This is a genomic window from Pseudomonas sp. MB-090624, assembly GCF_003205245.1.
In the GTDB taxonomy this organism is placed as follows: Bacteria; Pseudomonadota; Gammaproteobacteria; order Pseudomonadales; family Pseudomonadaceae; genus Aquipseudomonas; species Aquipseudomonas juntendi.
Genome location: NZ_QJRK01000051.1, coordinates 1 through 52,284, shown reverse-complemented (window position 1 = coordinate 52,284; position 52,284 = coordinate 1). Strand labels below are relative to the sequence as shown.

At 61.8% G+C, this 52,284-nt stretch carries 42 protein-coding genes; 30 read left to right on the top strand and 12 right to left on the bottom strand.

What is annotated here, in order from left to right:
- Window positions 1-44: 44 nt before the first annotated feature.
- The 3 genes from DMX12_RS24040 to DMX12_RS24030 all read left to right on the top strand — a co-directional run bounded on the left by DMX12_RS24040 (window position 45) and on the right by DMX12_RS24030 (window position 4,031).
- Window positions 45-2,444 (top strand): UvrD-helicase domain-containing protein, encoded by a 2,400-nt coding sequence (locus DMX12_RS24040; protein WP_256599084.1) that lies wholly within the window; start codon window positions 45-47, stop codon window positions 2,442-2,444.
- 152 nt (window positions 2,445-2,596) lie between these two features.
- Complete coding sequence (locus DMX12_RS24035; protein ID WP_029887323.1) at window positions 2,597-3,523, top strand: alpha/beta fold hydrolase; 927 nt, start codon at window positions 2,597-2,599, stop codon at window positions 3,521-3,523.
- 67 nt (window positions 3,524-3,590) lie between these two features.
- Window positions 3,591-4,031, top strand: a complete 441-nt coding sequence (locus tag DMX12_RS24030) for a VOC family protein (protein ID WP_110679635.1) — start codon at window positions 3,591-3,593, stop codon at window positions 4,029-4,031.
- Between the two features lie 34 nt (window positions 4,032-4,065).
- Here the strand turns inward: DMX12_RS24030 and DMX12_RS24025 are convergent, their stop codons facing one another.
- Window positions 4,066-4,635 (bottom strand): hypothetical protein, encoded by a 570-nt coding sequence (locus DMX12_RS24025; RefSeq protein ID WP_110679634.1) that lies wholly within the window; start codon window positions 4,633-4,635, stop codon window positions 4,066-4,068.
- Between the two features lie 41 nt (window positions 4,636-4,676).
- Window positions 4,677-5,063, bottom strand: coding sequence for a VOC family protein (locus DMX12_RS24020; protein ID WP_110679633.1), 387 nt, complete (start codon window positions 5,061-5,063; stop codon window positions 4,677-4,679).
- 208 nt (window positions 5,064-5,271) lie between these two features.
- Here DMX12_RS24020 and DMX12_RS24015 point away from each other — a divergent pair, with 208 nt between their 5' ends.
- Window positions 5,272-6,204, top strand: coding sequence for a LysR family transcriptional regulator (locus DMX12_RS24015; RefSeq protein WP_029887319.1), 933 nt, complete (start codon window positions 5,272-5,274; stop codon window positions 6,202-6,204).
- 6 nt (window positions 6,205-6,210) lie between these two features.
- On the opposite strand, the gene DMX12_RS24010 is transcribed toward DMX12_RS24015, so the two are convergent.
- Window positions 6,211-6,861, bottom strand: a complete 651-nt coding sequence (locus tag DMX12_RS24010) for a TIGR04211 family SH3 domain-containing protein (protein ID WP_110679632.1) — start codon at window positions 6,859-6,861, stop codon at window positions 6,211-6,213.
- A 268-nt stretch (window positions 6,862-7,129) separates the two neighbouring features.
- On the opposite strand from DMX12_RS24010, the gene DMX12_RS24005 reads away from it, so the two are divergent.
- Window positions 7,130-8,473, top strand: a complete 1,344-nt coding sequence (locus DMX12_RS24005; protein WP_110679631.1) for an OprD family porin — start codon at window positions 7,130-7,132, stop codon at window positions 8,471-8,473.
- Window positions 8,474-8,716: 243 nt separating this feature from the next.
- On the opposite strand, the gene DMX12_RS24000 is transcribed toward DMX12_RS24005, so the two are convergent.
- Window positions 8,717-10,465 (bottom strand): BCCT family transporter, encoded by a 1,749-nt coding sequence (locus DMX12_RS24000; RefSeq protein ID WP_110679630.1) that lies wholly within the window; start codon window positions 10,463-10,465, stop codon window positions 8,717-8,719.
- Window positions 10,466-10,779: 314 nt separating this feature from the next.
- Between DMX12_RS24000 and DMX12_RS23995 the strand changes: the two genes are divergently transcribed.
- From DMX12_RS23995 to DMX12_RS23985, 3 genes are all read left to right on the top strand, one after another.
- Window positions 10,780-11,097 (top strand): hypothetical protein, encoded by a 318-nt coding sequence (locus tag DMX12_RS23995; protein ID WP_110679629.1) that lies wholly within the window; start codon window positions 10,780-10,782, stop codon window positions 11,095-11,097.
- A 7-nt stretch (window positions 11,098-11,104) separates the two neighbouring features.
- Window positions 11,105-11,302 carry a DUF1289 domain-containing protein gene (locus DMX12_RS23990; RefSeq protein ID WP_029887314.1) on the top strand — a complete coding sequence of 66 codons (198 nt, stop codon included), beginning with the start codon at window positions 11,105-11,107 and terminating at the stop codon, window positions 11,300-11,302.
- Window positions 11,303-11,543: 241 nt separating this feature from the next.
- A complete protein-coding gene (locus DMX12_RS23985) occupies window positions 11,544-12,332 on the top strand; it encodes an ABC transporter substrate-binding protein (RefSeq protein WP_110679628.1) in 789 nt (262 codons plus the stop codon).
- Between the two features lie 21 nt (window positions 12,333-12,353).
- On the opposite strand, the gene DMX12_RS23980 is transcribed toward DMX12_RS23985, so the two are convergent.
- From DMX12_RS23980 to DMX12_RS23965, 4 genes are read right to left on the bottom strand one after another with little or no spacing between them, the layout of a single operon-like run.
- Entirely contained in the window at window positions 12,354-13,373 is a 1,020-nt protein-coding gene (locus DMX12_RS23980) for an XdhC family protein (protein WP_110679627.1), read from the bottom strand.
- A 50-nt stretch (window positions 13,374-13,423) separates the two neighbouring features.
- Window positions 13,424-14,767 (bottom strand): cytochrome c, encoded by a 1,344-nt coding sequence (locus tag DMX12_RS23975; protein WP_110679626.1) that lies wholly within the window; start codon window positions 14,765-14,767, stop codon window positions 13,424-13,426.
- A gap of 17 nt (window positions 14,768-14,784) precedes the next feature.
- On the bottom strand, window positions 14,785-17,034 hold the full coding sequence (locus tag DMX12_RS23970; protein ID WP_110679625.1) for a molybdopterin cofactor-binding domain-containing protein: 2,250 nt from the start codon (window positions 17,032-17,034) through the stop codon (window positions 14,785-14,787).
- Complete coding sequence (locus tag DMX12_RS23965) at window positions 17,034-17,489, bottom strand: (2Fe-2S)-binding protein (protein ID WP_110679624.1); 456 nt, start codon at window positions 17,487-17,489, stop codon at window positions 17,034-17,036. Before DMX12_RS23965 ends, DMX12_RS23970 begins: the two co-directional genes overlap by 1 nt.
- 244 nt (window positions 17,490-17,733) lie before the next feature.
- Here DMX12_RS23965 and DMX12_RS23960 point away from each other — a divergent pair, with 244 nt between their 5' ends.
- The 21 genes from DMX12_RS23960 to DMX12_RS23850 all read left to right on the top strand — a co-directional run bounded on the left by DMX12_RS23960 (window position 17,734) and on the right by DMX12_RS23850 (window position 47,055).
- Window positions 17,734-19,920 (top strand): OsmC domain/YcaO domain-containing protein, encoded by a 2,187-nt coding sequence (locus DMX12_RS23960; protein ID WP_054903954.1) that lies wholly within the window; start codon window positions 17,734-17,736, stop codon window positions 19,918-19,920.
- Between the two features lie 499 nt (window positions 19,921-20,419).
- Window positions 20,420-20,923 carry a type VI secretion system contractile sheath small subunit gene (gene tssB / locus DMX12_RS23955; protein WP_110679623.1) on the top strand — a complete coding sequence of 168 codons (504 nt, stop codon included), beginning with the start codon at window positions 20,420-20,422 and terminating at the stop codon, window positions 20,921-20,923.
- 34 nt (window positions 20,924-20,957) lie between these two features.
- A complete protein-coding gene (tssC, locus tag DMX12_RS23950; RefSeq protein ID WP_110679622.1) occupies window positions 20,958-22,496 on the top strand; it encodes a type VI secretion system contractile sheath large subunit in 1,539 nt (512 codons plus the stop codon).
- Window positions 22,497-22,519: 23 nt separating this feature from the next.
- On the top strand, window positions 22,520-23,875 hold the full coding sequence (gene tssK / locus DMX12_RS23945; RefSeq protein WP_110679621.1) for a type VI secretion system baseplate subunit TssK: 1,356 nt from the start codon (window positions 22,520-22,522) through the stop codon (window positions 23,873-23,875).
- Complete coding sequence (gene tssL / locus DMX12_RS23940) at window positions 23,872-24,552, top strand: type VI secretion system protein TssL, short form (RefSeq protein WP_110679620.1); 681 nt, start codon at window positions 23,872-23,874, stop codon at window positions 24,550-24,552. Before tssK ends, tssL begins: the two co-directional genes overlap by 4 nt.
- A gap of 35 nt (window positions 24,553-24,587) precedes the next feature.
- Window positions 24,588-26,288 (top strand): OmpA family protein, encoded by a 1,701-nt coding sequence (locus DMX12_RS23935; protein ID WP_256599079.1) that lies wholly within the window; start codon window positions 24,588-24,590, stop codon window positions 26,286-26,288.
- Between the two features lie 15 nt (window positions 26,289-26,303).
- A complete protein-coding gene (locus tag DMX12_RS23930; protein ID WP_110679618.1) occupies window positions 26,304-26,795 on the top strand; it encodes an Hcp family type VI secretion system effector in 492 nt (163 codons plus the stop codon).
- Window positions 26,796-26,942: 147 nt separating this feature from the next.
- Window positions 26,943-29,597, top strand: a complete 2,655-nt coding sequence (gene tssH / locus DMX12_RS23925) for a type VI secretion system ATPase TssH (protein ID WP_110679617.1) — start codon at window positions 26,943-26,945, stop codon at window positions 29,595-29,597.
- Between the two features lie 2 nt (window positions 29,598-29,599).
- Window positions 29,600-31,960, top strand: a complete 2,361-nt coding sequence (locus DMX12_RS23920; RefSeq protein WP_110679616.1) for a type VI secretion system Vgr family protein — start codon at window positions 29,600-29,602, stop codon at window positions 31,958-31,960.
- The gene (locus DMX12_RS23915) at window positions 31,957-32,778 is read left to right on the top strand and encodes a DUF4123 domain-containing protein (protein ID WP_110679615.1); all 822 of its coding nucleotides are present in this window, start codon (window positions 31,957-31,959) and stop codon (window positions 32,776-32,778) included. Before DMX12_RS23920 ends, DMX12_RS23915 begins: the two co-directional genes overlap by 4 nt.
- A 100-nt stretch (window positions 32,779-32,878) precedes the next feature.
- Window positions 32,879-35,236, top strand: a complete 2,358-nt coding sequence (locus DMX12_RS23910; protein ID WP_232108397.1) for a DUF2235 domain-containing protein — start codon at window positions 32,879-32,881, stop codon at window positions 35,234-35,236.
- 85 nt (window positions 35,237-35,321) lie between these two features.
- Window positions 35,322-35,816 carry a DUF3304 domain-containing protein gene (locus tag DMX12_RS23905; RefSeq protein WP_110679637.1) on the top strand — a complete coding sequence of 165 codons (495 nt, stop codon included), beginning with the start codon at window positions 35,322-35,324 and terminating at the stop codon, window positions 35,814-35,816.
- Window positions 35,816-36,073 carry a PAAR domain-containing protein gene (locus DMX12_RS23900; RefSeq protein WP_110679614.1) on the top strand — a complete coding sequence of 86 codons (258 nt, stop codon included), beginning with the start codon at window positions 35,816-35,818 and terminating at the stop codon, window positions 36,071-36,073. The genes DMX12_RS23905 and DMX12_RS23900 overlap by 1 nt, the downstream gene beginning before the upstream one ends.
- 11 nt (window positions 36,074-36,084) lie before the next feature.
- Window positions 36,085-37,203: a hypothetical protein gene (locus DMX12_RS23895; protein WP_256599078.1), complete on the top strand. Its 1,119-nt coding sequence runs from the start codon at window positions 36,085-36,087 to the stop codon at window positions 37,201-37,203.
- A 49-nt stretch (window positions 37,204-37,252) separates the two neighbouring features.
- Window positions 37,253-40,504, top strand: coding sequence for an ImcF-related family protein (locus DMX12_RS23880; RefSeq protein WP_371928285.1), 3,252 nt, complete (start codon window positions 37,253-37,255; stop codon window positions 40,502-40,504).
- Window positions 40,501-42,087, top strand: coding sequence for a type VI secretion system protein TssA (gene tssA, locus DMX12_RS23875; protein WP_110679610.1), 1,587 nt, complete (start codon window positions 40,501-40,503; stop codon window positions 42,085-42,087). The genes DMX12_RS23880 and tssA overlap by 4 nt, the downstream gene beginning before the upstream one ends.
- Window positions 42,088-42,110: 23 nt before the next feature.
- Window positions 42,111-43,880, top strand: coding sequence for a type VI secretion system baseplate subunit TssF (tssF, locus tag DMX12_RS23870; RefSeq protein ID WP_110679609.1), 1,770 nt, complete (start codon window positions 42,111-42,113; stop codon window positions 43,878-43,880).
- Window positions 43,844-44,935 (top strand): type VI secretion system baseplate subunit TssG, encoded by a 1,092-nt coding sequence (gene tssG / locus DMX12_RS23865; RefSeq protein ID WP_110679608.1) that lies wholly within the window; start codon window positions 43,844-43,846, stop codon window positions 44,933-44,935. The genes tssF and tssG overlap by 37 nt, the downstream gene beginning before the upstream one ends.
- A complete protein-coding gene (gene tssJ, locus DMX12_RS23860; RefSeq protein ID WP_110679607.1) occupies window positions 44,916-45,452 on the top strand; it encodes a type VI secretion system lipoprotein TssJ in 537 nt (178 codons plus the stop codon). The genes tssG and tssJ overlap by 20 nt, the downstream gene beginning before the upstream one ends.
- A 4-nt stretch (window positions 45,453-45,456) precedes the next feature.
- Window positions 45,457-45,897 (top strand): type VI secretion system baseplate subunit TssE, encoded by a 441-nt coding sequence (gene tssE, locus DMX12_RS23855; RefSeq protein ID WP_110679606.1) that lies wholly within the window; start codon window positions 45,457-45,459, stop codon window positions 45,895-45,897.
- A gap of 21 nt (window positions 45,898-45,918) precedes the next feature.
- Window positions 45,919-47,055 carry an OmpA family protein gene (locus DMX12_RS23850; protein WP_110679605.1) on the top strand — a complete coding sequence of 379 codons (1,137 nt, stop codon included), beginning with the start codon at window positions 45,919-45,921 and terminating at the stop codon, window positions 47,053-47,055.
- 70 nt (window positions 47,056-47,125) lie between these two features.
- Here DMX12_RS23850 and DMX12_RS23845 read toward each other — a convergent pair whose 3' ends face one another.
- The 4 genes from DMX12_RS23845 to DMX12_RS23830 are packed head-to-tail and all read right to left on the bottom strand — an operon-like array spanning window position 47,126 to window position 51,693.
- The gene (locus tag DMX12_RS23845; protein WP_110679604.1) at window positions 47,126-48,799 is read right to left on the bottom strand and encodes an FAD-dependent oxidoreductase; all 1,674 of its coding nucleotides are present in this window, start codon (window positions 48,797-48,799) and stop codon (window positions 47,126-47,128) included.
- Window positions 48,800-48,840: 41 nt separating this feature from the next.
- The gene (locus DMX12_RS23840) at window positions 48,841-49,161 is read right to left on the bottom strand and encodes an NIPSNAP family protein (RefSeq protein ID WP_029887308.1); all 321 of its coding nucleotides are present in this window, start codon (window positions 49,159-49,161) and stop codon (window positions 48,841-48,843) included.
- Window positions 49,146-50,879: an FAD-dependent oxidoreductase gene (locus DMX12_RS23835; RefSeq protein WP_110679603.1), complete on the bottom strand. Its 1,734-nt coding sequence runs from the start codon at window positions 50,877-50,879 to the stop codon at window positions 49,146-49,148. Before DMX12_RS23835 ends, DMX12_RS23840 begins: the two co-directional genes overlap by 16 nt.
- 4 nt (window positions 50,880-50,883) lie before the next feature.
- A complete protein-coding gene (locus DMX12_RS23830; protein WP_110679602.1) occupies window positions 50,884-51,693 on the bottom strand; it encodes a shikimate dehydrogenase in 810 nt (269 codons plus the stop codon).
- A 153-nt stretch (window positions 51,694-51,846) separates the two neighbouring features.
- On the opposite strand from DMX12_RS23830, the gene DMX12_RS23825 reads away from it, so the two are divergent.
- The coding region (locus DMX12_RS23825; protein ID WP_146226862.1) for a helix-turn-helix domain-containing protein at window positions 51,847-52,284 on the top strand (438 nt) is incomplete at its 3' end.

Genomic DNA, 52,284 nt, shown 5'->3' with positions numbered 1-52,284 from the left:
CCCCTGCGTTGCCCGGTGGCATGGCCCAGGAACCATGAGGCCCGGTGCTGCGCCTGCTGGGGCGCTGCCTGACCGGCTTGCAGGCGCAGCACCGGGACTCATGGTTCCTGGGCCATGCCACCGGGCAACGCAGGGGCCATGCCGAGGGTGTGCGCGATGGTTTCGAGCGTGGCCGGGAAGCCGGCTACGAGGCCGGGCGCCAGGTGCTGGTGATCCGCGACAGCCGCCCCGAGGATGCTGCCGTGCCTGGCTGCGACGACAACCTCTTCGACGACTGGCGCCTGCCGCTGACGGCTGAACTGAAAAAACGCTTCAAGGCCGATGTGGCCCTGCGCCTGCCCGCCGAAGCGCAACCCAGCGCTGCGCAATGGAAACTGATTTTCAGCGACACCCCGTCTACCTGCGTGGTGGCCGGGGCGGGCGCGGGCAAATCGACGTCGCTGGTACTGCGCATCCTGCTGTTGCGCCATTACCTGGGCTACGAGCTGGACGCGATGACCGTGGTCACCTTTACCCGCGAGTCGCGCAAAGACTTCATCAAGCGCCTGGTGCAGGTATTCGCCCTGTGGCAGATCAACCTGCAACCGGCGCAGGCGCGCGAGCTGGTGCGGACCTTCCATTCACGCATTCTGCCGCTGGTGCGCAGCCTGCCGGGTTTTGACCAGCTGCGTGCTTTCGAAACGCTGGGCAGCGACATGCCAGCCGGGCGCGAAGCCGAGGCCGACAGCAACCCGTTCGACCTGCGCTTGAATGACGCCCAGCGCCAGCAACTGAACCAGTGCTACAGCCGCGTGCTGCATGAAAGCCCACGCTTTGCCGAGCTGGTCGGCTTGCTGCGAAGCGAAGCCTTGCAGCTCAAACCCCTGGACCCGAACAACCCCGAGGTGCAAAAACGCGCCCAGGTTACGCAATTGGCTGCGCAGCGCGACGAAGAGCTGTGTGATGTGATCGAGGACCTCTGGTTCGCTGCCGGCGCCTGGCCGATCACAGGTATCGAACCGTGCCGCGATACCGTCGAGATTCGTGGCAGCCGGTTTCATGTGCATGGGCGCCTGGCGGGGGGCGGGCCGTTGGTGGTGCTCGGCTTCGATCCGACGGAAAGCGCGCAGTACCAGCGCCCTGGCGCCAAGCTGGCGGTACGCGGTGAGTGGGCGGTCAAACGCACTTTGTTGCAGGCGTTCTGCGACCGGCCGCTGATCTGGCTGGACAACTACGCCATGGCCCGGCGCCTGGCAGCGTCGCTGGCCGGTGATGCCGTGGCGGGCCCTGGCTTCGAGTACAAGGTCAAGGGCGAGCTGGCGGCGGTGCCGCTGCTGGATGCGTTCGTGGGGGCTGCCAATTTCATCGAGAACCTTGGCCTTGAGGTGAACACGGCCGTGGCGTCGATGAGTTTCCCCAGCGGTGACAGCGACGCCCTGTTCTTCGAGGCCCTGGCCTTGTACTGGAAAGCCCTGGAAGCGCACCTGCTGGGCCTGTCGCCACCGGTGATGAGCTACAATCGCATGTTCGCCCTGTTCGGCGAAAACAACCCGGAAAACCTGCGCCTGCTACCCGACCCGCTGTTGCGGCCATTGGCGCACCTGATGATCGACGAGTTCCAGGACGTGTCGCCACAGATCGTCAGCTGGCTGCGTGCGAGTTTGCGCGAAATACGCCGACGCGGCCCGGCCATGCACACTGGGCGGCATGCCCAGCATTCGTCACTGCTGTGCGTGGGCGACGACTGGCAGTCGATCTATGGCTGGCGCGGCAGTTCACCCAAGTACTTCATGGAATTCACCAAGGCCTTTGCTGCACCGGCCAACACCCGCGTGATGCTGGTCGATAACTACCGTTGCCAGCAACAGGTGATCGATGCCGCCGAGCACCTGGTCAAGGGCACCCCGGCAATTGCCGGCAAGAAGGCCCGCGCCAGCGGCCCCGCCGCGCAATTGCCGGGCTCGCCGGTCAAGGTCTTCGACCGCGATGAGGCAGCCTTGGGCCAGACACTTATGGAGCACTACCAGCGCGGCGAGACGGTGATGATGCTGTACCGCAAGGGCAGCGACCGGGCACTGATGAGCGAGCACCTGCAAAGCGTGGTGCAAGCCGAGTCCGCGCTGCCGGCCGAGCAACGCCGGCTGCGCCAGCTGACCTACCACAGTGCCAAGGGGCTGCAGGCCGACGCGGTGTTCATGCTCGGCGACTGCCAGTACCTGACCAGCTCCCCCTACAAGAACCAGGTCTACCGCCAGGCCGGGTTGGGCAAGGCCGCAGACGCTCAGCCGTTCGATACCGCGCAGAAGGAAGAAGTGCAGCGCCTGGCCTACGTGGCAGTGACCCGTGCCGTGCAGCACTGCTATTGGCACGTCGAGGCCGCCAGCGGCGAAGCGGCAGTGGCGCCAAGGGCGTCTGCACGGGTCGATGGCCGGCAGGCATTCTTCGAGGACCTGCGCGGGCAGTGAAGGGCGCTGTGGCCGGCGAGCAAGGGGCGCCGTTCAGCTGAGGGGTGTCGGTCTGGCCTATGCAAGTGTCGGCCCGGCACCAACGCGGCTGCCGGCATCGCGCCAAGGTAGGGGTGTCGCGGCCTTGCCAGGCCTTAGTCAGGAAGCTACCCATGCGTTCATCGTCGACACCCAAGGATTACTTGCTGGACAACAATGGCATCGAAATCGCGGTGCGCTGCTGGGGCCGGGAGGACGGCATGCCGGTCTTGGCCTTGCATGGTTGGCTGGACAATGCAGCCTCGTTCGACCGCTTGGCACCGCTGCTCGAACACTGTTTCGTCGTGGCCCCCGACCTGGTCGGCCATGGGCGTTCCGACCATCGCCGGCACGACAGTGGCTATTACCTGTGGGAGCACGCCGAGGACATGCTGGCGGTTGCCGACAGCCTCGGCCTGAGCCAATTCCATGTACTGGCCCACGGCATGGGCACGGGGGTGGCGTCGCTGCTTGCGGCCATGACCAGCGGCATCGCCAGCATGACGTTCCTCGACGGCATGGGGGCACCGTTCACCGTCGCCGAGGATGACCGCGTGCAGCACCTGGCGCGGGCCTATCGGCTCAAGCGCATGGTGCAGCGCAGCCAGCTACCGGGCTTCGGCGAGCCGGGCGCCGCCCGCTTCGATGACCTCGACACCGCCTTGGCGCAACGCCGCGAGCGGCTGGACACCGAGCTGTCCGAAGGCGCCGCCCGCTTGTTGGCCATGCGCGACCTGTTACAACTGGGCGAGGGCTATTGCTGGCGCCACGACCCGCGGCTGGTGCTGCCCGAACCCATGCCGCTGACCGAGCGCGAAGCGTGCGACCTGCTCAGCCAGATCCGCTGCCCGTTGTACCTGATGTTCGGTCGCCAGGGGGCATTTTCCGGCGATGCGTTCAGCCAGCGCCAGGCAGCTTTGCCCGACCATGCGAAGGTGTCCTGGCACCCGGGCGGTCATCATTTCCACCTGGATGCGCCGGACCGGGCGCTGGCCGACCAACTGCTGCGCATCATCGCGCGGCACGAAGGGGGCATGCTGCAACGCCTGGTGAATGAGTAGCGAGTGCTGGTTATGGCCTGGGGCCCTGCGCTATGGTGGTACACCCCCAGGCCAGCAGGAGCCCGCCATGCGACCCTTCGCCATCCAGCACATCGACCACCTGGTACTGCGGGTCAGGGACCTGCCGCGCAGCGTGGCGTTCTATACCGACCTGCTTGGCTGTTCGGTCAGCCGCGTGCGTGAGGACCTGGGCATGGTGCACCTGGCCACGGGCACGGCGATGATCGACCTGGTTACGCTGGACGGGCCGCTGGGGCGAACCGGTGGTGCGGCGCCGGGCGCCGAGGGGCGCAACCTGCATCATTTCTGCCTGCGTATCGAGCCATTCGATGAGCCCGCCTTGCTGGCCTACCTGCAAGCGGCGGGGGTGCAGGTAGAACCTGCCGAGAAACGCTACGGTGCCGAAGGCGAAGGGCCGTCGCTGTACTGCTACGACCCGGATGGCAACCAGGTCGAGCTTAAGGGGCCGATAGCGTCAGTGGCAGCGGTGCACCCCCTCGGGGTTTAGCCCTGGCGGCGCCGCACACCGGGGCAGGCAACCATCAGTCGTAATAGCCGCGCAGCCCGAACGCGTAGCCAGTGTCCACGGTGGCCGGCCGGCCCCGGTTCCAGCGCTTTTTCAACACGAACTCGAATGCTGGCTCGTACAAGGCGTCGCGCACCACTGCGCCGGCCAGCACCTCCACGTCATACCAGCCATTGTCCAGCTCGATGATCGGCCGCCCCGGTACCTGGTAACGCGCCAAGAAGTCACCCAGCGTCTTGGGCGTGAAGTGCTGAAGCATCCGCCAGGTATACAGCATCAGCGCCCCGTGCTCGACGCGCAGTACATAGCCGTTGCGCTGGTGCTTCAGGCGGCTGCCAGCTTCGCGCAGCGCTGGTGTGTGGTTGTCCAGGGTGAACAGAATGCGGTACGGCAGGTTATCGACCCCGGCCAGTGGCAGCACCACACCTTCACTCACGGCTTGGTCTCCGCTGTCGTCATGGGTGAAGGCGTAGGCCAGGTCATCGGGCAGTTGCTGGTCCTGCTTGAACCGTTCGAGCAACTGGATATCGCCCAGCAGAAAGTAGTCGACCCCGTCATTGAGCACTTCGCTGAATTCGTGGCGCATCTGTTTTCCTTATTGTTGCGCAGTGCCATAGCGGCATGGGGTTAGTGCTTCTGTGCGATCTGGATCAGGTTGCCGCAGGTGTCATCGAACACCGCGACGGTTACCGCCCCCTTGTTGGTAGGGTGCTGGGTGAACTGGACGCCGGCGGCGCAGAGCCGGGCATACTCTGCCTGAATGTCACGCACGGCGAAGGAGGTGGCAGGGGTACCGGCTTTCTTGAGTCTCGCATGGTTGGCCTGGGCCTGTTCGCTGTCGTACGCCTCCAGCAGCAACTCAACGCCGTTGGGGTCGTTGGGCGAGGTGAGGGTCAGCCAGCGGTGGTCGCCCATGGGGATGTCCTGCTTGGGCTCGAAACCGAGTACGTAATGGTAGAAAGCAAGGGCTTTGGCTTGATTGTCGACGAGGATGCTGGTGACGACGATCTTCATGAGTGCACACCGTATGCCTAGGGTCGATAAGCATTAGTAAAGACGCTGAGGGCCATTTGACCAGTGCGCTTGAGCCTACCCAGGGAAAACCTGCTCAAGCCATAGGCAAATGCTTGATCCGCCAGCCACCGCCCGGGCGCCTGCGGGGGTAAAGTGTCAGCCATGATCCCGATTCCCGTGCGCCCAGGCCGGCGCTAGAGAGGTAAGCGTGGCTGCCTATACCCTGCGACAACTCAAGTACTTCGTCACCACGGTAGAAGCCGGTAGCGTGGCGGAGGCTTCGCGCCAGCTTTACATCGCCCAGCCGTCGATTTCCACGGCCATCAAAGGCCTGGAGGAAAGCTTCGGGGTGCAGTTGTTCATCCGCCACCATGCTCAGGGTGTGTCGTTGACGCCCAGCGGCAAGCGCTTTTACGCCAAGGCCAAGTCGCTGCTGCAAATGGCCCATGAGTTCGAACAAAACGCCCTGGCCGACAATGACACCGTTGCCGGGCAGATCGATATCGGTTGCTTCGAAACCGTGGCGCCGTTGTACCTGCCACGGCTGATTGCCGGTTTCCGCCAGCGCTACCCTGGCGTGGATATCCGCCTGCGCGACGGCGAGCAGCAGGACCTGATCCAGGGCCTGACCGCAGGGAGCTTCGACCTGGCGTTTCTATATGATCACGACCTCGATGGCACCATCGAGGCCGAGCCGCTGATGCCGCCGCAAAAACCGTACGTATTGCTGCCGGAGAACCACCGTTTTGCCAGCCAGGGCCAGGTCTCGCTGCGCGACCTGTGCCCGGAGCCGATGATCTTGCTGGACGTGGCGCCCAGCCGTACCTACTTCGTCAGCCTGTTCAACGAGCTGGGCCTCACGCCGAACATCGTCTTCAGTTCGCCTTCGATCGAGATGGTGCGCGGCATGGTCGGGCAGGGGTTCGGGTTCTCGCTGTTGGTCACCCGGCCGCATTCGCCCTACACCTACGACGGCCAGCGCCTGGTCATGCTGGACATCACCGAGCCGGTGGCGCTGTCGGGGTTGGCCGCGGCTTGGTTGAAGCGTGTACAGCTGACCAAGCCGGCGCAGTTGTTCGTGGCGTTCTGCCGCGAAGAGCTGGCGAAGTTCCAAGATCTGCAGCCGCAGCGCGGTGCCTGACCCAGTTCAGAACCAGCGGTCATTCTTCTTGCGCCCGCGGGTCAGCGCCGGCAGGATCAGCCCCGCCAGCAGGCCCGCGCCGGCGATGCTGCCACCGTAGACCATGTAGCGCATCATCACCTGTTTGTTCTCATCGCCCAGGCGCGCCTGGGTGTCGCGCAGCTCCGACTGGCTCTGGTCGTATTGCTCGTTGAGCGCCTTGTTGCGTGCCTCCAGCTCGTCGATCAGCTTCTTGCGCGAGTCCAGGGTTTCCTGCATGCCTTGCACGCGGTTTTTCCAGCTGTCGTCGATGGTCTTCAGCTGGCCGGTGAGCTCTGCCACCTGCGCATCCAGCAGCGGCAGCCGTTCGTTCTGGCCGGGAACCGCCTGCAGGTCCTCGCTGAGGATCCACACCACGTCGCCATTCTGGCCGCGCACCTGGCTGTACTTGCCCTGGCTGCCAAGCAGGGTCAGCTTTTGCCCGGACTTGAGGGTGCCGACAATGCGATGGCCGTCGGTCGGCCCGCTACGCACATAGGTGCTCAGGCTGTCGCTGACCCAGCGTGCGTCGCTGGCGGGCTCTTCGGCATGCACGGGTGCGGCAAGCGCCAGCAGGGCGGCGATCAGGCTGCCGCGCAGGGCAGGGAGGGCGGAGGCGGTTGGGCGGGAATCGGGCATGTTGGTCTTCGCTGCAACGGAGAAAAAGTAGGCCGGTGACTGGGCCGATGAACCGGTCGGTGAGTTGACCGTCAGCGAATGACCTTTTTTTTGTCAGCAGGTTCACTGCCTGGCGTCGGAAATGTCTGCAGGATGTTGCAGCGCCCAAGCCGTGCCGGGGCGCCGTCGATGACGCAATTGTAATGCGGGGATCATCCTGGCGTTATCTGCCGAGGGGCAATCTCGCAACGCCGACATAAAAACAAATGCGACGTTCAAGGAGCATCCGATGACTTGCAGATACCCCCTTAAACTGGCTGCATGCCTGGCCTTGGCCAGCGTCGGTGGCCAGGCACTGGCCGCCGAAAAGAACACCGACGGTTTCATCGAAGGTAGCACCCTCGATGTGCTCAACCGCAACTTCTACTTCAACCGTGACAACCGCGACGCTGCAGCGCCCACGCACAACCCGCGCAAAGCGGCTGACAATGGCTACTCCGAGGCCTGGGCTCACGCCGTGATCGCCCGCTTCGAGTCGGGCTTTACCCAAGGCACGGTCGGTGTCGGCGTGGACGCGTTCGCCATGCTCGGCCTCAAGCTCGATACCGGCGGCGGCCGTAACGGCGGGCGCAGTTCGTTCGATGTATTGCCGGTAGACCATGACGGCCAGGCGCGCGATGAATACACCAAGGTTGGCGGCGCGGCCAAGGTGCGCCTCTTCGATACGGTATTGAAGGTGGGCGATGTGTTTCCGGTTAACCCGGTGGTCGCCGCAGGCGACTCACGGCTGTTGCCCGAGAGCTTTCGGGGCGCGACCCTGGAGAACTCCAGCATCAAGGACCTGACCTTGCAGGCGGGGCGCCTGCATGCCATGAGCCAGCCCATGTCCAGCGGCATGCGGGAAAACTTCGCCACCTTCTATGGCGGCCCGGTGGACTCGCCCTGGATCGCCTACGGCGGCGGCGACTACGCCCTCAACGAATATGCCAGTGTCAGCCTGTTCAGCAGCCGGCTCAAGGATGTCTGGAACCAGTACTACGCCGGCACCAGCCTGAGTTGGCCGCTTGGCGAGCAACTGGCGCTGATTGGCGGTTTCAATTACTACAAGGCCGTGGACGAGGGGCGCCAGCGCCTGGGTGCTTTCGACAACGATATCTGGAGTGCCAAGCTGGGCGTGCGTTTCGGTGCCCACACCCTTGCGCTCACCCACCAGCGCAACAATGGCGACGACGACTTCGATTACTTGCGCCAGGCCGACTCGATCTTCCTCGACAACTCCATCCAGTACAGCGACTTCAACTCGCCCAAAGAGCGTTCGTGGATGCTGCGCTATGACCTGGACATGGCGGCCTATGGCGTGCCTGGGTTGTCGTTCATGACCCGTTACAGCAAAGGTAGCGACGCGGACTACAGCAACGCCAACGCCGTATACATGCGCCGGGGTGCCGATGGCAACCCGCTGACCGATCAGAAACGCTGGGAGCGCGATATCGAGGTCAAGTACGTGGTGCAGAGCGGTGCGGCCAAGGACTTGGCGCTACGGGTACGCCAGGCCACCACCCGCGCCACGGCGTTCGAGTCGGACCTGGACGAAGTGCGGCTGATCGTCGAGTACCCACTGTCGATGCTGTGAATTCACCTTGGTAGCTTTCCAGCTCCTTTGGTTTGGGTGAATGTTTGCGCCCCCCGGGCAATGCAAGTCAGTTAAGTAATTTGGGGCAGTCCAGGGGATCGCGCAGTTCTCGAGTTCAGCGCCAAACCTGTGGGAGCGGGCGTGCCCGCGAAGGGCTGCAAAGCAGCCCCAGTAACGCTCAACTGACAGGCATTACCCTGTGGGGCGCTTTTTTTGCGCAGTAGCCGTTACCGCTGCGCGGGTTCAGGTGTCTGCGGTTTCGCTCGCAGCCTTCGCCGTCTTGACCGACGCCTTTTTCTCCTGCACCACGATATAGAACTCTTCGCCATGCTTCACCGCCCCATACAGCACGGCTTTTTCGATCAGCTCGTTGCCGCGCAGCTGGCGCAGCATCATCGGGTCTTTGCGCAGGTCGCGGTACAGCGCCAGGCAAAGCAGCACCATCACCACCACAAACGGCAGGGCCACCACGATCGTCAGGTTCTGAAGCCCGGTCAGCGCTTCGCCAGGGTCCCGTGGGTCGCCGATCGCCAACATGATGGCCGCGACCGTCCCGGTCAGCGCGCCCCAGAAGATCACCGTGCGCCGCGAAGGTGCGGTGGTGCCGTGCTCCGACAGCGTGCCCATCACCAGCGACGCCGCGTCGGCGCCCGAGACAAAGAAGATGCCCACCAGCACCATCACCAGCACTGACGTCGCCGAGGCCAGTGGGTAGCTGTCCAGCAACTGGTACAACGCATGGTTGCTGTTGACGGCCCCGTTGGCCAGCTGGAAAGCACCTTCGCGCAGGGCATCGACGGCCGCGCCGCCGAAGATGGTGAACCACACCAGGCTGACCAGGCTCGGCACCAGCAGCACGCCGGTAACGAACTGGCGGATGGTGCGGCCACGGCTGATGCGGGCAATGAACATGCCCACGAATGGCGTCCAGGAAATCCACCAGGCCCAATAGAACACTGTCCAGCCGGCCAGCCAGCTGTTCATCTGCTCGCCACCGCTGGCGTTGGTACGGGCCATCATTTCCGGCAGCATCTTGATGTAGATGCCGAGCGAGGTCGGCAGCAGGTTCAGCATGAGCAGGGTCGGCCCGACCATGAACACGAACAGCGCCAGCACCAGGGCCAGCACCATGTTGATGTTGGACAACCACTGGATGCCTTTGCCGATGCCCGATACCGCCGACGAGACGAAGGCGATGGTCAGCAGGGTGATGATGGAGATGTAGAACAGCTTGCCAGGGCTTTCGATCCAGCCGTTGTATTCCAACCCGCCGGCGATCTGCAGGGCGCCCAGGCCCAGCGAGGCCGCCGAGCCGAACAGCGTGGCGAAGATTGCCATCATGTCGATCAGCCGGCCAAGCGGGCCGTTGGCGTGCTTGCCGATCAACGGCCGGAAGGCCGCGGAAATCAACTGTGAGCGGCCCCGGCGGAAGGTACCGTAGGCGATGACCAGGCCGACGATGGCGTACATGGCCCAAGGGTGCAAGGTCCAGTGGAAGAGGGTGGTCGCCATGGCGACCTGCATCGCTTCGCTGGTCTGCCCGCTGGCCGAGCCGGGCGGCGGTGACACGTAGTGCGACAGCGGCTCGGCCACGCCGAAGAACATCAGGCCGATACCCATGCCGGCACTGAACATCATCGCCACCCAGGACACCGTGCGAAACTCTGGCTGTTCGCCATCACGGCCAAGCGGTACACGCCCGTAGCGGCTGGCGGCCAGCCACAGCACGAACACCACGAACAGGGTGGAGGTCAGTACGAAGAACCAGCCAAAGTTGAGAATGACCCACGATTGAGCGGTGGAGGCACTGCGCGCCAGGCTGGCCTGGTTGATGAAGCCCCAGAGCACGAAAGCGATGGCCAGGATGCTGGTGAAACCGAAGACCACCCAGTCCAGCTTGCCCTCGAAGCGCCGGTCCTGGCGGGCTTCTGCGGTTTTCGAGGGGTCGGTAACGCCAAGGTCGAGTGTTTCGTTGATGTGTTCCTTTACCATGAATGCTGAGGCCCCTGTGTGGCTTGCCTGTTCGTGCAGGCTTGTAGTTGTGTGAGCTACCGAGGGCGTTGGCGCCTCGGCCGGGTAGAGTGCTGGCGGAATTATCCTGCGCGGTCAGCGCCGGCACCTGTCCCGATAGCGTCCTGGGGCTGCCCTTGCGCGACTTGGCAAATACTTTTAGTTCTGGGGGCATTGGCCCTTTCTGTCTCGGCTTCTGGTACGCTGGTGGGCATTACCCGGGGCCGCACATCAAGCACCGTAGAAGCGCTGTCGCGTGCGGGCCCGGCCGTACCAGGAAACGGAGATTCGTAATAATGGCCACTGACCGTGTGAGCCTGATTCATTTCGATAAACTGAGCATGAGCCCTGCCGCAGCCGAGCGGTTCCAGCATGCTCTTGATGCGCTGGAAGCGCTCAAGCTGCAAGACCGTTACGTTTACCTCATCGCGCCTTACCTTGGGGATATCGCTGACGCTTGCGACGCCGACCAATTGAAGACGGCCTTGGAACAAGGCCTCCGCGTTGTCGACGAGCTGGTGGCCGCCTACTCGGTCAACAAGGCCAAGGCCGATGAAGTGAGCAAAGTGTTCAAGGATGCTGGCGCGCGCGCGCGGGCTGAATTGCCCGGCTGAACGGCATATGGCCAAAGACATCGACAACCCCTGCGTTTCGCTGTGCCAGCTCAACAGTGAGCTGTGCGTGAGCTGCGGCCGTACCCGCGAGGAAATCCGCAAATGGCGGGGCATGAAGCGCCCCGAGAAGATGGCGACCGTGCAGCGGGCGGCCACGCGCATGAAGGCCATCGCCAAGAAGGCGGCCAAGCGGCAGGTCAGTTAGGCCCTGCTGGCAGCCCATCAGCCCCCACAGGGGGCGCAAAGCTTGAGGTCTGCACTGCTCCTGTGGGAGCCCGGCTTGCCGGCGATGGGCCGCACTCCTTTTTATGCCCATAAAAGGTCCGCTAGTCGGCCTCTGATGGTCCAGACTGTATACAGCCCCACGCCTGATGCAGCCGACCAGCATTGCTCAAGCCATTGGTCACCCAGCGGGGCGGCGAAGTTACAACTGCCGAGGGTCGTTGATGATCAAGCGTCGCCTGCGCCACGCCTTGCCCTTGTTGTGCCTGATGCTGCTGCCCCTGGCGGCGGTAGCCGATGACACATGCCGGCGGCTGACCGCCACCGGTAACCCGGAATACCCGCCTTACCTGTGGCGCGATCCGCGCAACCCGCAGCAGTTGATGGGTGCCAATGCCGATTTGCTCAAGCACCTGGGCAAGCAGCTCGGGCTGGAGATCGACGTGGTTTACGCGGGGCCGTGGTCACGCGCGCAGGAAGAAGTGCGCACTGGTCGGATCGACCTTCTGGCCGGGTACTTTCGCACCGAGGCGCGGCAACAGCACATGGACTTCATCGAGCCACCGTTCCTGGCCACCCCCAGCGTGGTCTGGGTGCGCCAGGGTGACGCCTTTGCCTACCGGCAATGGGCGGACCTGAAGGGCCGCAAGGGCGGTACGTTGGTGAACAACAGCCATGGCCAGCAGTTCGATGAGTACGCGCAGGCTCATCTCACGCTCGAAGCGGTACCCACTGCTCGCCAGGCGTTCGAAAAACTGGTGCACAAGCGCAGTGCCTACGTGGTTTACGAACAGTACCCAGGCATGGCCCTGGCGCGCACGCTGGGTCTTGGCGGTGCCGTGCAGGTACTGCAGCCACCGGTCTCCAGTGAAGGGTTGTACCTGGCCATTTCGCATAATTCACCCTGCAACCAGCCACAGCTGCGCGCAGCACTGGCCCGGGAAATGGCCAGGATCGTGGGCGGAGCCCTGCCGCAGCAGTTGTTGAAGCAGAACATGGAGCAATGGCAATGACAGGCCGTGCGCAGGCCGTTGCTACAGCGCGTGGGCCAGCTGCTCGGCTTCCTTGGCGTTGCTGACGCTGACCGCGCCAGGCAAATGCACATCATTTTTTGCCGCCAGCAGCTCGGCCATAACGCTGACGGCGATTTCCGCCGGGGTCTTGCTGCCGATATAGATGCCTATCGGTCCATGCAAACGCTGCAGCGACGCTTCGCTTTCGCCGAAATGCTCGATCAGCCGCTCACGGCGCAGTTGGCTGTTGCGCCTCGAGCCGATGGCGCCAATGTAGAAGGCCGGGCTGTGCAAGGCTTCGAGCAAGGCCAGGTCGTCCAGCTTGGGGTCATGGCTGACGGCAACGATGGCGCTGCGCACATCTGCCTTGAAGGCACGGACCACATCGTCCGGCATGCCTGGCAGCAGGGTAACGCCGGGGATGCTCCAGCCTGCCGTGTATTCCGGGCGTGGGTCGCACAACGAGACACTGAAGCCGTTGAACAGGGCCATGGTTGCGAGGTACTCGGCCAGGGCGCCAGCACCGATCAGCAGCAGGCGGTAACCAGGCCCAAGGGTGCTGCTCAGGCGCTGGCCATCAAACCTGAACAGTTGTGGGGTAGCGGTGGCAACCAGGCTGGCAGCACCCGTGTGCAAGTCGAGTTCGCGACACATCAGGTTGCCGCTGTCCAGGCTGGCCAGCAGTTGTTCCAGGTGCGACAACGCGGGCGCGAACTCCAGCACCAGTTCAAGGGTGCCGCCGCAGGGCAGGCCGAAACGGTGGGCTTCGTCGGCGCTGACGCCGTAGCGCACTACCTGCGGCTGGCCGCTGGGCATGCCGGGGCCACCGTAGGCGCTGGTGTAGCGGTGGATCAGGTCGTCCTCGATACAGCCACCGGATACGCTGCCAACCACCCGGCCATCGCTGCGCAGCGCCATCATCGAGCCGACCGGGCGCGGTGAAGAGCCCCATGTACGGGCGACCGTGGCAAGCAGGGCGCGGTGGCCGCCGGCAAGCCAGTCGCGGGTGGTGCGCAGCACCAGCAGGTCGATGCTTTCCATGGAAACTCCGTTACAACACTGTCGAGAAGGTTGGCTCAGGCATGCCCCCTTCAGCGCATATGCAAGATGATGGGGCTACTGCTGGCCGGGTCGGTGTGCCCGCGCAACTTGCTTACCGCCTGCGCGTCCACCGCGCCGCCCAGGTTGCCCCAGGCCGAGCGCACGAACGTCAGCACTTCGGCGATCTCCTTGTCCCCCAGTTGCTCGCGAAAGGCCGGCATACGGTAAGCATCAGGCACTCCAGCAGACACTACCCGCTGTGAACCGTTCAAGGTGATATTGATCGCCGACGCGTCTTCTTTGGCCAAAGCCGATGTAGCCCCGGCCAGTGGTGGCATCGATGGCGCCTGGCCCTTGCCGTCCAGGCCATGGCACGACGCGCAGCGGGTCACGTAGGTGTGCGCCCCGGGGGCGTCCAGCCGCTCGGCAGCCGACACCGCCTGGTACTGCCAGGGCGCGCCATCGCGCTGAGGGTCACCGGGCAGCGACTTCAGGTAATGGGCGATGGCGGCCAGGTCGTCGTCAGTCATGAACTGGGTGGAGTTGTTGAATGCCTCGGTCATCGAACCGAATACCACGGCATGGCGGTTGCGGCCGGTCTTGAGGAACTGGGCGATTTCCGCTTCGCTCCAGCGCCCCAACCCGGTGTTGTGGTCCGCACGCAGGCTCGGTGCATACCAGCCATCGAGCAATGCCCCGGTCAGGTACGCTGTGCCGCTGTCGTCCAGGGCCTTTTCGTTGAACGCCAGGCCACGCGGCGTGTGGCAACTGCCGCAGTGGCCAGGGCCCTGGACGATGTAGGCACCTCGGTTCCATTGCGCGTCCTGCCCCGCCTGGGCGGTGTACGGCGCGGTGGGGGCTAACAGGCCGTTCCACAGCGCAATGGGCCAGCGCAGGTTCAGCGGCCACGGGATATCGCTGGGCAGGTTGGCTTGCTTGGCCGGCTGCACGCCGTGCATGAAGAACGCATACAACGCCTTTACATCGTCGTCGCTGAGTTTGGCGTACGAGGGGTAGGGCATGGCCGGGTACAGGCGCCGGCCACCAGGCGCCACGCCGTGGCGCACGGCGCGGTCGAAGTCCGCCAGGCTGTAGGCACCGATGCCAGTGTCGCGATCGGGGGTGATATTGGTGGCATGAATGGCCCCCAGCGGGGTGGCCATTTGGAGCCCGCCGGCGAACGGTTGGCCTTCTGGCAGGCTGTGGCAGGCGACGCAGTCGCTGAGCCGGGCCACGTATTCGCCACGGCTGACCAGCGCTGCGGCGGCGGTGTCCGCCTGCGCGTCGGTGAACGGCGAAGCGGGCTCGCGGGTGACATACCAAGCCAGCAGGCCCGCCGCGATCAGGCACGGCAGCGCCAGCCAACCAGCGGTTCTTGCGAAACGATGGGTCATGGGGCAATCCTTGTGCGTCAGCTGAAGGTATGGCGGCTCATTGGCAGGCTGCGTACGCGCTGGCCGGTCAGTTGCGCCACCGCGTTGGCCACTGCCGGCGCGACTGCGGGCAGTGGCGGTTCGCCAATGCCGCCCATCTTCGCCCCGCTTTCGACAATGCGCACATGTACCCGTGCCATGCGCGAAGGCGGCAGGATCGGGTACAGGTCGTAATTGCGCGCGCGCGGCTTGCCATCCACGTACACCGCTTCTTCCACCAGCGTCTGCGACAGGCCCAACGCCACCGCACCATTGACCTGGTGCTCGATGATGGCCGGGTTGACGATACTGCCGGGGTCGATGGCCTGCCAGATATCGTGCACCTTGACCTGGCCGTTCTCCATCGACACTTCGGCGATGACGGCTGCGTGCGAGCCGAAGGGCGAGGCCATGGCCACGCCACGGGCCCGCTTGCTGCCATCTTCGGCGGTGAACGGCCCGCGCTTCCAGCCCCCGGACAAGTCGGCGACCGCGTTCAGCAGGGTGGTCAGCCGGGGGTTGTCGCGCAGCAGGTGCAGGCGCAGTTCGAACGGGTCCTTGCCACCTTTGTCGGCCAGTTCGTCTAGAAACGACTCATAGAAGAAATCGTTCAGCGAGTTGCCCACCGAGCGCCAGTAGCCGAGCATGGCCGGGCCTTTGACATAGACCTGGGCAATGCGTTTGTTGGCGATGGCATAGGCCTTGCCCGACAGCCCCTCAAGCGCGGTGGGGTCGACCTTGTCGCCCTGCTTGCCCGCCAGGGCCTCGGTCGGGCCTTCGGTGGCGCTGACCGCTTCGATGGCCACCGGCAGGCCGTCGGCATCGAGCCCAGCGCGGAACTTCACCACGGCGACCGGGCGCAGTACATCACGCAGAAACTCTTCTTCGCGGCTCCAGATCAGTTTGACCGGCCGGCCCACCGCCTTGGCCAGGGCAATGGCCTGCGGGTAGGGGTTGGCCGATTCGTACAGGAAGTGGCGGCCGAAGAAGCCGCCCAACAGTGGCGAGTGCAGGTTGATCTGGCCGGTTTGCAGGCCGGTGCGTTGGGCGATGTCGTCGCGGAACATGTCCGGGGCCTGGTTGGGCAGCCAGACATCCAGCGTGCCATCGGCATTGAAGCGGGCCAGGGCCGACGGTGGCTCCAGCTGGGCATGGTTCAGGTACTGGTTATGGTAGCTGGCCTCGACCCGGGTCTTGGCATTGGCCAAGGCACCCGCTACATCGCCTTCGTTTTCTTCATCGCGCGCCGGGCCATCGACCGTGGCCAGGTGCTCGCGCCAGCCGTCGCTGGAAAAATCAGCCGGCATCGCCCGCAGGGTGCTGTCGGCGGCTGGCTCTTGCCAATCGACTTGAAGGGCTTCTACGGCGCGCTTGGCGTGCCACCAGCGTTCAGCGACCACCGCTACCGCCCCTGGCAACTGATGCACCGAGTGCACGCCGTTCATGGCCTTGACCTGGCCTTCGTTACGCAGGCTGCCAACGGTCATGCCCAGGCGCGGCGCATGCTGCACGGCGGCGTGGAGCATGCCGTCCACCTTGATGTCGATGCAGTATTGGGCTTTGCCGGTGGATTTGTCGTAGGCATCCAGGCGCCGAACCGGCTTGCCGATCCAGCGGAACTGGCCAGGGTCGCGCAGCTTGACGCTGGCCGGGTCGGGTACCGGCAGGTCCATGGCCCGCCCGGCCAGTTCGCCGTAAGGCACCGAGCGGCCACTCGTGGTATGTACCACGTTACCCGGGGTGCTCGACAGTTCGGCCACCGGCACCCCCAGTTTTTCGGCGCCAGCCTGCAGCAACATGGCCCGGGCGAGGGCGCCCAAGCGGCGCATGGTGGGGTAGCTCATGCGTACCGACATGCTGCCGCCGGTAATCCGCATGCCGTTTTCCATCACCACATAGGCTTCGCCGGGTGGCGCGCTTTCGACCACGAAGTGCGCGGGGTCCACGTCCAGCTCTTCACCGACGATCTGGGCCATGGCGGTGAACGGCCCCTGGCCGCCTTCCATGAACGGGCTGAGCAGGCGCACCGTACCGTCTGGGCGAATTTCCAGAAACGCCGGCACTTGGGTGCCGCGTTCTGCTGTGGCCACGGCGGCGGCTTGTACCCGCGGCACGCCCACCGGCAGGCCGAAGCCCAGCACCAGTGCGCCCACGGCAGTGCCGGCGAGGAAGCGACGGCGTGACAGGTTGACCGTTTCGCCGCGCTGCAGTGCGAGCAGTTCGGCAGGGGTATCGACGGGTGTGTTCATCAGGCCTGCTCCCCTTGGGCCAAGTCGTGCATGGCGGCATGGATGGCGTTATAGGTGCCGCAGCGACACAGGTTGACCATGGCTGCGTCGATCTGCTCGGCGCTGGGGTTGGGCGTGTGCTTGAGCAGCGCGGTGGCCGCCATCACCTGGCCGGACTGGCAGTAGCCGCACTGAGCCACCTGGTGGTCGACCCACGCCGTGACCACCCGTTGACCGACCGGGTCGGCTTCGATCGCTTCGATGGTGGTGACCTCGCGGCCGACCACGCCGGCCACCGGGGTGACGCAGGCACGGACCACGTTGCCGTCGACCAGTACCGAACACGCGCCGCACTGGGCCAGGCCGCAGCCATACTTGGTGCCGATCAGCCCCAGGTCATCGCGGATCACCCACAACAGGGGCGTGTCGGCGTCCGCCTCGACCTGGTAGGTCTTCTGGTTGATGCGTAGTTCCATGGTTCACCTGCCAGTCATCGGTTGTTGTCGCGGGGTCATGTCGGGTGGGGAATACATTGTTCCCCGGTGGGGAAACGCTAGCACAGGCCAGCGGCCAACGGTTTGAAGCGGGTGGCAGGTTCAGAGAATCAGGCAAGTAATTCGTTGGAATGCGCAACTGGGCAGCCAGGCAGGACGTGCGCGGTAAAAACCCGGATAATGCCGGCCAATTTCGTCTTGCACGCTTAAATCACGGTAATCCCGCATGGAAATCAAGGTTAACTTTCTCGACAATCTGCGCCTCGAAGCGAAGTTCGACGACTTCACGGTGATCGCCGACCAGCCGATCCGCTACAAAGGCGATGGTTCGGCCCCGGGCCCGTTCGATTACTTCCTGGCGTCTTCGGCCTTGTGTGCGGCTTACTTCGTCAAGCTTTACTGCCAGACCCGCGACATACCGACAGAAAACATCCGCCTGTCGCAGAACAACATTGTCGACCCGGAAAACCGCTACAACCAGATCTTCAAGATCCAGGTGGAACTGCCCGAGGACATTTCCGAAAAGGACCGCCAGGGTATCCTGCGTTCCATCGACCGCTGCACGGTGAAGAAAGTGGTGCAGACCGGCCCGGAGTTCGTCATCGAGGTGGTCGACAACCTCGACGCCGATGCGCAGGGCCTGCTGATGCCGGTGTCCGATACCAGCACCTGCATCCCCGGCAAGGACCTGCCGCTGGAGCAGACCATCGCCAACATGTCGGGCATTCTCGCCGGGCTGGGGATGAAGATCGAGATCGCCTCATGGCGCAATATCGTCCCCAATGTGTGGTCGCTGCACGTTCGCGACGCGCAGTCGCCCATGTGCTTCACCAACGGCAAGGGCGCTACCAAGGAGGCCGCACTGGCCTCGGCGCTGGGCGAGTTCATCGAACGCCTGAACTGCAACTTCTTCTACAACGACCAGTTCTGGGGCGAAGACCTGGCCAATGCCGCGTTCGTGCATTACCCCGACGAGCAGTGGTTCAAGCCCGGCCCGCGCGACGCGCTGCCGGCCGAGATTCTCGATGCGCATTGCCTGGAAATCTACAACCCCGATGGCGAGCTGCGCGGCTCTCACCTGTACGACACCAACTCCGGCAACACCGCGCGCGGGATCTGCTCGCTGCCGTTCGTGCGCCAGTCTGACCAGCAAGTGGTGTACTTCCCGTCCAACCTGATCGAAAACCTGTTCCTCAGCAACGGCATGAGCGCTGGCAACACCCTGGCCGAGGCGCAGGTGCAGTGCCTGTCGGAAATCTTCGAGCGGGCGGTGAAGCGTGAAATCCTCGAAGGCGAATTGTGCCTTCCGGATGTGCCGCACGAAGTCCTGGCCAAGTACCCGGCCATCCTTGCGGGTATCCAGGGCCTGGAAGCGCAGGGCTTCCCGGTACTGGTCAAGGATGCCTCGCTGGGGGGTGAGTTCCCGGTCATGTGCGTGACCCTGATGAACCCGCGCACCGGTGGCGTTTTCGCCTCTTTCGGCGCCCACCCAAGCCTGGAAGTGGCGCTGGAACGCAGCCTTACCGAACTGCTGCAGGGGCGCAGCTTCGAGGGCCTGAACGACCTGCCGCAACCGACCTTCGAAAGCCATGCGCTGACCGAACCGAACAACTTCGTCGAACACTTCATCGATTCCAGCGGGGTGGTGTCGTGGCGTTTCTTCAGCGCCAAGGCCGACTTCGAGTTCGTCGAGTGGGACTTCTCTGGCCACGGCGCAGACTCCAACCAGCAGGAGGCCGCCACGCTGTTCGGCATTCTGGAAGACATGGGCAAGGAAGTGTACATGGCGGTGTACGACAACCTGGGCGCCACAGCCTGCCGTATCCTGGTGCCGGGTTATTCCGAGATCTACCCGGTCGAAGACCTGATCTGGGACAACACCAACCGCGCCCTGGCGTTCCGTGCCGACATCCTCAACCTGCACAGCCTCGACAGCCGCTCGCTGAAACTGCTGCTCAAGCGCCTGGACAACTGCGATGTCGATGACTACACCACCATCACCACGCTGATCGGCGTGGAGTTCGACGAAAACACCGCCTGGGGCCAGCTGACCATTCTTGAACTCAAGCTGCTGATCTGCCTGGCCGTGCAACGTTTCGAGGAGGCCAAGGAACTGGTCGAGGCGTTCTTGCAGTTCAACGACAACACCGTCGAACGCGGCCTGTTCTACCAGGCGCTGAATGTGGTGCTGGAGGTGCAACTGGATGACGAACTGGAGCTGGGCGACTACGAGGCTAACTTCCGCCGCATGTTCGGCAATGCGCGCATGGACGCGGTGCTGGGCTCGGTTGACGGCAGCGTCCGCTTCCATGGCCTGACCCCGACCAGCATGAAGCTCGAAGGCCTCGACCGGCACCTGCGGTTGATCGAGAGCTACAAGAAGCTGCATGCGGCGCGGGCCCGCTTCGCCTGATAGCGGCTTTACACAGCGTTGAATGGCACCGGCCACCCGGTGCCATTCAACGTGCCGTCTGTGCCCCCCCCCCCGGACCAACTCGAACCAGGCGCGCATGGCCTTGGCCAGTATCTGTCGCTTACGCCGCGCTCAAATGAAACGAGTATGTATTTCTGCCACCCTATCCATGTCGGCCATTTAGTCTTGGCCTGTAGGATATTTCTGTAGTTATCCTGCTTTTCATAAAGCCTTTGTTCTTCTTTTTGGGTGGGCTCCTGAAGTTAGAGCGGTGCCGCCTGTGCCCAAAAGCTACTTGCTGCTTAAGTTGTAGGAAACTTCCTAATTTCTCGTTTGGGCTAGCGGGCTATTGAAAAAAGAGTCATGGTTAGACGGGTGATCCAGTCGGATTCTACCTCGCGTTCATGTTCGTCGAAGGGCCTGCAGTATCCTGCTTAAACTGTTCTGGCTTTCAGTCGATGAATTCAGTTCTCGAGGTCACCTGCGCTCAGGAGGAACCATGGCTTCAAACAGTTTTCAGAATGAGGTGCCCAAGGCACGCGTCAATATCAAGCTTGACTTACATACTGGCGGCGCTCAGCGCAAAGTAGAGCTGCCGCTAAAACTCATGCTCATGGGCGATTACAGCAACGGCAAAGAGCAACGTCCGCTGTCTGAGCGGGTAAAAGTCAATATCAACAAGAATAACTTTGACAATGTGCTTTCTGAGTTTTCGCCAAGCCTGCAATTGTTTGTCAAGGACACGCTCGCCAACGATGGGGCTGAAACGCCTGTCGAGTTGAGCTTTCAGCGCATGAAGGATTTCGAGCCCGAACAGGTCGCGCGGCAGATACCGCAGTTACGTGCGCTGCTGGCAATGCGAAACCTGCTGCGTGAGTTGAAAGCCAATCTCCTCGATAACGCCACGTTCCGTATTGAGCTGGAACGCATACTCAAAGATGAAGCATTGAGTGACGCGTTGCGTAAGGAGTTGGCTGCGCTTGCCCCTCAAGGCGAACGCTAGGCAACCATCATTTCGACCGACCGGAAGCGAACCCATGTCCGAAGAGCAATCCCCTGCGCAATCGCGCGGTGCCGCTGTGCGAGTGAAAGACAGCCAGAATGTTTATCACGCCCTGTTTGAAAAAATAAATCTCGAACCCCTTGATCACATGGGCGGTATCGACGCCTACCAGAGTGTGGAAGTGCTGTCCGATGCAACGCCCAATGAGCGTGTCACTGCGTCGGTCAGTGTCTTTCTTGAACGGCTCAAGCACGTCTCCCCCAAGCTGGAGCGCCTGGACAGGGCACTGCTGGATGAGCATATTGCCTCGATCGATGCCCAGATCAGCAGCCAGCTGGACGAGGTGATGCATCACCCGGACTTCCAGCGGGTCGAGTCGATCTGGCGAGGGGCGAAGTCGTTGATCGACCAGACGGATTTCCGTCAGAACGTGCGCATCGAGTTGCTGGATGTCAGCAAAGAGCACTTGGCCCAAGACTTTGAAGATGCGCCCGAGATTGCGCAAAGCGGTATGTACCTGCATACCTATACTCAAGAATATGATACGCCGGGTGGGGAGCCTATCGCGGCAGCAGTCTCGAACTACGCGTTTGGCCGTGGCGCGCAAGACATTGCACTGTTGCGCAATATCTCTAAAGTCGCGGCCTCTGCCCATATGCCATTCCTGTGCTCAATGGGTCCCGCATTCTTTGGCAAGGAAACCATGGAGGAAGTGGCCGCGATCAAGGATATCGGCAACTACATGGACCGCGCCGAGTACATCAAGTGGCACGCCTTTGCCGAAAGCGATGATGCCCGTTATGTAGGCAGCACGTTGCCTTGCACTTTGGGCCGCCTGCCTTATGGGCCGGATACAAACCCGGTTCGGCTGTTCAACTATGAAGAGCGCGTGAAGGGGCCGGATCACAGCAAATATCTTTGGGTCAGTTCGACGTTCGCGTTTGCAGCCAATATGGTCAAAAGCTTCATTGCCAATGGGTGGTGCGTACAAATTCGAGGGCCGCAATCAGGGGGTGCTGTGACCAACCTGCCCATCCACCTGTATGACATGGGTACGGGCAGCCAAGTCAAAATTCCTTCGGAAGTGATGATTCCAGAAACACGGGAGTTCGAGTTTGCCAATCTTGGCCTGATTCCCTTGTCGTATTACAAGAATCGCGACTATGCGTGCTTTTTTTCGGCGAACTCAGCGCACAAACCCGCGATGTATGACACGCCTGAGGCCACGGCCAACAGCCGCATCAATGCTCGGCTGCCTTATGTATTCCTGCTTTCTCGTATCGCGCACTATTTGAAGGTGATCCAGCGGGAAAGCATCGGTACGACCAAGGACAGGCGCTTGTTGGAGCTGGAACTGAACAGGTGGCTAAGTGGGCTGGTCACTGAAATGACCGATCCCGGCGATGATTTGCAAGCTTCTCATCCGCTAAGGGAGGGGAAAGTAATCGTCGAAGACATTGATGACAACCCGGGGTTCTTCAGGGTCAAGCTGTTTGCCGTGCCGCATTTCCAGGTTGAAGGCATGGACATCAACCTGTCATTGGTTTCGCAGATGCCCAAAGCCAAATCCTGACAGCGTACCGGGGAGTAATAACCGTGAAGATCGATCGGCCCCTGTGGGCGTCCGGTGTGGTGTTGTCTGCGCAGCAGTTTCAGCAGCAGGCCCGCTTTGAATCGTGGACCAATCAGGCAGTTGCTGCGCTGGCATGGGTCCATCCGTGGGGCATTCACGCAGTTGCGTTCGATGCAGACGCACTGCAGCTGGGTAAACTTCTGGCTACGCGGCTACAGGTGTGCATGCCGGACGGAACGTTGATTGACACGGATCGACTGGATCGGCTGCCCGGTGCCCTGGAGCTGGCCAGGGCCTTGCCTGACGACAATCAGGCTGCAACGGTGGTGCTCGCCTTGCCGCTTGAACAGGCCAACGGCAGCAACTGTGTGTTCGAAGGCGGCAGCGTTGAGCGCCCTGTCAGATACCGCCAGGTGTGGCGGGACGTTCAGGATCTCTACACCGATGAAGTGCAGCCCATCAGCGTGCTCGAACACGCGTTGAGCTTGCGCCTGCAGGGTGATGACAATGCTGATTACCTCACCTGCCCGGTAGCGCGCTTGCTACGGGATGGGCGCGGTGGTTGGGAGATTGATCAGGCCTATGTTCCCCCGCTGCTGAAGTTTGATGCTCATGCGGGGCTGTTGCTTCAGCTGGACAATTTGCTGACTCAGTTGTCCGCCAAGCGTGAGCGGTTGATGGGCATGCGCCGGGAGAGCAACCAGCGCATGGCGGATTTCGCGGTCGCAGATGTGACGTTGTTCTGGTTGCTCAACGCACTGAATACCTACCAGCCGGTGCTGGCTGACCTCAAGGCACACCCTGGCCGGCACCCGGAGCAGGTGTACCAGCAGTTGGTGAAGTGTGCAGGGGCGCTGCTGACGTTTTCGCTGGACCAGAGCGTCGAGGATATCCCGGCTTATCAGCATGCAGACCTGGAGGCTGTGTTTCCACCGCTGATGCGTACGCTCTCCACCCTGCTGGAGGCAAGCCTGCCCTCGCGTGTGATAGCACTGGTGCTGGAGGCGCGTAGTGCCAACCGTTGGCAGGTGACCCTCGGCGATCCTCGGTTGCTGGAGCCGGAAGGCGCTGACTTCTACCTGTCGGTGCGCTGCCGATTGCCGGCTGTGCAAGTGCAAAGCCAGTTCCCCCGGCTGTGCAAGATAGGCTGCCCAGATGATGTGGATCATCTGGTCAATGCCGCACTCGATGGCGTTCCCTTGAAACCCCTGAGCCATGTACCAGCGGCAATACCGCTGCGTTTGGAGAACCAGTATTTCGCGCTGGACCTCAGTCATGAAAAAGGCCGTGCCATGTTGGCCGATGGCGTTTGCGCGCTCTACGTACCGAGCGTTTTTCAGGACGCCAAACTTGAACTGTTTGCGGTGCTGCGCTCATGACGTTCGCCCAGCATAACCACGGTGCGGCCAAGCTGGATATCGACGCTTTGCTGCAGGACACCTACTTGTTGGTGGTCGAGTTGCGGCACGGTACAGGGGCGCACAGTAGCCCGGAACTCTGGTCGCGTTGCGTAGCCGATGTCGAGCATGTTCGTACCTCGCTTCAGGAAGAGGGCCTGGACCGTCGCAGCATCGAGCTTATCAGTCACGCGCAATGTGCCTTGCTGGATGAGACGGTACTCGCTTGTGCCGAAGGCCAGGCCCATGAGGATTGGGCAATGGAAACCTTGCAGGCCAGGTTTTTCAGTAGCCACCAGGCGGGTGAATCGCTTTATGAGGACATGCGCACGGTGCTGCGTGAAGCCTCTGCCCACCCTTATGTCTTCACGGTTTTTCAGCGGGTGCTGATGCTGGGTTTTCTGGGGCGTTACCGTGATGTCAATCACCCGGAAAGGCAGCAGTTGCTGGCTGCAATCAATGCGCAGGTTCCCCCTCTTGATACAAGCCAGTCCCTGGTCACCCAGGCAGGGGGCACTTCGCACGTGCCGGTCTGGGGTTGGCTGCAGTCCCCTCTGGTTCATGTGCTGGCCGCATCTGGCCTGCTGATAGGCCTGTGGTGGGGGCTCGACCATACGCTGGGTCAGGCTGTGGCCTCGCTCCTGCCGGTGCAGGGGTGAGCGGGATGTTGCTCAAAGCGAAGCAAGGGCTGTGGTTGTGGGCCGGTGCGCTGTCCTTGTTGCTTGTTGCCATGCTCCCGCTGGCTACCGAATGGCAGGTCACGTTTGCCGTGGTCGTTACGGGCGCAGTATGGGCGGTGTGGCGGCGATGCAAGTGTGTTGCCCGCGAGGCGTATGAACTGCAATGGGCCAAGGGCGCCAACTTACCTGCAGGGTCCTACCGCCATCCGATTGTTCTGGTCGTTGGTGATTGCCTGGCTGAGCTGTTTGGTCCGGTGCCCGAAGCGCAATGGGCGCTGCGGGTAACGGGGGAGGGGTGCTACGTGCGAGTGCCCGAGGTGCAGACGCTACCCGCGACGGTTGCCAGCCTGCGGCTGCACAGGCCTGAGTGGAACGACCAGCTGAGTGTCATGTGGGTCGTGGACCCTGCCGTCCATACAGATGCCGCGGTGCTGGCGAATGAGCTGCGCAGCGTGCACCGCCAGGTTGTGAGGTTGCGCGAGCGTGGTAGCCCGCTGTCGCTGCTGGTGGTGGGCTATTTTCAGCGTGGTTCCCACACCACGGCCTGGTTCAGCTGGGCCGCCGCCAGGTCGGGCGTGCACGTGCATGAGGCAGGTGTGTGCATGAGCCTGGCTCAATGGCAGGTATCCGCCACGGAACCACATTCCTGCGCTGCCCGGCTGCGAGATGCGGTGCATTTGAACGCTGCTGCTGGCTGGTTGAGCAATGTCTGTATGCCTGAAATGCAGCTGCGGGCTTCTGCCAAGGCGATCGCAGCCGCCACCGTCGTTGCCGTTGCATGGGTTCCGACTTCTGGCAGGCACCCTGAAAACAACCTATGGCACCGCTGGCTGCAAAAGCGAACCGGCCTCTGCTTTGAACAGGGTGGAGCTGATGACGCCTATGGGTCGTTCCCGTTCCCTGACGCTCTGCTCCACTTGCTGCCGCGCAGTGCTCGTAACAGGAGGCCACCCAGAGCTCTGTTGCTAGGGGGCTGGCTGTTTGTGCTGGCAGCCTCCATCGCGCTGGTCAGCGCTGCATGGCAGAACACACTGCTTGTACGCCAGGTTACCGATGACTTGCGGCGCTATGGCACTGCTTCGATGAGTGTCGAGCCGAACAAGATGCTCCAACGCGAGACCGCGCTGGCTGTACTTCACCAGGATGCCCAGCGCCTGGACCACTACTACCGGCAAGGTACGCCCTGGTCGCTGGGCCTTGGTTTGTACCAGGGTGAAAAGTTACGCCCGTCATTGCTGGCTGCCATCAACGGCGACCGTATCCCGACGATGCCTCAGGCTTCGCCCGAGAGGCCCCAGATGGTACGCCTGAACAGCCTTTCGCTTTTCAGCAGTGGCAGTGCGCAGCTGGAACCGCAGTCAACCAAGGTTCTGGTTACAGCGTTGGCGGGCATCAAGGCTCAGCCAGGCTGGCTGATCGTGATCACAGGGCACACGGATGCTACCGGCAAAGATGAAAACAACCTGCGTTTGTCCCGTGCCCGTGCGTCTGCGGTTCACGACTGGATCCAACACATGGGCGATATCCCCAGCAACTGCTTAGCGGTGCAAGGCCTGGGGGCCAGCCAGCCCATTGAAAGCAATGACACTGAACAAGGACGTTCGGCCAATCGCCGAGTTGAGATTCGCCTGGTGCCGGAGGCGGGGGCTTGTCAGTCCTCGACTGCGGGCTCAGGCCTGCAACCCCTGTCGCATTCCGCGACCTCCAACTCCTGAAAGAGGATTTTCAAAATGGCTATTCCTGTTTACCTGTGGCTGCAAGACGATGGCGGCGCCGATATCAAAGGCTCGGTGGATGTTCAAGATAGAAACGGCAGTATTGAAGTCGTCGCGCAAGATCATAATCTGTACATTCCAACTGATAATAACACTGGCAAATTGACCGGCACGCGTATCCATACCCCATTTCTTTTCACGAAAGAAATTGATGCGTCTTCCCCGTATCTCTACAAGGCTGTAACAACCGGCCAAACGCTGAAGGCGGCGGAGTTCAAGTGGTACAAGATCAATGACGCAGGCCAGGAGGTTGAGTACTTCAACACCAAACTGGAAAACGTGAAAGTCGTCAAAGTTGCACCGAAGATGCACGACATCAAAGATCCAAAGAAGGAAAAACACAATCACCTGGAAGCGGTTGAATTGCGTTACGAAAAGATAACTTGGACATTCAAGGATGGAAATATCATCCATTCGGACTCGTGGAATGAGCGTACCACCGCCTGATGAATTCTGGCCGTTCACCTATAAAGGCTGACGGCTCCAGTGTATTGGGTTGAGCGTCCGCGCGCGGGCGCTCAGCCAAGTACACCTCGGTTACAGATACGTCTCCTCATGACATTACGTTGACCATCGACGACAAGGATGCCCGCTATGGCACATGATCCTACCCGTTTGCTTCGCCGTCTCAACGCCTACTGCACCCAGGCACTTACGGCGGCAGCGTCACTGTGTCAGGCACGTGGGCACAGTCATATCAGTATCGAGCACTGGTTGTTGAAGTTGTTCGAGCAAGGAGAAGGTGATCTGGTCGTCATTGCCCGCCGGCATGGCTGGGATATGGAAGCCATGTGGCAAGGATTGCTTCAGTACTTCGATACCTTGCCGCGCAGCGTGCTCAGCAAGCCCCAACTTAGCACCCAAGTACAGCAACTGATCAGTAGTGCCTGGCTTCTGGCGTCGATGGATCGCGACTGTGACCAATTGCGCTCGGTGCATTTACTGGCCGCCCTGGTTGAAACACCGGACCTGCTCAAGTGCTCGGCGGCTTGGCCTCTATTGAGTCTAGGTGCAACGCAACTGCAACAGGTTGGAGCCTTGCTTGAGCGGGACTCGGAAGAAAGTCAGCCGGTGCAGAGTGTAGTGTTCAACCCGGCAGTGGGGCGGACGATCAAGCCCACAACCCACTCGGATGACGATGTGGCGCAGCCCGCGATCCTCGATCAGTACAGCCATGACGTAACCGCCAAGGCCGCGGCAGGGCAGATCGATCCCGTTTTCGGCCGAGACAATGAGATCCGGCAGGTGATCGATGTGCTGAGCCGTCGGCGCAAGAACAATCCTATTCTGGTCGGTGAGCCCGGTGTCGGGAAAACCGCCCTGGTCGAAGGGCTTGCCTTGCGCATCGTCAGCGGGGATGTCCCCGACAGCATGAAGCCGGTGAGCATCCGCACGCTGGACCTTGGGCTGCTGCAGGCAGGGGCTGGCGTCAAGGGCGAGTTCGAGCAGCGGCTCAAGCGCGTGATCGAGGCCGTGCAGCAATCGGAAACACCAATCCTGCTCTTCATTGATGAGGCGCACACCTTGATCGGGGCCGGCAACCAGGCGGGGGGCGCCGACGCCGCTAACCTGTTGAAGCCGGCCTTGGCCCGGGGCGAGTTGCGCACCATCGCGGCCACCACCTGGAGCGAATACAAACAGTATTTCGAACGGGATGCTGCGCTGGAGCGGCGCTTCCAGATGATCAAGGTGGACGAGCCGGACGATGCCAACGCCTGCTTGATGTTGCGGGGGCTCAAAGCGCGTTATGCCACCCATCACGGCGTGCATGTGCAGGACGCCGCCGTACAGGCGGCGGTCAGCTTGTCCCGACGTTTTCTGACGGGGCGCCGCCTGCCTGACAAAGCAGTGGACCTGATAGATACCGCCTGCGCCCGCGTTCGCATGAGCCTCGATTGTGAGCCGCCGGCGCTGGTTCAGTTGAAGTCGCAGCAAACAGCCCTGGCTGCGGAGCGAACTGCGTTGGAACAGGATGCACAGCTTACGGGCAAGGGGGTTGAGCCCCGGCTGGCGAAGATCGATGCCCAGTTGTTCGAACTGGAGAGCCAGCAAGCCGCTCTGGTGTTGCAGTACCAACAGGAGCTTGAACTCACGCGCCAGTTGCTCGATGCCCGCCAGGCCGAACAGGTCGACACAACGGCCTGCGCGCAGTTGCAACAAGCGCTGAGCTACGTACAGGGGAGCCGGCCGCTTCTGTCGCTCGACGTGTGTGGCCGCAGCGTGGCCGAGGTAATTGCCGACTGGACAGGCGTTCCCCTTGGCAGCTTGCTCAAGGACGAACACGCCAGCTTGTTGAATTTGGAAGCACAGCTCGCCGAACGCGTGGTCGGCCAAGACCCGGCTCTGCTTGCACTGGCTCAGCGGCTGCGCGCCGCCCGAACCGGGTTGACGAACGACAATGCGCCGATGGGCGTGTTCCTGCTCGTCGGCACCAGTGGGATCGGCAAAACGGAAACTGCGCATGCCTTGGCTAGCAGCCTGTTCGGCGGAGAAAAGTCGCTCATCACCCTGAACATGTCCGAATACCAGGAGGCGCACACCGTCAGCCAACTGAAAGGGTCACCGCCTGGTTATGTGGGTTACGGCCAGGGCGGCGTACTCACCGAAGCTGTTCGCCAGCGCCCCTACAGCGTGGTCTTGCTGGACGAGGTCGAGAAAGCCCACCGTGATGTACTCAACCTGTTTTACCAAGTGTTCGATCGCGGATTCATGCGCGATGGCGAAGGCCGGGAGATCGATTTCCGCAACACGGTCATTCTGATGACCTCCAACCTCGGCAGCGACCTGCTGCACAGTTGCATCGAGCAGCACCCAGCCACTGAAGATGCAGCCCTGCATGAGCTGTTGCGCCCAGTGCTACGTGAGCACTTCCAGCCGGCTCTGCTGGCACGCTTCCAGACATTGATCTTCCGCCCACTGGGGCCCGATGCACTCAAACGCATTGTCGCGATCAAGCTGGGCCAGGTTGCCAGGCGTTTGCAGCGTCATTACGGCCTGCAGTGTCAAGTGGAGGACACGCTTTACCAAGCCCTGGTCGCCGCCTGCCTGCTGCCTGATACCGGTGCCCGCAATATCGAGAGCTTGCTGAACCAACAGATTCTGCCGGTACTCAGCCAACAGCTACTGCAGCGCCAGGCCCTTGGCCAGCCAACTCAAACAGTGACGCTTGGGTACTGCGAGCACAGCGGCATCAATTTGAGCTTTACCGATGAACGCGAAGCAGCGCTGCTGGCTGGCAAGAGGGGTTGATCATGGCGAAGTCATTACGAGGTTCCGCCCATAACCACTACACCCTTGCAGTCGATGAACTGGATGCGGTCGAGCTCGATGTACTGTCGTTCAAAGGGGAGGAGTGGCTGAGCCAACCGTTCAAGTACACGGTGGCGTTTACCTCTTCCACGCAGGACATTGATGCCGCCAAGGTTCTCGGGAAGGACGCCAGTTTTCAGATGGGGTCGTCCGTCGGGGCCGCGTCCCGCACGTTGCATGGTGTGATCACGGGGTTCAAGCACCTCTCCAGCTCAAGGGATGAAGCCCGTTATGAGGTAACCCTGCAGGCTCGCCTGGCGCTGCTTAGCCGTGGCAAGCAATACCGGATCTATCAGCATCAGTCAGTGCCGGAAATCGTCGAAAACATCCTGCGCAGCCGCCACCAGTTCGAGGGGCAGCACTTTCTGTTCGACCTGATACGCGAATACCCCAAGCGCGAACAGGTCATGCAATACGGTGAAAGTGACCTTGCCTTCATCAGTCGCCTGTTGGCAGAGGTCGGCATCTGGTACCGCTTCACCCACAACGACAAGCTGTTTATCGACGTTGTCGAGTTTCACGATCACCAGCAGCATTACCAGTTCGACGTCAGCCTGCCGCTGCGCCCCCTGTCTGGCCTGGCCAGCAACGGACAGGATGGCGCCTGGGCGCTGCAGGTCAGCCATGAGGTGGTGGAGCAGCACATCAACGTGCGCGCCTATTACCACCGCGACGCTGCGGCCTTTCTGGAGGGGGACGTGGATCACAGTCGGGGGGCGACGACGACCTATGGCGAGGGCTACCACTACGGCGAACCCTACACCGCGCTGGGTGACGCAATCGCCCAGGATGAGGACCTGGAAAGCGAAAGTGGCTACTTCTACGCGCGCCTGAATCATGAACGCTTCCTCAATGGGCAAACCCGCTGCAACGGCGTAAGCAGCAGCGTGACACTCGCCCCAGGGCAAGTCGTCACCATCACTGATGGAGCACCACAGGTCTTCGAGCCTGGGGTCGTCATGACGCATTTGACCGTCGAGGCCGCTCGGGACCGTAGTCTGGAAGTCACCTTCGAAGCGATACCGTACTCAGAGTCGATCTGCTTTCGGCCACCACTGCCGAGCAAGCCGCAGATTGCGGGCACAGTACCGGCGCGGGTTACCAGCACCCAGCAGAACGACCCCTATGGCCATATCGACCTGGAGGGCCGCTACCGGGTGAACTTCCTGTTCGACCGGGACAGTTGGAAAGCCGGAAAGGAGAGTGTCTGGCTCCGATTGGCTCGACCTTACGCCGGCGATACCCACGGCCTGCACCTGCCGTTGATCTGCGGTACGGAAGTGGCTGTGGCGTTTGAGCAAGGCGACCCGGACCGGCCCTATATCGCGCATGCCCTGCACGATAGCCAGCACCCTGACCATGTCACGCTGCGCAACTACAAGCGCAACGTGCTGCGTACACCTGCGAACAACAAGTTGCGCATGGACGATACGCGTGGCCAGGAGCACATCAAGCTCAGTACTGAACACAGTGGTAAGAGCCAGCTCAATTTGGGGCATTTCGTGGATGCTAACAATCAAAAACGTGGTGAGGGTTTTGAGTTGCGCACCGACGGTTGGGGGGCGGTCCGTGGTGGCAAGGGAGTGTTCATTAGCGCTGATGTGCAAGCAGGTGCTGGTGGCGAAGCCCTCAACATGGACCGCGCCAGCGCTCAGTTAGAGAGTGCGAAGCGACAATTGACCCAGTGGCACAAAATCGCACAGAACCATCGTAGCCACCAGCCTGATGTTGAGAGTTTGAGCGGGTTAGAGGCTCAGGCAGATAACCTCAAAGGCTCCGCAATTCTGATTAGTGCACCTGATGGTGTTGGTACCGTGACGCCAGCAAGTCTGCTCCTGAAAAGTGGTAAAGGCCTCTATGTTCAAACTGATGAAGAGCTCAACTTGGCAGCAGATACACGGCTCTTTGCCCACTCTGGCCAAGGCATGTCTCTCTTGGCGCAGATGCAGGGCATGCGTTTGGTCTCTGGTAAAGGCCCGCTGGAAATCGAGTCGCATGGCGACTTGCTCAATCTGATTGCTCAGCAAGACATCACCGTCCAGTCTGTGGAGGGTCATATCCAATTAACGGCCAAGAAGGGCGTTACGCTTGGCTGTGGCGGTGGTTACATCCGTATTACTGACCAAGGCGAGATTCAGATTCATAGCCCGGGGCTGATCAGTCTCAAGGGCAAGCACAGATTCAATCCTCCTGCTGGTGAAACCTTCGCGCTGCCTGAGTTGCCGGGAACAGTGTGCAAGGAATGCTTGAAGAGGGCGCAAGCCGCTGCCCAGGGCTTCGTACTCAGGGAGGCCCAAGTATGAGCGCACAAGCGTGCACCACGTGGCTCAATCTTCTGCTGTGCGCGTGCGAGCAGGCACAGACCCCCTATCTGCACGTGATCATCGACCAAGCTGGTTGCGAGTCACCGATGCGCCCCAGTGTGCTTAGCGTGGACCCGCCGCTGGATTGCTACTCCCTGTTCACTGGGCTGCCTGAGGAAGGTGCCGAGGATCTGGCCCCCCTCCTGGTGCGGGTTGATTTGAGACAGCCACTGCAGAAGCAATGGTTTCTCGGTTTGCTGAACGCCACCCAAGGTCTGCCAGTGTTATTGATCTTGGCGTCTGATTGGCCCTTTCCAATACTCGCAGAGCACCTTGGTCGCTGCATTGAGGCACTCAACGGAGGGTGCCTGGGCCTACTGCGTTACTACGATCCGCGGCTGTTTCCCCTGCTGTTCAGTCACGTACTGACGCCCAAACAGCAGCAAGCATGGTTACAGCCCGCTTTGTTCTGGAGTTGGGTTGACCGCGATGGCTTGCCCCAGCACCTGCTTGGAGCAGCCCAAAGCCCAGTGTTCGACGACTCGTTCACGCCACTTGAACTCAGTGACAGTCAGATCGATGTGCTCTGTTGTGCCAGCGATGCTACCGCAGCAATGGCCAGTCTTGCTGCGCAATTTCCCAGTGGCTGGGGAGCGGAACAGCGCTTTCGCGGTAGTTACAGTGGAATGTTGGCCGCCAGCAGGGCAGGCCTGCTGACTGCAGCTCAGCGCGAGGCTCATACCCTCGAACACTTGCGTCAGATTTGGGGAAGCGAACCTGCAATCGTTGTAAAGACGGATGACAAGGGTTTTTCCTGATTGACGGAAGGGAAGGGGCGTTCGCCTGTCTCCTGCTCACCCTGTTGATTGATCATGCACTTTCTATCAAGAAACCATTGTATAGACCGGAGCCGAATTCATGTCTCAGAAGAAGATGCCTGTCAAGCAGCCTGTCAGTTATCCCCCGCAGTTCCCACTCCAAGGACGGCTGCCTCAACGAATGGAGCAGGTTCAGGCTATCATCCTGCGCCAGTGTGAGCAGGAGCGTGGTTATCATGATTTCCTTTGCCTGGCTTCCGGCTACCGTCAGTCGCCTCCCTGCTGCAAGACTGTTCACATCAGCCTGTTTTTCGACGGTACGGGCAACAACCTCAATAACGACCTATTTGAGTCCAAGGTCGCTCACCCCACTAATATTGCACGGCTGTTTCGCGCAACCATTGGCTCCGGTCACGTGGGCGGTGCTAGCCATCACGGTCGGGCGCAGGGTTTGATTGACTCAGTGGGTAGCGATAACGGTCAGTACTTTAAATACTATATACCGGGGGTGGGTACACCATTCCCGGAAGTTAATGACTTGGATTACAGTAGTGAGGGTCTTGCTTTCGCGCGCCGTGGTGAAGAGCGTATCAATTGGGGGCTACTGATGCTGATTGATGCCCTGCGGCGCGCCTTAGGACTATCCGGGTTAACCAATACACAGTTGCAAGAATCGGTCAACGCCATGAGTACCTGGATGGGAGTGGGTGAGTGGAAGGGCGAGCAGAACCGAAATCTAGAATTCCGCAAGCAACTCAAAGCCATTGAGCCGGACTTGCGTCTTGCTTTAGACGAAAAACCCCCGCTTGGGAAGTCCAAGTTGCTTGGGCTCAAGCTATATGTCTACGGGTTCTCTCGGGGCGCGGCTGCGGCACGGGCCTTTGTCAACTGGCTGAACTTGCTGTTGTCGCGCCGTGAGGCCGAGCCAACCCTCACACTTTATGACATCAAGCTACCGATCACTGTGAAATACCTAGGGCTGATGGACACCGTAGTATCGGTGGGACTTGCCGATATCTCGCCAGGGGCAACCGGGCACATGAGTTGGGGCGATCGCAGCCAAGTACTGCCAGAAGGAAAATTAATAGGTAGATGCCTGCATATTGTTTCGAGTCACGAGCAGCGTTTGAGTTTTCCGTTGGAGTCGATCCGCAGGGAGAACGGTAAGTATCCGGGAAATAGCGTGGAGGTGATCTACCCCGGAGTGCATTCCGATCAGGGAGGTGGATATCCACGTGGTGATCAGGGAAAGGCAGTTGCTCTGGATGATCGTCTACTACTTTCGCAGATCGCGCTGAACGATATGTATGCTGACGCGTTGACTCATGGAGCACCGCTGAAGGTGCTAGAAGAAACTCTGCCTGTAGGTCTGAGTAATCAGCGCTGGAGAGTTATGGGGGCTGATATAATAAAAGAATTTAGTGTTTCTGAGGCGTTAGTTGAGCGTTTCAATGCTTGGCGGCACGTGACTCTTAATCTGGTTCCCATAATAGGTTCACTTTCGTTTGATCAAGTTGAACGATACCAGCCTTCAGAGGCCGCTATTCCGTTGGAAGAGGCACTACGTATCCAACTTGCTTGGATCACTGCATGGCGTATCGATCGTTACGCTTTTGCCAGCCTCAAGACCGCACAGTTTTACCGTAGTGCCAGTGATACGCATGGCACGGAGGACGCTCTTAGGCGCGCGGAAGCAGCGAGGGACCAACGACAGGCTGAGGTTCAGGCCCGTCGTATGCAGCAAAAAGCCCGCGAGCGTAAAGGCGCTCCAAGTATGCCGTTGGAACCTGGCATTCCCGATTTCGATCCCGATAGAGCGCAAACTCAATTGCGCGAAGCCGCTGAAGAGTTTGGAAAAATCTATCGAAACCTTGATAGGGACCCCTACCTGGTGTTTTTGAGCGTAGCGAAGCAAGTGAGCCCCATCGCACGGTTGACTTACCACAACAGTGCCGAAACCCGGGCCGAGCGAGAACGCCTCAAGGCAGCAGGGCGTGAAAAAGTCAGTCAGCTCTTCCCGCCACCGCCGGGTGAGCGCAACCATTCTACAGAGCACTCTCGCGGTAATGTTGAAGAGCACCTTAATGGTCAGAAGCCCGAAGGACTTTTGCGGGCCCTGTTCGATGACCAAGTACATGACTCGCGTGCCTGGTTTCTTCACGCCTTGCTCAACAATCGCTATTTGGGTGTGAGTTTGTCGGCAGGACGTGAACCCTGGGGCAGTTACTTCAACGAACGCATGGTGTTTTTCGGGGAAGCTGATCGACGGGACCTTGCATTGATAGTCAGACCTGAAGGGGAGCCGGCACCGACATCTAGCATCGCTGAGGCCTCTAGGCATAACCGGAAAATGCCAGAGAAGCTCGCCCAGCAAAGGGCTCGGACCCAACAACGCATCTCTGCAGTCTGGGATGCCCATTACGCTAAGGTGAGTGAGGTGAGCAATGGGCTGGGCTGACAGGGGGGGGCAGCAAGTCAAAGTAAACCGTGCTGGCAAGCTCATGCGGCGCCGTGTATTGGACATTGCCCTCGGCACTGTGGCGATGTTCGTGAGCGTTACGGTAGTCAGTGCGAGCAGCATTTATGGGGTCAACCACACCCATTGGGCAATCAACCGGTTCAGCGTCGATGGCCGTTCAGCCGTTGACATTATTGGGCCGTATCAAGGCGGCGGTGGAGGGTGCTGCTACACCGTTCCGTCGCAGTGGCGGCCAGGGATGACGGTACGGGTCGATTGGGAAACCGGAGTAGGAGGCACAAAAGGATTTCCTGGATTTGCGGATGAGGCGAAGTATGACGCTTGGTTACAACAAATCGAGGCACAAAAGCGCAGTCATCAGAAACTTGTCCCTGTACCTGACTACACCAATCAGAAAGTCTGCGGCATCACAGTGCATTTTCTGCCTTGCGAAGAGATTCAGGTCACTACCTCCTGTTACGCCTACGGCAGCCCTGAGTACCCGATCAAGACCCCGCTGCAATTGCCGGAGCCGCAGTCATGTCCTGCCAAAAGCACTGACCAGAAGGAGCACCAGTGATGCACGCGTTCATTAGAAAGGGTGACGGCTTGCGTGAGGCAGGCGGTGAGGTGCTCGAAGGGCACTATCTGTGTGAAGACCAGCCGATTGCCTGCAAGGGGGACGCTGTGCGCTGCAACCTGCATGGGCTGACGGTGATTGCCGAAGGCAGTGATCTGATCGAGATCGATGGTTGCCCGGTGGCACTGCACGCTCACCGCTGTGCTTGCGGATGTAGCCTGGTCAGTTCCTTGCCCGATACCTTGGCTGCTTCATGAAGAGGTTGCCGGTGTTTGCACCCTATCCATTGGCGCGTGAGCCTCGCTATTCGCGCTGGTTTGCAGGGGCAGTCGGGTTGTTGGCATTGCTCGGCGTTGAAAGTGTCCTGCCTCCTTCCCAGGTTGCACCGCACCTTGCCGCCTTTACGATGGGGGGCATGTTGCTCGCCGGGTTACTGGCATTCTTGATTCATGTGCTCTATTTCCGCTTCAACCGCCACAACGCCCAGTGCTATGGCGAAGCCGTGGAGCGGGAACAGCAGGCATGGTGGGTACAGCATCGTCAGAAAGCGGCGCTGGTCGAGTCGGTTCTGCTGAGTGCTTCGTGCGGTTGCCCGGAGGATCTGGACGGCTTGCTGGACCATGCGAAACAGCCACCCGTGGCACGGGAGACGGGTGAAGGCTTGGCGCTTCGTTTGCTCCAGGTGTTTGGACGCGACGCGAAGCAGCGCGAGCAAGAACTGGCAACATTGCTCGCACTGAAGTGGGGAGCACAGCGTGGCACCGATCAGGGCTTGACCCCATCAAGCTGCTATTGGCATGGCTCGCAGGCAGCCTGGCGTGCATTCGTCGAACAGATGGCGCAGTGCTGTCCTGACGTGCACCTGCCTGAATATCCTCAGACATGGGATGGGATTCTTAGCCTTGACGCGATCATCGATCAGTTGCAAGGGGTTCCTGATGGTGCGCGTGTTCTCTGTGCCGCTTGTCAGAGTTCCTCGCCTGATCGTGCAAGTTCTTTGCCGGCAGGCGAGGCGGCAGTGCTATGGCTACTCGGCACTGAAGGAGACGTGTCCTTTTCTCGTGGCGAGTGGTTCTCGCAGGCAGACGATGACCTAGCGACCGTTGCCCAACGGGCCGTTGAGCAAAGCCTGCTGGAGGCTCCGGCGCAGATCTGCATGTTGTTCTCTCAGTCTGACGTACCTGGGCTGGCCACAATCGGCTGGAATGCCAAGACCAACGTTCAGGACGCCAATTTTGGTGCGTTGAACCAACTTGAAGCAATGGTCGTGCAGACCCTCGCCGCTTGGTACGTCAAGCAGCATGGCGTGCCCTGCTCATGGCTGGCTTCAGACCCTCATTTCACCTTGACCCTTGGAATTGTGCGGCCCCATGAATCAGGTAGCTGAATCACAAAAAGTATCTGCTTGGCGAACGGTATTTTTACTCGCTGTAATGATGGCTGTATTGGTCACCGTCTGTGGGGCGGCCTGGTGGTTATGGGCAGGGCAGCCGAGCAGTCGGACTTCACTCTTGGACCTGCTCTTCAAGGGGCTGATTTTTTGGGGACTGCTTTTCGTAACATCGGTACTCGTATGGCGGGGAGTGTTGCACGGGATCCGGGGGCTTGTGCATCACCCTAGGGGACAACCGACTGATCTGGAGGTCGAGGCCGGATTGCCGGATGTGAATGCCCAAATCCAGACGCATTTGCGGCAGCACCATGGTCAGTTCTGGCGGCGACGAGTCCGGTTCTATGTCGTCGTTGGTGAGCCAACCGAAGTCGAAGCGGTCGCCCCCGGCTTGACACGCCAGCTGTGGCTGATGGGAAAGGATGCTGTTCTGCTCTGGGGGGGAAGTGTACAAGCCACCCTGGATAAAGCCTTGATAGAACAATGGTGCTCGTTAGTCCGCAGAGGTGAGCTACATGGCACCATCTGGGTGGTGAACAATGCTCAATGCAGCGATAGCGCATCTATTGGCGGCACTTTCAACTGGTTACAGGGGCTGGCGCGGCTATTGGGCTGGAAGGTATCCCTTCATGTGTGGCAGGTCTGCAACAGCGACTGGGCACAGCCAGCCCGTGACGTGCGGGCGGTGGGCTGCCAATTACCATCGCCGTTCACCGCAGCCCAATTGGTTGAGTGCCTGGATAACTTGCAACAGCCGCTGCGCGAGCAGGGGCTGGCGCAGATTGAGGGCCAGATAGCTCACGACTTTCTTCTGCGGCTCGCTCGTGACCTGCAGGTTGAGGGTGCTGGTCGATGGTATCGCTTGATTGAATCCCTCTCGGGAAGAGCCACGCCGGGCATCCAGATTCGTGGGGTGTGGTTCAGCTTGCCCGCTCAGAGGCCGGAACCGGCGTCGGCAATAGAACATCACTGGCCTGGGGATCCTGCCTGGTCAGGAATCCTCAATGACCGTTCTGCCCGTACCCGACGTTTAGGCTGGCACCCAGTCAGAGTCGCATACGTTTCTGTGCTGGGCCTAGCTTCCATTTGGGGCATTGGTTTGTTGGTTTCATTCACCAGCAACCGTGTCGAAGTCAGCCGAGTGGAAGCTGCGTACCGGACGCTACAACATACCCAAACCGGCAGTGACCCTTCGCACGCCCTGGCCGAGCTGGTACGGGAACTGTCCCGCCTGAGCTACCGCAGCGAACACGGCGCCCCCTGGTACCAACGCTTTGGCCTGAACCGCTCCGATGACTTGCGTGAGGCGGTGTGGCCGCTGTATGTCGAAGCCAATAACCGCCTGCTTCGTGATCCGGCCACGTTCGAGCTGGAGAGACAACTCACCGCACTGGTTAAGCTTGCACCAGGTAGCGCGGCACGTGCCAAGCGAGCGCAGCAAGCCTATGCCCAGCTTAAGGCCTACCTGATGTTGGCCCGCCCGGAAAAGGCCGATGCAGACTTCCTGGTCGACACTGTGGGCGCAAACCAGCCAGCCATGTGGCGGTTCTACGCCGAGCACCTACCCAACCACCCGGAGTGGGCGATCAAGGCCAACCCCAGGTTGATCGGCCAAGTCCGTCAGTTACTGCTCGCCGAACTCGGGCAGCGCAACGCCGAAGCCACGCTGCACCAACACGTCCTCGACACCGCCGCTAATCACTATGCCCCAATGGGCTTGCAGCAGATGGTCGGTGACACGGACGCGACCTCCCTGTTCACCAGCCGCGCGCAAGTCCCCGGCGCGTTCACCCGCGAAGCCTGGGAGGGCCAGGTCCGCATGGCTATTGACGACGCGGCCAATGCACGGCGTGAAGAAATCGACTGGGTATTGAGCGACAACGTGGGTGATGTCGCGGATGAACTGAGCCCTGAGCAACTGAAAGCGCGGCTGACCGCACGCTATTTCCGGGACTACAGCAGTGCCTGGCTGGCCTTTCTCAACAGCCTGCGTTGGCAGCAGAGCACAAGCCTGCATGATGTGACCGCCCAATTGACGCTGATGAGCGATGCCCGCCAGTCGCCCCTGATCGCCCTGATGAACACTCTGAGTTACCAAGGCCAGGCGGGTGTCCGTGGCCAGGCCCTGGCCGACTCGCTGATCGAATCGGCGCAGAAGCTGGTCGGGCAGAAAGCACCGCCGATGGTCGACCAGCTGGCTCAAGCGCCCAGCGGTCCACTCGACAGTACCTTCGGTCCGCTGATGGCGTTACTGGGCAAAGCCCCCGAAGGCCGAGCCAGCAGTGACCACTTGAGCCTGCAAGCCTTCCTCACCCGCGTCACCAGCGTGCGACTGAAGCTTCAGCAGATCACCAACGCCCCAGACCCGCAGGCCATGACGCAAGTGCTGGCGCAAACCGTATTTCAAGGCAAGGGCGTCGACCTGACCGATGCGCAGGCCTACGGAAGCCTGATTGCCGCGAGCTTGGGCGCCGAGTGGGGCCCTGTAGCCCATGCGCTATTTGTGCAGCCGTTGACGCAGGCCTGGCAGCAGATCCTGCAGCCGTCTTCTGCTGGCCTGAACCGGGATTGGCAGCGCGCCATCGTCGATGAGTGGCATGGCGCCTTTGACAACCGTTACCCCTTTGCCGCCTCCAGCAGTGATGCATCCCTGCCCATGCTCGGGCAGATGATTCGGGCCGACTCCGGGCGCATCGAGCAATTCCTGCACCAGCAACTCAATGGCCTGGTGCGCAAAGAGGGGAGCCGCTGGGTGATCGATCCTCGCCAAAGCCAGGGCCTGCGTTTCAACCCTGCCTTTCTGGAAGCAATCAACCACCTCAGCCAACTGGCGGACGTGCTCTATACCGACGGTGGCATGGGCATGAGCTTCGAGCTGCGCGGCAAACCCGTGCAGGACGTGGTGCAAACCCGCTTCGTGCTCAACGGCGAGCAGCATCATTACTTCAACCAGCGTGAGCGCTGGCAGCGCTTTAGCTGGCCAGGGCAGGGTGACCACCCCGGCATCAGCCTGACCTGGACCGGTATCCATGGCGGCGAACGGTTGTATGCGGACTACCAGGGCACCTGGGGTTTGATACGCCTGCTGGAAGAGGCCACCGTCACCCCGCTGGATGACGGCGACAGCCGCTTTCGGGTGGTACTGAGCGCGCCGGACGGCCTGGGCCTGACCTGGCACCTACGCACCGAGCTGGCTGACGGCCCGCTGACCTTGCTTAAGTTGCGCGGCTTCCGTCTGCCCAGGGACATCTTCCTCGTGGGTGATGCGCGCTTCGCGCATAACGGAGGCCCGCAATGAGCCTAAGCAGCCTGGTCGCGAGTTGCCTCCCGGATCGCGATGCACTCGCCTTGGCCCGTGAACACAGCCAATGCTGGGAAGCCTGGCTGTCCCCCATCAGCGTTGATACGCCCGTGGGTGAAGACCCCGGTTATGACGACGATTTCCAACGCATGCGCGAAGAGGTCAACCGGCTGTCCGGCGCAGATGTAGAGTTGGTCGCACAGCTTGGGCAACGGTTGCTGCAACATGCCTGCAAAGACTTGCGCGTAGCGACGTATTACCTGTGGGCCCGCCTGCACACCGATGGGGAGCCCGGGCTGGCAGACGGCTTGAGCCTGCTGGCTGCGTTGCTGGAGCGGTATTCTGCGGACATCCTGCCGGCGCGCCCCAACAGCCGAAAAATGGCCTTGGAGTGGCTGGCCGGCAACCGGGTGCTGGCCAGTCTGTCGTTGTACCCCCAGGTGGTCAAGGCCGAGGCCCAGCGCACCGTGGCGGCGCTAGTGTGGCTGGAGCAGGCCTTCAGCGCTTGGCCAGAAGACCAACGACCATGCCTGGACGGACTGTACACCGCGCTGTCCGCTCGCCTGGCAGTGGCGGGTGGTGTGGATGCGATCGTTCCGCAAACCAGTAGTGAATCTGCGCCAACTCATTCGGCCACCCGCCCGAGTTCGTCGTTGATCAAGTCCGGGCGAGACTTGCTGGACAGCGGGCGGCAGTTAGCGACCTACCTGCGCGAGCAACCCGAAGGCTGGCTGGCGGCCCACCGGCTGATGAAGAGCTTGCGCTGGGACACCGTGCACCAAGTCCCGCCGCAAGACGCACAGGGCATAACCCGCCTGGCGCCCCCACGTGGTGAATACCGTGTCCAGCTCAAGCGCTTGCACGTGCAGCAACGCTGGAGCGAATTGATCGACCAGGCCGAGCGCATGTACGCCGAGGGCGTCAACCACTTCTGGCTGGACCTGCAATGGTATCTGCACCAGGCCTTGAACAAATCTCCGCACCCGCACAGTAGCTGGGCAGCCGTCATCAAACATGACCTGAACACGCTGCTGCAGCGCTTGCCCGGGCTAGAAACGCTGTATTGGCGCGATGGCTCGGCCTTCGCAGATGAAACCACACGCGAATGGATCAACCAGCACGTCAGCGACAGCCGCGGCGCGCAATGGCTGCCTGCTGCAGCCTCGGCAACCCCCATGGCCAGTTGCGACATCCTTGCACTGGAACCCGAGGCGCTGGCGCAAGCCGATGCTGAGGGTGTCGAGCAGGCGCTGGCCTGGCTGGCAAACCGGCCGGATACGCAGGCCGGGCGCCAGCGCTGGTTGCTGCGCCTGCTGATGGCGCGGGTGGCCGAGCAATACGGCAAGGCCGAACTGGCGATTCATTTGTTCACGGAGCTGGATACCACCGCGCACCACCACGCATTGACCGACTGGGAGCCCGAGCTGATCTTCGAGGTAAAGGCGCGTTTGCTCAAACTGCTGCGTTTGAAGGCCCAGCGCAACGATGCCGACCGGCCGGCCCTGGCACGGCGGATGGAGCGGCAGCTGGCGACGTTGGTCGCCATTGACCCTGTACGTGCTGCGGTGCTGTGCAGCTAACTCACATTGATCAGGACCCTTTTTTGAATAAGGACAACCCAACCCTGCGCTACTTCGATGCCGAGATGCGCTACTTGCGCGAAGCGGGTAAAGAGTTCGCCCAGGCGTTCCCGGACCGTGCCGCGCAGCTGAACCTGGACAAACCCGGCGCGCAAGACCCCTATGTGGAGCGCCTGTTCGAGGGCTTCGCGTTTCTCATGGGGCGCCTGCGTGAAAAACTGGACGACGATTTGCCCGAACTGACCGAGGGGCTGGTCAGCCTGCTGTGGCCACACTACCTGCGCACCATACCCTCGCTGGCCATCGTTGAACTGATGCCAGATGTGAGCCAGATGAAAAGCAGCGAAACCCTTGCCAGGGGCTTTGAGGTGCTGTCTCAGCCAGTGGGGCCACAACGTACCCGCTGCCGCTATTCCACAACACAGGCTCTGACACTACAACCGCTCCAGCTGGGCGCCGTACGTCTAGATAATGAACCCGACGGGCGCGCAGTGCTGCGCCTGCGTTTTGTCCGTGGGGACCTGGCCGACTGGAATCGGCTGGATCTGTCCCGACTACCGTTGTACTTGAATGCTGATGCAGCGTTGGCCAGCGCACTGCATCAAGCACTGACCTTGAAGGTAAAGGCACTGTACGTGCGAATACCGGGCGAGGCAGAGCGCCAGCTAATGGAAGGTCATTTCAAGCCCAAGGGCTTCGCCGACGATGACTGTCTTTGGCCCAAAGGCGACAGTGCCTTCAGCGGCTATCAACTGTTGCTTGAGTACTTTACCTTCCGTGAGAAGTTCATGTTCGTCACACTGTGCGGGCTTGAGTCGCTAGCGATACCCGCGCAGGCCCCGTGGTTCGAACTGGAAGTGGTGCTTGATGAAGCGTGGTCGCATGCCTTCATCCCCAATCAGGATCACATTCGCTTGCACGCGGTGCCAGTGATCAACCTGTTTCCACTGGAAGCCGACCCACTCAACCTGGACCCGCTGCAAAACGAGTACTTGCTTCGCCCGATGCGGCTGCAGGACGGGCACACGGAAATCTATTCCGTGGACAGGGTGTCCGGTTCGAAGAACAGTGTCCGGCACGACTATGTGCCTTTCAGCAGCTTTCGCCACAAGGGTGGCATGCTCCGCGATGAAGCGCCGGAGCGGTATTTTCATACCCGGCTCAGGCAGGGCGCCAATGGCCTGCATGACACCTGGCTGATCCTGGGCGGGGAAGGCTTTGACAAGGACGTGCTGCTCCAGCGCAACAGCCTGTCACTGCGCCTTACCGGGACCAATGGCCAACTGCCGCGCAAGGCGCTGCGCAGTACGTTGCTCGACGCTACCGCACAGTCCACCCAGGCCGGGCTGCAGGTGCGCAACCTGACCTCACCCACGCTGCCGAGCTACCCGCCGAATCGTGACCGTTTCCACTGGCGAGTGCTGAGCCATCTGGGCTCGAACTTCCTGCCCATGCTCAACAGTGCCGAAGTGCTGCGCGGCACGCTGGCCTTGTATGAGTGGACGGGTAGCGAAACCAATCGCCGTCGCCTGGAGGCCATCGTTGAGGTCAGGCATCACCTTATCCAGCGGTTCGAAAAAGGCTTTCTGCTGCGCGGCGTGGATATCGAAGTGACGCTCGACAGCAATGGCTTTTCCGGGGAGGGGGACATTTGCCTGTTCGGTGAAATGCTCAGCCGCTTCTTCGCCCTGTATGCCGATATTCACTTGTGCACGCAATTGACCTTGATCCTGCAACCTACGGGGAGGTGCCTGCGATGGAGCGAACATCACAGTCAGCGTATTCCCGGCTGAAAGCAGCAGGGCTTTTGCAGGTGCTGCAGGGGCAGGTTGCCTCGGCCAATGTGTATCGCGTGTGCCAGCTACTGGAGCAGGTACTGGCTGATCACCCGCCGTTAGGCAGCACCGCCCATCCAGGTGATGACGGGGTACGCTTTCGGCCTGATCCGGGGATGGGGTTTCCCGCAGGTGAGCTGAAGGCCATTGAGTCTGACGCCACCTGCCCCGAACGACCTATCACGATACGAACGCGGCTGCTGGGTTTGTACGGTGTCGATTCGCCGCTGCCAACAGCCTACCTGGACGACATCGCCCAGCGCCGTGAAGGCCACGAAGCCGTTGAGGCGTTTCTCGACATCTTCAACCATCGGGTATTCACCCAGTTCTACCGGATCTGGCGTAAATACTCGTACCCCGCCACATTTCAGGCGGGCGGGGGCGATACCACCTCGCAATGCCTGTTGGGTTTGATCGGGCTCGGCATACCGGGTACGGCCGAGCGTATTGCCACGCCCATGTCACGCTTCCTGGCGCTGCTCAGCGTTATGCGCTTGCCCACCCGCAACGCCGAGGGCATTTCAGCGCTGGTCAAGCTGCTGGCTCCAGGTACCCAGGCACATGTCACCGGCCATTGGCCGCAACGTGTGGTAGTTGGGCGGCCAGCCAGCCTGGCAAAGGATAGCCCGGTCAGTCTCTCCCAAGGCTTGCCGCTAGGCACTGTCGGGCTTGATGCGAACAGCCAGTTGCGCCTCTTGCTGCACACCAATGACCCGGATGAGGCGCGCGAGTGGCTGCCTGGTGGCCAGCTGCTGCTGGACATGCAAGTACTGCTGGAGGTGTACCTCGGGTGGCGCTGCACGGCCAGGCTACAGCTTTCCATTGCGCTGCGTCTGTTACCCGTACCGGTGCTTGGCCATACGCAAGTGAGGCTGGGAATGACTGCAGTGCTGGGTTTGCCGGCAGGCGAAGAAGCTACGGCCCACACCATCACCATCAATCTGGGTCGTTATCAAGGCCTGAAACTGCACCCTTGCAACAGGGAGGTAGCGCATGTGGCGTACCACTTCTAAACGCTTCACGGCCGTGGCGTTGGCGATACTGCTGGGCGGCTGCGGCCTCACCCAGAAGGTCGTTGACGGCACAGCCTCCACCGCCCATGCGATCTTCTACAAGCAAGTCAAAACACTGCATCTGGATTTCACGGGGCGGGCAGCAATGAATACTGACAGCACCGAGATGAGCGGGTTGTCCGTTCCGGTGCTGATACGGGTCTACCAACTGCGTGATCACAAGGCACTGGACCGGGCCGCCTACGACGATCTTGTCAGCCACGGCGGGCGTGTGCTGGGTAGTGACTTGTTGAACGAAAAGGCTGTAGTGGTCAAACCTGGTGAAGCGGCTCAGCTCAGCACGCCTTTGCACAGTGAGTCTCGGTACATTGCCGTTGTTGCCTTGTTCCGAAACCCGGACCTGGAGCAAGACGCGTGGCGCCTGACCTTGCAGCGTGATGACCTCGCCCCGGACCAGCCCAGGGTCATTGAACTGGGCGACAACCGCTTGAAGTTGCGCCCGCGCGCCGAGGGCTGAGCACATGACCGAGCCAGGCCCTTCGCTTTACGAAACGCTGCTGCAACATTACAGCGGCGAGCTGGAACTGCAGCGGGTCAGTGAGGATGACCAACTGACGCTCTCGGTTCTGGACAATCTCCAGCGCATTCTGAACAGCCGCGCCGGAACCCTCGCCCATCTGCCGGAATATGGCTTACCGGATATGGGCACGGTTTTACAAGGGTTGCCTGCCTCGGCCCATGGCTTGATGAATGACATCGTGAGCACCTTGCGCAGATATGAGCCGCGGCTTGCAGAAGTCCGCATCCAGCTGCTAGCGCAGCGACGGCCGGGCCACCTGGAATACGCACTCGAAGTTCGCATCAACGGCGGTGGCCGGGTTGCCTTCGGGGCCACGCTTGCGCCAGATGGAAGGGTGGTCGTGCGTCACCTGAAGCGGGAAGGCTATCTCACCAAGCCATAGACCTACAGACAAGGGGGCCAGATGACGGCGCTTTTTGAAATGCGGATTCGCCTGGGAGACGACCCAGGCAGTTTTGATGAGTTCAAGGTGTTGCGCGGCGAGCTGGCCAAGCTTGATCACCCCGCGTGCCCTGATGTCGACTGGGCAAAAGTCGAAGCATTGTGCTTGAGGCTCTTCGAGCGGAACGGGGTGGAGTTGCAGACGGCAGTGTCCTTCATCCTGGCGCGTAGTTACCGTGCAGGGCTCGCGGGTTTGACCGAGGGCGTGGCACTGCTCTGTACACTTACGGACGCGTGGCCGCGCTTGTGGCCGTTGCAAGCTTCATCCCGTATCGATCTCATCGCCTGGTTGTTTGCCCGTTTGCATCCTTTGGTCCGAATGCTGGAGTGGGGCGGAGCGAGCCTGGTGACGCTGGGGGAACTGATTACTGAACTGGGGCGGCTGGAGCGTCGCCTGGAGCAGCTTGGCCACGCCCCCTTGGCCTCGCTGAAGGTGTTCCGACAGCAGGTCAGCAGCGTGATGCAGCGCATGTCGGGAGGCCGCGACGTGCCGATGCCGCTTGCGTTGCAACCATGGGGGTCACCCGCTACGCCAGCGCTTAGCCCACAGATCGCCGCAGTGGTCTCAGCACCACCGGCCTACAGTTTTGTGGTCGAGCCTGTGGTGCAGAAGCGCGCGGTATTGCCGTGGCTGCTGGTACTGTCGGTCTCCTGCGTTTTTGCGGGATGGTTAGGCTGGCAAGAATGGGCATCCAGGCAAATCAAAAACGCCCCCATGCCTGAGCCGATCCAACTCGATAGCCTGAACCTGTTCGAGCCGGGCAGTGCCGAACTGAAACCAGGTTCTACCAAAGCGCTGATCAATGCACTGGTGGGTATCAAGGCTCAACCGGGTTGGCTGATCGTGATCTCCGGGCACGCGGACGCACGGGGTGATGCGGCCAGAAACCTCGACCTGTCCAGAGCCCGTGCCTTGGCCGTGCGCGACTGGATGCAGCGCATGGGAAACATCCCGGACAGTTGCTTCGCTGTGCAAGGTGTTGCCGCCAGCCAGCCAGTCAGTAGCAATGCTACCCGGCTTGGGCGCGCTGAGAATCGGCGCGTGGATATCCGAATGCTGCCACAGAGCAGCGCGTGCAACGATCTCGCCGACCTTTGACACACAAGGTAGTGCGTAACTGAACATCCAGGCCGTGTGCCAAAAGAAAGCGTAGTTTCGATAGCGGACACTAGGAACTGCTCAACGCCATGCCAGCGATATAGCCAAAGGTCATGCCCGGCCCCAGGGTAATACCGCCGCTCGGGTAGTGCCCGCCCATCACGCTGTGCATATCGTTGCCCACCGCATACAGCCCGGGAATAGGCTGCGCCTGCTCGTTCAGCACCCGGGCCGCCGCGTCTGTCGCCAGACCGGCAAAAGTGCCAAGGCTGCCGGGCAACAGCCTGACCGCGTAGAACGGCCCGTTCAGCAGGGGCCGTAGCGAGGGGTTGGGCCCGTGCAACGGTTCCCCTTGGGCGCGGTTATAGGCTGACGCGCCGCGGCCGTAAACGGGGTCCAGGCCCTGGGCCGCATGCTGGTTAAACGCCGCCACCGTGCACTGCAACTGCGCCGCATCGATGCCACAGCGCTGCGCCAGTTGGGCCAGGCTGTCGCCCTTGTGCAAGTAGCCACAGCGTTGGTAGATGCGGGTGGGGAACGGAAAGGGTTTGGCCCAGCCAATGCCATAGCGCCGTTGCGCGGCATGGTCGCAGATCAGCCAGGCCTGCGCCGGCTCGCCCTGCGGCGTGGCGGCGAACAATGCATTCATGAAGTCGTGGTAGCAATCGGCCTCGTTGGCGAAGCGCCGGCCATCGCTGCGTACCGCAATGAAACCGGGTTTGGCGCGGTCGACCAGGTGTGGAAAGTGGCCATGACTGCCATCGCGGCGTGGCACCTGCGACACGGGTGCCCAAGCCCCGGCATGGGCACCGCAGCTATGTACCTGGCCACCGGCCTGTTCGCCCAGGCGCAGGCCGTCCCCGGTGTTTTCCCGGGGCGCGGCAGAATAATGCTGGTGACCTTGCGGCGCATGCGGCACCAGTTGCGCAATACGCTGACGATCATGCGGGAAGCCCCCGCAAGCCAGCACCACGCCACGGCGCGCATGAATCACCTGGCCGTCGGCAAACTGTGCGCCGCCGACCCGGCCTGAGCCCAGCAGGCGCGTGGCCGCCTTGCCGGTCAGCACGGTCACGCCCAGATCGAGCGCACTGCGCAGCAGGCGTGCCACCAGCGCGTTGCCATTGACCAGCTGCTGGCCGCGACGGTGCAGCAGCAGATCGCGGCCATGGCGCAGCAGCCGCCTGCCGACATGCATGGCCGCCTTGGGCGAGCGGGTGGCGTTGAAGAAGGCGGCCATGTCGGCGCCCCCGGCAATGCCCATGCCGGCCAGGCTGACGATGTCCAGCGGCGGGCGCAGCTTGTGCAGCCAAGGCCCCAGCCGGCGCCCGTCGTAGGGCAGTGCGCACAGCGAGCGGCCGCCGTGCGCACTGCCGTCACCTGCGTGCATGTCGGGCATGCGGCTGCCGCTTTGAAACTGCACGGCAGTGTGCCGCTGGAAAAACGCCACCATGTCCGGGCCGTGGTGCAGAAACGCCTGTTGGCGCGCATCCAGTTCACTGACATGGGTTTGCGCGCGCAGGTAGCGCTCCGGGGCGTCGCCCGTCTCGACGATGCCCTCGGCAACAGCCAGCGGGTTGCGGGGTATCCACAGCCAGCCGCCCGACCAGGCGCTGGTGCCACCCAGGTGGGTGGCCTTTTCGGCGATGATTACCTGCTGGCCATGGTGTGCCGCAGTCACGGCGGCCGCCAGGCCCGCGGCACCAGCGCCGATGACCAATACGTCGCATTGCAGAGGTTGCATGGCGTGGTTCCGTAAGGGCGGTGAAAAGGGGTGTGCAGGGTTTACTGCAAGGGCGAAAAACCGGTGGGCCGCATCAGCCGTGAGTGCAGGCGCACGACTGCCCCCAGCTCCCGGTTGCGCCGCGAGAATTCCGCCCAGCGTGGGTCCGCCGCCATGGCCGCCCTGCGCGCCATGCGCTCGTCCAGGCTGCTATAGCCCCAGATATGCACCACCTGGTTGACGTCGCCGAACTCGCTGGTGAAAAAGCCCACCAGGTTGCCCAAATGTTCGCTTTGCACCTCCAGCGCGTGGCTCTGGTACAGCGCGAGCCAGTCGGCCATTTTCAGGGGGTCGAGGGTGTAGGTTCTCAGTTCGTAGTACATGCTGGGGTCTCCGTGGGGGTGGTGGGCGCCTGAAGGCGCGCAGCGATGTGGTTGGCAGCGAGCCAGCCGAACGTCAGGGCAGGGCCCAGGGTGATGCCGGGCCCGGGGTAGGTGCCTTTCATCAGTGAGTTCATGTCGTTGCCAACCGCGTACAACCCGGCGATGGGCTGACCGTTGCGGTTCAGTACATTGGCATCGGTGTTGGTGACCAGGCCGCAGGCCGAACCGAGGTCGCCGGTGTGGAGGCGGATGGCATAGAACGGCGCGCGGGTGAGCGGCGCCAGGCAGGGGTTGGGTTGGTGCTGCGGGTCGCCCATGTAGCGGTTGTAGCTGTTGCCGCCTTTGCCGAATGCACGGTCGGTGCCCGTGGCGGCATCACGGTTGAACTGCTCGAGGGTGCGGGCAAGCCCCTCCGGGTCCACGCCGATGGCCTGGGCCAGGGCTTGCGCTGTGGTCGCCCGGTACAGGTAGCCGGCATCGACCAGCGCCTGGTTGTTCACGGGGCTGGGCCGCGCCAGGCCCAGGCCATAGCGGTGCATCGCCTGGCCATCACAGACCAGCCAGCAACTGTTGATGCCTTTGGCGAACATCGTCTGCACGAAATGGTGATACGAGTCGGATTCGTTGACGAAGCGCCGGCCGCTGGCGTCTACCGCAATCACGCCGGGTTTGGCGCGGTCGGTCACCAGGTGCGGGAAACGTTCGTGGCGACCGTCGGCATGGCGGAGTTCGGAAACCGGTGCCCAGAAGAAGTTCGCCGCCAGGCCGTCGCCAACCGCGGCGGCCACTGCCTGGCCAAGGCGCAGTGCGGCACCGTCGTTGCTCGGCGGTGACATGCTCAGGTGCCCGCCCGCTTGCGCTGGGCGGTAGCTGGCGGCCAGCGCGCCAGCGGCGAACCCACCCATGGCGCACACCACGCCGCCACGGGCCATTACCCGTTCGCGGCGCCCGTCACGCTGTACCACCACGCCGGTGACCCTGCCGCACTCGGTGATCAGCTCCCCGGCGGCGCTGTTCAACCACAGTTGCGTGCCATGGGCGAAGGCGCTGGTGGCGAGCCGGGCAACCAGTGCGTTGCCGGTCGTCAGCCGCGTGCCGCGCGGGTGCTGCAGCCTGTCCCGCCCATAGCGGGCCAATAGCTTCAGGCAGTGCCACAGTGACCGGGGCGAGCGGCGCATGCTGAGAAAGTGCTGGATGTCCACGCGGTTGACCATCATGCCGCCGAACAGCAGCATGCCCGGCGGTGGCATCTGCAGCGCGTTGAAATGCGCGCCGAGTCGCCTGCCATCGTATTCGACCATTTCCAGCGCGCGCCCAAACTCGGTGGCGCCGGGGGCGTGCGGGTAGTAATCCGGCGAGTGCGGGCGCAGGGAATAGCGCAATTCGGTGTGTTGCTCCAGCCAGCGCAGCGCCTGGTGACCTTGCTCGATGAAGGCGTCGGCCAGGGCTGCGTCGTAGCCGTTACCAATCACGTGTTTGAGGTAGGTGCGCATGGCCTCGGGGGAGTCTTCGGCCCCCGCCGCGCGCGCCTGGTCGGTGCCGTACAGCCACACGGCACCGCCAGAAATGGCCGAAGTGCCACCGAAGTGCCCGGCCTTCTCCACCACCAGCACTTTCAGCCCGCGGTAGGCGGCCGTAGCGGCGGTGGCAAAGCCGCCGGCGCCACTGCCCAGCACAACCAGGTCGTAGCTATGTGAAGCTGCTTCATGAGTCGCCATGGCTTCAGATCTCCAGCGGCGTCACGCCCATGAAGGCGCCCAGATGGCCGAGTTGGGCAAAGGCCATTTCCGGCCCTGTCTGGATGTTGCAGCCGACCTGGCGGGCGCGGTTGAGCAGCGGGGTGATCTCGGGCGCAGTGACCACGTCGGCTACCAGGGTTTCGGGCAGCAAGGTGGCCAGCAAGGCGGCGGGCAATGGCAACTCGGCACGGCTGCCCATTCCAACCGGAGAGGCATTGGCCAGCAGGTCGAAGCCTTCGAGCCCATTGAACGCTGTGTGGACCGTGAGCCCGCGGAAGGCAGTGCCAAGCAGGTCGCACAGTGCGCCCAGGCGCTCGCTGCTGGGGTCGCTGAGGGTAATACTGCCGATGCCGGCCTCGGCCAAGGCATAGGCGATGGCGCTGCCGACGCCACCACAGCCGATCACCAGTGCACGCTTGCCCGTTGGCACGAAGCCGTGCTTGCGCGCAGCACCGAGGAAGCCGGCGCCGTCAACGTTGTCACCCAGCAAACGGCCGTCGCGTTCGCGGCGTACCACATTGACCGAGCCCAAGGCCGCAGCGCGTTCGCTCAGCGCATCCAGGCGCTTGGCCAGGGCCTGCTTGTACGGCACCGTGACCACGCAACCGCGCAGGTTTTGCCAACCGCGCAGGGCACCGACAAAGCTGTCCAGCGCTGCCCCGTGCAAGTCGATGGGCAGCATGGCGACATCGCGGTGGTGGTTGGCGAACCAGGTGTTGAAGTTTTCCGGGGACTTCACCTGGGCGATGGGGGCACCGACGATGGCGACCAGTTCAGTGGAACCACGAATCATGCTGACCTCATTATTGGCGTTGTTGTGGCGCCAAGGTTGAGGTAGTCAAACGCAGACAACAATGCGCTTGGCGGCGAGTTGATGCGATAATCGCAGCCATGCTCCGGTTATCGCATTGATCGGCCCGATTAGCTTCCAGCACTGAGGTCAGGCATGCCCACCCCCGTCATTCATCCCCGCGACCTTATCGCCGGCCTGCAAAAGGGCCTGGCACTGATGCAGGTGTTCAGTGCCGAGCAGCCGCGCCTCAGTGTGCCGCAAGCCGCCCGCCTGTCAGGCCTCACCCCCAGCGCTGCGCGGCGTTTTTTGTTGACCTTGGTGCATGAGGGCTTCGCCCAGACCGACAGCCGTGAGTACTGGCTTACGCCCAAGGCCTTGCGCCTTGGGCAGGCCTATGTGGACTCGGCGCAATTGCCGCGCATGCTGCGGCCAATCATCGAGCAGGTGGCGCGGCAGACCCAGGAGCATGTGTCGGTTGGCACCCGCGATGGGGACGAAATCATCCACCTGGTGCGCAGCCGCTACAGCCATGTGGCGTCGTTATCGATCCGGCCAGGTTCGCGGGTGCCGATGTATTGCACGGCCGGGGGG

What these genes read in the sequence shown, in the direction of transcription:
- DMX12_RS24035 (WP_029887323.1), top strand. Translation starts at nt 2,597, where the DNA reads ATGCGTTCATCGTCGACACCCAAGGATTACTTGCTGGACAACAATGGC.
- DMX12_RS24030 (WP_110679635.1), top strand. Translation starts at nt 3,591, where the DNA reads ATGCGACCCTTCGCCATCCAGCACATCGACCACCTGGTACTGCGGGTC.
- DMX12_RS24025 (WP_110679634.1), bottom strand. Translation starts at nt 4,635, where the DNA reads ATGCGCCACGAATTCAGCGAAGTGCTCAATGACGGGGTCGACTACTTT.
- DMX12_RS24020 (WP_110679633.1), bottom strand. Translation starts at nt 5,063, where the DNA reads ATGAAGATCGTCGTCACCAGCATCCTCGTCGACAATCAAGCCAAAGCC.
- DMX12_RS24010 (WP_110679632.1), bottom strand. Translation starts at nt 6,861, where the DNA reads ATGCCCGATTCCCGCCCAACCGCCTCCGCCCTCCCTGCCCTGCGCGGC.
- DMX12_RS24005 (WP_110679631.1), top strand. Translation starts at nt 7,130, where the DNA reads ATGACTTGCAGATACCCCCTTAAACTGGCTGCATGCCTGGCCTTGGCC.
- DMX12_RS24000 (WP_110679630.1), bottom strand. Translation starts at nt 10,465, where the DNA reads ATGGTAAAGGAACACATCAACGAAACACTCGACCTTGGCGTTACCGAC.
- DMX12_RS23995 (WP_110679629.1), top strand. Translation starts at nt 10,780, where the DNA reads ATGGCCACTGACCGTGTGAGCCTGATTCATTTCGATAAACTGAGCATG.
- DMX12_RS23990 (WP_029887314.1), top strand. Translation starts at nt 11,105, where the DNA reads ATGGCCAAAGACATCGACAACCCCTGCGTTTCGCTGTGCCAGCTCAAC.
- DMX12_RS23985 (WP_110679628.1), top strand. Translation starts at nt 11,544, where the DNA reads ATGATCAAGCGTCGCCTGCGCCACGCCTTGCCCTTGTTGTGCCTGATG.
- DMX12_RS23980 (WP_110679627.1), bottom strand. Translation starts at nt 13,373, where the DNA reads ATGGAAAGCATCGACCTGCTGGTGCTGCGCACCACCCGCGACTGGCTT.
- DMX12_RS23975 (WP_110679626.1), bottom strand. Translation starts at nt 14,767, where the DNA reads ATGACCCATCGTTTCGCAAGAACCGCTGGTTGGCTGGCGCTGCCGTGC.
- DMX12_RS23970 (WP_110679625.1), bottom strand. Translation starts at nt 17,034, where the DNA reads ATGAACACACCCGTCGATACCCCTGCCGAACTGCTCGCACTGCAGCGC.
- DMX12_RS23965 (WP_110679624.1), bottom strand. Translation starts at nt 17,489, where the DNA reads ATGGAACTACGCATCAACCAGAAGACCTACCAGGTCGAGGCGGACGCC.
- DMX12_RS23960 (WP_054903954.1), top strand. Translation starts at nt 17,734, where the DNA reads ATGGAAATCAAGGTTAACTTTCTCGACAATCTGCGCCTCGAAGCGAAG.
- tssB (WP_110679623.1), top strand. Translation starts at nt 20,420, where the DNA reads ATGGCTTCAAACAGTTTTCAGAATGAGGTGCCCAAGGCACGCGTCAAT.
- tssC (WP_110679622.1), top strand. Translation starts at nt 20,958, where the DNA reads ATGTCCGAAGAGCAATCCCCTGCGCAATCGCGCGGTGCCGCTGTGCGA.
- tssL (WP_110679620.1), top strand. Translation starts at nt 23,872, where the DNA reads ATGACGTTCGCCCAGCATAACCACGGTGCGGCCAAGCTGGATATCGAC.
- DMX12_RS23930 (WP_110679618.1), top strand. Translation starts at nt 26,304, where the DNA reads ATGGCTATTCCTGTTTACCTGTGGCTGCAAGACGATGGCGGCGCCGAT.
- tssH (WP_110679617.1), top strand. Translation starts at nt 26,943, where the DNA reads ATGGCACATGATCCTACCCGTTTGCTTCGCCGTCTCAACGCCTACTGC.
- DMX12_RS23920 (WP_110679616.1), top strand. Translation starts at nt 29,600, where the DNA reads ATGGCGAAGTCATTACGAGGTTCCGCCCATAACCACTACACCCTTGCA.
- DMX12_RS23915 (WP_110679615.1), top strand. Translation starts at nt 31,957, where the DNA reads ATGAGCGCACAAGCGTGCACCACGTGGCTCAATCTTCTGCTGTGCGCG.
- DMX12_RS23910 (WP_232108397.1), top strand. Translation starts at nt 32,879, where the DNA reads ATGTCTCAGAAGAAGATGCCTGTCAAGCAGCCTGTCAGTTATCCCCCG.
- DMX12_RS23905 (WP_110679637.1), top strand. Translation starts at nt 35,322, where the DNA reads ATGTTCGTGAGCGTTACGGTAGTCAGTGCGAGCAGCATTTATGGGGTC.
- DMX12_RS23900 (WP_110679614.1), top strand. Translation starts at nt 35,816, where the DNA reads ATGCACGCGTTCATTAGAAAGGGTGACGGCTTGCGTGAGGCAGGCGGT.
- DMX12_RS23880 (WP_371928285.1), top strand. Translation starts at nt 37,253, where the DNA reads ATGGCTGTATTGGTCACCGTCTGTGGGGCGGCCTGGTGGTTATGGGCA.
- tssA (WP_110679610.1), top strand. Translation starts at nt 40,501, where the DNA reads ATGAGCCTAAGCAGCCTGGTCGCGAGTTGCCTCCCGGATCGCGATGCA.
- tssG (WP_110679608.1), top strand. Translation starts at nt 43,844, where the DNA reads ATGGAGCGAACATCACAGTCAGCGTATTCCCGGCTGAAAGCAGCAGGG.
- tssJ (WP_110679607.1), top strand. Translation starts at nt 44,916, where the DNA reads ATGTGGCGTACCACTTCTAAACGCTTCACGGCCGTGGCGTTGGCGATA.
- tssE (WP_110679606.1), top strand. Translation starts at nt 45,457, where the DNA reads ATGACCGAGCCAGGCCCTTCGCTTTACGAAACGCTGCTGCAACATTAC.
- DMX12_RS23850 (WP_110679605.1), top strand. Translation starts at nt 45,919, where the DNA reads ATGACGGCGCTTTTTGAAATGCGGATTCGCCTGGGAGACGACCCAGGC.
- DMX12_RS23845 (WP_110679604.1), bottom strand. Translation starts at nt 48,799, where the DNA reads ATGCAACCTCTGCAATGCGACGTATTGGTCATCGGCGCTGGTGCCGCG.
- DMX12_RS23840 (WP_029887308.1), bottom strand. Translation starts at nt 49,161, where the DNA reads ATGTACTACGAACTGAGAACCTACACCCTCGACCCCCTGAAAATGGCC.
- DMX12_RS23835 (WP_110679603.1), bottom strand. Translation starts at nt 50,879, where the DNA reads ATGGCGACTCATGAAGCAGCTTCACATAGCTACGACCTGGTTGTGCTG.
- DMX12_RS23830 (WP_110679602.1), bottom strand. Translation starts at nt 51,693, where the DNA reads ATGATTCGTGGTTCCACTGAACTGGTCGCCATCGTCGGTGCCCCCATC.